The sequence below is a fragment of the Enterococcus sp. LJL128 genome (genome assembly GCF_056924295.1).
This window is the reverse complement of record NZ_JBXPBP010000019.1, coordinates 1-57,671: the sequence shown is the minus strand read 5'-3', so window position 1 is coordinate 57,671 and position 57,671 is coordinate 1. Positions and strand designations below refer to the sequence as shown.

The window sequence follows — 57,671 nt, the reverse complement described above, 5'->3', positions numbered from 1 at the left end:
GCACTTAGAGGTTGATGCTATCGGAACGAAGTGTAGTGAGCTTGCTGTCTCTACGAGTCTAGCGATTCTCGAGACAAAGCATTAGGTTCCTACAAGCTTGTCTACGGTTCTCACTCTGCTGCGATCCTCGAAGCATACAAAGACTGGAACGCCGTTTATTCGGATTTTAGAGAAAGAAGAGTTCAGACATTTACTTATGTCTCAAACTCTTCTTTTCTGTTATTAAAAATAAAAGATGTACAAATCAGCAGGGTATGAAAAGCTAAGCTCTCTAATTTTGAAAGTGATTTCATTTCGGAAGCTGTTTAGAATGGCTGGGTTAAGGTCATCATCAGCTGTTGTTTTTCTTCGGTTATTATATAAGTAAAATCAGTGCTTTTCGATTATTGCTTAAAAATGAAATAATTCCTGTAAATGATAGTGAAAAAATGAAGTTTTATAGTATAATTTTCAAGACGGCAGAAAGGTGGGAAACTATGGGTAAAAATCCAATGTATGCAGTTGTTGATATTGAAACAACTGGTACCGATCCGACAGTTGACCGAATTATTCAGTTTGGCTGTGTGCTGATAGATGACGGAAAGATTGTTTCTCGTTTTTCTACGGATGTCAATCCAGGACACCGTATTTCGCAGCAAATCCAGCATTTGACTGGTATAACCAATAAACAGGTGCGGTCAGCACCTTATTTTGAAGATATAGCCTTAACCATCCACCATTTACTTGCGGATACAGTTTTTGTGGCACATAATATTTATTTTGACTATTCATTTTTAAATAGAGAGCTGCAGCGCTGCGGGGCGCCAGAGCTGAAAATTCCAGGAGTAGATACAGTGGAATTGTCCCAAATCTTTTTTCCTACTGAAAAAAGCTTCCGCTTAAGTGATTTGTCTGAACAGTTTGGACTAGTTCATGAAAATCCACATCAAGCAGATAGTGATGCACAAGTTACAGCAGAGCTTTTTCTACTGATAGAGAAAAAAATAAAAGAACTGCCTTTATTGACCCTGCAAAGTATACTGGATTTAAGTCAGCAGCTTGGCATGGAGACCGGAAGCTATATCCAACGCCTTTACGATGAACAGAAAGAAGCCCCTAAACAGTTGAGAGAAGAATGGCAAGCTGTAGCCGGACTAGTGTTAAAAAGAAAAAAAGCAGTTTACTTTGAATCACCGGTTTACGAAACAGATAGCTATCCAGCAGCTAAGAAGCAAAAGGAAAAGCTGTTTGGAAATCAATTAGTCTATCGTAAAGAGCAAAGCAGAATGATGAATGATGTGTACAAGCATTTTACAGCTGGAGCGGAAAAAAATCTGTTTATAGAAGCTGCTACAGGTGTAGGGAAAACCTTTGGCTACTTATTTCCAGTCAGCTACTTTGCAACGCCGGAAAATCCTGTAATTATCAGTACAGTATCCATTATGCTGCAAAATCAGCTGCTGGAAAAAGACATCGATTTTACAAATCGTTTTTGTGAGAGAAAGCTTCAAGCGACTGTACTGAAAAGTCATCGGCATTATATTGATTTGCAGAGATTTCGGGAAACACTGAAAAATCCGATTGAGCAAAAGCAATACGCTATTTATCAAATGCGTGTATTGGTCTGGCTGCTGGAAACGGAAACCGGTGATTTAGACGAACTGCAGCTAATCAACTTTAATCATATTTTTTGGCGGGATGTAATCCACCGAGGAATAGAATTACTAAAGAAGGATGATCAGCTGTACAAAGAAGACTTTGTTAGGTTTCTTTATGAGAAGGCGAAGCACAGCAATGTACTAATCGTAAATCATGCCTTTCTGATGCAGGAGTCTTTTCGAGCAAAACCATTATTGCCCAAAAACGCTTGTCTGATTATCGATGAAGCCCATCACCTGCCTGATATTATTAAGCGGGTAGCTCTTCAAAAAATTTCGTTTTATCCATTTAAAAAACATATTATTCAGGCTGGAGAAGAAGGGCAGCTGTTTGAACAAACCGCTTTAACCTTAGAAAAGCTGCCGGATGAGAAAAGGTACCTGCACATTTATCAACAGACGCTAAAGAATTTAGTAGAGGATTTTCAAGATTTCTTTTTTGAAATGGCACAGCTTCTTCAGATAGAAAAGAAAAATAGCTATCAGGAAATCGCTGTTCAAAAAAAGCTGTTTGACCAGCTTTCTCTAAAAGGGGAAAAACTAATCCGTAAAATTGAAATTTGTTTAAAGGATTTAACAGCTATTCAGAAAAAGATTCAAACAGCAATTGAAGGACAATTGGAGCGCTTCGCCGTTTCTGAACGAATGATTTTATCCAGTTTGTTTCAGCTATTTTCAGAAGTAACAGAAATAACAGATTGCTTTGGTATCTTTGTAAATGACTGGTCACCCCATTGGTTGAAGGAGTATCGATTGGATAAGAACGGCTCAATTACGATGGCAGTGAATGATTTAAGCGCAGGAATTTCGAAAAAAGCCGGCTGGTATCCAAATTATGAGCATATTTTATATACTGGCGGTACGCTGGTTTTTGGTCGAAACCGCAGTTATATTCCAGAAAAGCTTGGTTTAGAAGACTATACAGTCAAGGTTCTGCCAAATCCTTATGATTATGAGCATTCTGCCCGCTTGTTCGTCCCGAAAGCGCCTCTTGATATTCAACAGACATCCAGTGAGGATTTGGCTGAATACATTAGCAACACAGTAAAAAAACTAGCAGCCCAGGAAGATAGACCAATGTTAGTCCTGTTTACTTCTCATGAGGTTTTAAGGCATACATACTCCCGTCTGCATATGCCGCTGCTAAACGAAGGTCGTGAAGTGCTGGCGCAGGGCATCAGCGGAACCAGAGAAAAGCTGCTGAAGCGTTTCTATCATAGTAAAAACAGTATTTTATTGGGAGCTGACAGCTTTTGGGAAGGAGTCGACCTTCCAGGGGATTCTCTGCAGCTTCTGATTGTGACCAGACTGCCATTTGATAATCCCAAACGTGCATTTGTTAAAGCAGAGTATAATTATCTTGAGTCGCAGGGCGTCAATCCATTTACAGAAGAAGCACTTCCCAAAGCGTCCATGCGCCTTAGACAGGCGCTGGGCCGGCTTATCCGTTCAGAAAAAGATACCGGTATTTTACTGGTTCTTGATCGGCGCTTGGTCAATACAAAGTATGGCAAACGGATTTTAAAAGCGTTGCCCAAACAGCTTCCGGTAGAAAATGTTTCTATGGAAGAGACGTTGGCAGGGATTCATTTATTTTTTAAAGAAAAGGAATAAATTTATTGTCATCCCTCAAAATGATTTCAATTTCTGCTATAATGAAAAACAGTAAGTTTTGAAAGGACGAGCGTGATCGTGGCATCTGAAGATAAAGAACAGAAAAAAGTTGTCATACTGTTGGGAATTGTAGGTATTTTGCTGACAGTAATCGTTATGCTGAGTATATTTTATGTCCGCTCGACGCATTCGATGTCTCAGGCAAAGCGGGAGGCTGTGGATATTGCGAAAACACATGCTCAGCTGGAAGACGTAGAGAATTTCTACTGGTTTAACCGCAAAGAAACATACTTTACAGTTATAGGAAAAGACAGCTCCGGAAAAGAAATGATTGTGATTATTCCAGAAAAAGGCGGAAGTATAACAACCTTTGCTCAAGAGGAGGGCTTGAATGAAGCCCAAGCTAAGCAGGCAGTGAAGGAGCATTATCAGCAAAATGATATTCAAAAGGCCAATTTAGGCATATATGAAGGGAAAGCAGCATGGGAAGTTGTGACTAAGACAGAGAACGGATCATTTAATTACTATCTCCTGGCTTTTGAAACCGGCGAGGAAATCAATACGATCTTAGGAATCTGAGGAATAATTTGAATCTGCGGCTATGAGCTGCTGAGATAAATGAAAAAATGAGGAGTGAAGGGTATGAAGCTATCACAACGTGTGCAGCAGTTATCACCTTCAGTAACACTGGCTGCTTCAGCAAAGGCCAAGAAACTGAAGGCAGAGGGAAACGATGTTTTAAATCTGACGGTAGGCGAGCCCGATTTTACAACGCCAAAAAATATACAGGAAGCAGCAATCGCCGCGATTTCCAATGGTAAAGCCAGTTATTATACACCTTCAGCTGGTATTCCAGAGCTGAGACAGGCAGTTGTTGATGCTGTTCAGCGTAATTACGGTTTAGCTTATGAAACTAAAAACGTCATTATCACAGATGGAGCCAAGTTTTCTCTTTACCTTTTATTTCAGGCAATGCTTGATTTAGGAGATGAAGTATTGATTCCAGTTCCTTACTGGGTAAGTTATGGAGAACAAGTGAAGCTTGCTGAAGGTCAGCCCGTATTTATTACCTGTAAGCAGGAGAATGATTTTAAAGTAACAGTAAATCAGCTTGAAGAAGTGAAGACTGAGAAAACAAGAGCAATGATTCTCAATTCCCCATCAAATCCAACGGGGATGATTTACACGAAAGAGGAGCTTTTAGCCATCGGCAACTGGGCAGTGGCAAATGATATTCTCATCATAGCGGATGATATATATGGTCAGCTGGTGTATAACAGGAATAGCTTTACGCCTCTAGCAACGATATCAGAAGAAATTAGAAAACAAACAATTATTGTTAATGGTGTTTCTAAATCCTATGCAATGACAGGTTGGCGTATCGGCTATACCTTGGCGGAGGAAGAGTTGATTGCAGGAATGAATAAGATTGCGTCACATTCTACTAGTAATCCGACTGCAGTGAGCCAGTATGCAGCGCTTGAAGCTCTTCAGGGAGAACAGGATACTGTAGAAGAAATGAGACAGGCATTCGAAGAAAGACTAAACACGATTTTTCCTAAGGTTGCTGCGTTACCAGGCTTCAAGCTGACAAAGCCTCAAGGAGCATTTTACTTGTTTCCTAATATTAAAGAAACCTTGACTCTTTGCGGATATGAGGATGCAACGACATGGGTGGATGACCTTCTTGAAGAGGCTTATGTCGCACTGGTTACTGGTGAAGGCTTTGGCGCGCCGGATTATATTCGGATTAGCTACGCAGCTGACCTTGCTACATTAGAGCAGGCAGTTGAAAGAATTGCTGCATTTATAGAGAAAAAGATTCAATTGAACAACAACTAAGAGGATTACTTAATTCGGGATAGGTAAAAATTGAAGGAACGGAGAGACAAATGTGGAACAAATTCAAATCATCGACTCAAAGAATCATATAGGTGAAGTCGTAAAAATCGGAGCATGGGTGGCAAATAAGCGGTCAAGCGGAAAAATTGCCTTTCTACAGCTTCGAGATGGAACTGCCTACTTCCAAGGCGTTGTTGTCAAAAGTGAAGTAGAAGAAGAAGTTTTCCAGTTGGCGAAAAGCTTAAATCAGGAGACAGCTGTGATGATTACTGGAGAAATTAGAGAGGATACCCGCTCTAAATTTGGCTACGAAATCGGTATTTCAGGAATTGAAGTTGTGGGTGAGAGTCACGAGTATCCAATCACTCCTAAAGAACATGGGACAGATTTCCTGATGGATCATCGTCATTTATGGCTGCGTTCTTCCAGACAGCATGCAGTAATGCAGGTTCGTAATGAGATTATTCGTGCAACCTATGAATTTTTCAATACAAATGGCTTTGTTAAAATTGATCCGCCAATTCTTACCGGTAGTGCACCAGAAGGAACAACTGAACTGTTCCACACTAATTACTTTGACGAAGAGGCTTACTTGTCTCAAAGCGGACAATTGTATATGGAAGCTGCGGCAATGGCTTTTGGCAAAGTATTTTCATTTGGTCCCACTTTCCGTGCTGAAAAATCTAAAACGCGCCGTCATTTAATCGAATTCTGGATGATTGAACCAGAAATGGCGTTTATGCATCAGGAAGAAAGTCTGGAAGTGCAGGAACAGTATGTAGCGTTTCTAGTTCAGAGTGTTCTTGACAACTGTGACTATGCATTAGATGTGCTAGGCAGAGATAAAGAGCTTCTAAAAAAATACACAACATTGCCGTTTCCTCGTATCTCCTATGACGATGCAGTTGAGCTGTTGAAGAAAAATGGTTTCGATGATATTGAGTGGGGGGATGATTTTGGTTCTCCTCATGAAACATTTATTGCAAATTCATTTGAACAACCAGTGTTTATTCTAAACTATCCAAAAGCAATTAAGCCGTTTTATATGAAACCACATCCTACTAGAGAAGATGTCGTAATCTGCGCAGATATGATTGCTCCGGAAGGATATGGAGAAATCATCGGCGGTTCAGAACGGGCGACCGATTATGAATTTCTACTTGAGCAGATTCGTAATCATGGGTTGGATGAAAAAGAATATTCCTGGTATCTTGACCTAAGACGTTATGGATCAGTTCCACATGCTGGCTTTGGTTTAGGACTAGAAAGAACAGTTACCTGGCTTTCAGGGATTGAGCATGTTCGTGAATCAATTCCCTTCCCGCGTCTGCTAAACAGATTATATCCTTAAAAGAATAAACGAATTACAAAACAGATATGTATCTTTGGAAAAGGTAAAGGCCATGATTTCATCCAAAGACATATCTGTTTTTTTATTTTTCAGGAGTACTTTTTTTGATTTTAGAACAGTGGTTATCGGTTGAGGAAAAAACTAGAGAATGCTAGACTGAAGATGTAGCTATACGATATCAATAGCAGGGAGGAATCTGTATGGAAAGAAAAACCAGTTTTAAGGCGGTTGCCACTACAGGGAATTTTCAGCAGCTGCCTGAAGGAGGGATGAATTAATCGTTGTTCCGATAATCTTGTGAAGTAAAATGAAGCAATCAAAAATACTCAGTGAAATAGTTTGACAAGAGGCTGAAGAACAGGAAAACGGAGTAGAAAATAAAGTAAATTGAAATAACTGCACTTGATTTAAAGACAGTGTATATTCAAAGTCACATGTTAGACAGAAAATCAGAAAAAATAGCAGACAACTATGTCAGAAATTTTTTATTCAATAAATATTTATAAATTCTATTTTATTAATGACGCCAAGAATGGAAGTGAGCCTTCAGACAGCTTCTTCCATTCTTTTTTTAAAAAAAGAAATGATAGTACGTCTTTTAAAGGTACAAAATGGAAAAAATGAAGGAAGTAGTTTAGAAAAAATAAATTTTATGGTAGAATTAGCGGAAAGCCAAAATAAAGGAATGACGTAAATGGGAAATCCGGTACAAGTAAAAAGAAAACATTTTCGATTTCCGGCGTATGACGATGAGGTCGGTGTAAAGCTGTCATCTGGAAGCAAGCGACGTTTGTTTGCTGATGAACCGCTATTGACACAGCGAACAGATATGAGTGTTGATTCAGTACCTGAAATGGTTCCACAAAATGCTTATCAGCCTCAGCAAGCAGCACCTAAGCCTGCTGTTGAAAAAAAATCTGCCGCTGAAGCAGTATTAAAACAGACGCATACGAAGGAACAAATCGACGAACTAAAGCGCCACAAACTAAATCTGCCTGATTATACAACGAATAGAAGCCGAACAATTGAAAAGCCTAAAAAACCAAATTTATTCGGCAACATGCATAAAAAGAGTAAAGAAACTTTTGAGGAAGCAACCTTTGGAAGAAGAAGTACAGGAAGGCAAATTACTTCTTTCAGCAGCTCAAAACAGCCGGAACGTTCTTATTTCGTGCCAACCTATGTGCCTGCTTCTGTAATTCCAGATGAAACTCCAGCAGCTGAAGAAGTTACTGAGCAGGAGCTTTTAGCAGCGATGAAGAAGGATAAGTCATCTTATATTCTCATTGATCATGAGGATACGCAGTTCAGAGAAAAGAAGGTCGATGATCCTTCTGTTCAGAAATTTAATGTACCAAAAGAAAACCCGGATATTCCGCTGACTCGGAGACAGTATCAGCAGATTCGTCCTAATATGTCCCGCTTTGATCAGGATAGTGAAACCAATGATTTGCCCCGCTATCGTTCAGAACTGAAAACAGCCAAAGAGCAGGCTAAGAATCAAACAGCTTATGCTCAGAAGGTTTCAGAAGAGGAACAGCAGAAAAAAGGAATTTTAGACAAATCATTAAGCGGAATCATTGAGGATTCTCATGCTGAAATGGAAAATACTAAATATTTTACTTGATGATTAAAAGAGAGTTTTCAACTGTTTCTACAGGGGGAAATTCTTCTTTTTTTCTTTTTTTTTAATTTTTATAAGAAAAATTGTGGACTTTTTTTTAGTTGATTATTTTTCTGTTTTGTACGATAATGAGGAACGTACGACTTAAGACCGTTACTAATGATGTATACATATGATGGAAAACAGATAGATGAAGAGAAGAGGATCATTATGGAGAATCGAGAAAATAAATTGTATCATTTTGTGGGAATCAAAGGCTCTGGCATGAGTTCTCTGGCCCTTGTTCTTTTTGAAAAAGGCTACAACGTACAGGGATCAGATGTGGAAGAATATTTCTTTACTCAACGTGATTTAGAAAAAGCAGGAATTACGCTGTTGCCTTTTGATGCAGAGAATATTACGAAAGATATGGTAGTTATTGCTGGAAATGCTTTTCCGGATGCTCATGAAGAGTTGGTTCGGGCAAAAGAGCTGGGGGCAGAGGTTATCCGCTACCATGATTTCATTGGTCAGTTTATTCAGCCTTATACCAGTATTGCAGTGACTGGCTCACACGGTAAGACTGGAACAACAGGTCTGCTTTCTCATATCCTAAGCGGCATCAAACCGACGAGCTATTTGATTGGGGACGGCACAGGGCATGGTGTGCCGGATGCGGAGTTTTTCTCATTTGAAGCCTGTGAGTACCGCAGACATTTTTTAGCCTATTCTCCTGACTATGTTATTATGACGAATATTGATTTCGATCATCCTGATTACTATAAGAGTATCGAAGATGTTTTCGATGCCTTCCAGTCAATGGCAAGTCAAGTTAAAAAAGGTATCTTTGCTTATGGGGACGATCCTTATCTTCGCAAGCTGAAGGCAGATGTTCCTATCTATTATTATGGTATGAATGAGAACGACGATATTCAAGCGAGAAATATTGAACGAACAACGACTGGTTCGGTTTTTGATGTGTATCATCATGAGGATTTTGTTGGCCGCTTTGATTTACCTGCTTTTGGAGAACATAATATCATGAACGCACTAGGTGTGATTGCTGTATGTTATTTTGAAGAGCTGGATATGAATAAAGTAGCAGAAGAAATGCTGAGTTTCCAAGGAGTAAAACGGCGCTTTACAGAGAAACAGGTTGGCGATGTTGTCATTGTTGATGACTACGCGCATCATCCAACGGAAATCAAAGCTACTATTGATGGTGCCCGTCAGAAATATCCTGATAGAGAAATTATCGCTGTTTTTCAGCCGCATACCTTCACTCGAACAATCGCTCTGATGGATGAGTTTGCAGAAGCGTTGGATTTAGCTGATCACGTATTCTTGTGTGATATTTTTGGTTCAGCCCGTGAATCACAAGGGGATGTAAAAATTGAAGATTTAGGCAACCGTATCAAAAAGGGCGGTCAGGTGATTAAAGAAGACAATGTATCGCCGCTTTTAGACTATGAAGACGCCGTATTCGTTTTTATGGGAGCAGGAGATGTTCAAAAATTTGAACAAGCTTATGAAACGCTGTTGAGTAATACCACAAGGAATGTTTTATAAGTATTTATTATTTATAGAGTTTAGGGAACGAAGCAGGTTGGTTGCTTCGTTCCCTTTTTACGTTAATGAGGTATAATTGACTCAATAATCTAAAAAGGAGAAAAATGATATGGCTTATGACAAAGCAAAGTGGCATTTTGAAGCAGAAGGGTTTCCAGAGAATGTTGGAATTGAGCAGGGAGGAGTTCATATTGCCTTTTTCTACCGCTGGATGATAGAGAACGGCTTCTCTGGATATGACATGCTTGAAGAGACAGCTGAAGAGGTTGAATTAGTAAAAGCTGGCAAATACAGTGCTCTCAAATTATTATTTGAGTTTTGTGACGGTGTTTTATTAGAGGAGGATTTTAATGATTCGGGGGCTTCATTCGCAACTCAGTACTATAATACAAAAACAGCTTTTTCAGATGCCTATAGCTCGTATTTAGAGGATTACGCCTGTTTGACTCTGAGCCATATGAATGGCTTAGAAAATACAGACTATGGAATTTTATTCATAGACGACAACTATCAAAAGGTAAAAGCGATTATCAATCAGAGATATCAAGAATATCTTAGCTTTATTCAATAATGTTGAGTTAAGTAAGCGTATTCATAAATGAGTGAGTTTAGGCTCTTCGTTTTTAATGAAAACAGGCATAGGGAAGTTTTAAATTTCTCCTATACCTGTTTTGATTGATTATGCTTTTCTGTTTTTCTTTCGAAGGACTAGCAATGAAAAAGCTCCAATTGTTGATAAAATACCACTTTTTAACAAAGTATTGCTAGCTGATTCTCCTGTTTCAGGAAGCTTCTCTTTAACAGAAGGAACTTCCGGATCTGGCTTGATGGCAGATGTGGTAGAACTGATAGTACTAGGCTGTGTTGTGTTTTCAAGTATGGGAATTTTAAATGTAATAGTTTCGCTGTACTCAACACCGGCTATGGTATATGCAGTCGCAGTCACAGTGCTTCCAGCATCAAACTGTTTTGCATTAATAGAAAAATGACCATTATTATCAGCTGCTACAATGATTGGATCACTAGGTAAACCGAGTATATAAAAATAAACGGAAGCGCCTGGGCTAGTGGTTCCATTGAATGAATGAGAAGAAGAATCGTAAACGATTTCCAAGACTAATGTTGCAACATTACTTTCTACAATATAAGTACAATTAATTAAATAGGATTTACCTTCACTGTCAGTAGCGGTAATATTGGCTGGATTTATACCTAGTATAGCTGTAGTATATTGATTTCCAGATTCAAAGGCTAAATTTTCTAAAGATAAGCCAGATGTTTGATCAAGACTTTGTTTAAAGTCAGCAGGATTTATTGTGGCACCCTGTTGATACCTTGCTGCGGGACCACCAGTAAGCGTCAATATAGTTACGCTATTCTCTTCTTCAGATATTGGCAATAAAGGTTCGTTTTCCAGTAATTCTGTTTGTTTAAACTCATCAGGTTCAATACTACTATCAGTAGAAGATGCTTCTGTTTCTAAGGGAACACCTAAATCAGTAGTAGGGGTTGTTTCACTAGTGTCTGCACTTTCTACTTGCTCATAGGAACCTGTTTCTGCATAGGTATTTACCCCAAATGAAAAACCTAACAATAATGCACAAATTAAACCCATTTTTTTCATTATACTTCCTCCAAACTTTGTATTGTAATGATATTGTAACTTAATCAAAATGTTTTTGCAACATTTGTTTTTTGTTTGTTATGTAAAAAATAGTAATTCATCTGGTACGGCAAAATACTTATTTTGAGCTTTTAAAATAAAGGGGGATACTCAGATTACTTATCTGAATAATAGTACAAAAAACAAAATATGTTTTTGATAAACAAGGTAATTCTCTATGAAGTCATGCTTCTGTTTGGATTTTATTAGTAACTAGGACGATATATATTCATTTTTTCTATTACTTTTTAAGAAAAGCTTGCTTTAGTAATGTCTTTTTATACTTGCCTTTTGCACTGGTTTTGGTACAATTATCATATCATTAATGGAGGTGTACTAATTTGAACATCGGAAAACCGAGAAAATTAGGCAAAACCATCGAAGATATCGAGGAAGGCGATTCGTTATCCTTAACAGAATCGATTGAAGATAAAGATCTTCTGCTTTATTTAGGCCTGACGAATGATGCCAATCCCCTTTATATCCAACATGACTATGCCCAGCAAACGGAGTATCAAAAGCCGATCGTACCGTCGATCATGTTGATGGGAATCATCACAAGCGCTATTTCAAAGCACTTGCCTGGTCCAGGCTCCCATGTAGTGAATTTTTCTGTTAATTTTTTGGAACCAGTCTTTCATTACGACACACTGACCTTTCATTTTGAAGTTATCAAGATTGATAAAATGAAGGATGTGGTAACGATTTCTATTGAGGCCGTAAATGAGGAAGAGAATCGTGTGCTGGATGCTGTAGTGATTGTACAGCCGCCGAAGCACGTTGACTTAGAAGAAAAGAGTAGGAAAGAAGGGGTATTAAATGAATCAAATGGAAACAGCTAATGTTCAGGAAGGTCTGAACAAGTTTTATGCAAAAATTTATGGATTCTTAGGATTAGGGATTGCAGTTAGTGCATTTATCTCTTATCTAGTACTGGATGTGTATTTTTGGGAAGTTATTGTTTTCTTGAGTCAATACAATTATGCGCTAATGGGACTTTGGATTGCTGAAATTGCATTGGTTATCTTTTTAGGCGTAAGAGCTGCAAAAAATCCGTCCTTAGCAATCGGCGGCTTCATTCTATACTCAGTGTTGAATGGTATAACGCTGGCGATAACATTGGCGGCGTATACAGAAGCAACTGTCGTTTCCGCTTTTATTAGTGCTGCTTCAACATTTGGATGTATGGCACTGGTTGGTGTATTAACGAAGAAAGATTTATCAGGAATGGGCCGGGCAATGTATACAGCGTTATTCGGGATTATCATTGCGTTGCTTTTAAATACATTCCTATTCCATAGCGGAACGATGGAATACATCATCTCAATTATTATGGTGCTGGTTTTTTCAGGTCTGACAGCCTATGACAATCAACGTATCCGCAACGTCTACTTCCAAAGTAATGGAACAGCAGGAAATGGGATTGCAGTGTATCTAGCATTGCAGTTATACTTAGACTTTATTAATCTGTTTCTTGCGTTTTTACGTATTTTTAGCAAAAAATAATTCGTTGAATTTTGGACAGAAAAGTGTCGTAGGATGCTTTTCTGTCTTGTTGTTTATTTTTATAGCTGCGGGAATATGAAAAAAAACAAAGGAGGAGTCAAATGGAGGCATTGAAAGAAAAAATCAAAACAGAAGCAGAGAAACTACCTGGTGCTTCAGTCTATTATCGCGAAAGCTGGGAATGTGACTACTTTGAGATTGCCGGCAAATTCTTTGCTATGTTGGGCAAAAACAAAGAAGGAGAAGAAATATTTACGTTTAAGGGAGTTCCTGAGCAAAACGAATTGCTGAGAGAGCAGTATGAATTTATCGTTCCAGGCTATTACACTAATAAAACCCACTGGAATTCGATTATTCTAAAGGATAGTACATTAACAGAAGGGGAATATCTGGCAATGATGAAAAAATCGTACGAGCTGATTGTTGCTAAACTACCGAAAAAAATAAGAGAAACATTGAGTTAATAGTAGAAATAAGAGCGACTGAGGTATTTTCCCAGACGCTCTTATTTTTATGAGTTAAACCTTTCTATTTGCGAACGTATGTTTTATAATAAGAGAGATTATGAGGTGACGAGAGAATGTTCGATTCAGAAAAGATTCCAATCCGGAAGCTTGTTGAATTTATTTTGCGTAAAGGCAGTATTGATGCTCGAAAGACCAGCAGCCATACGGCTCAGGAAGGAGCAAGAATTCACCGCAAGCTGCAAAAGGAAGCCGGTAAAGCATATAAAAAAGAAGTGAAGCTTTCAAAAGAAGTAACGCTGAACAATAAAATATATTTCGTTGAAGGCCGGATGGATGGTCTATTTACTGATGAAGAAGAACAAACCGTAATTGATGAGATCAAAACATCAGAAGCTGCTTTTGAGGACCTGTATGAGGAACAGTTGGCGATGTATTGGCATCAAGTAAAATGTTATGGTGCAATCTATAGTCAGCAGGAAAATCTGGAGAGCATCACCTTACAGCTGACCTATTTTCAAACCACAACAGAAGAAGTAACGAAGAAACAAAGGACGTTCACTCAAGAAGAGCTGACTGTTTTTTTTGAAGAGTTATTACAAGAATATGAACGCTGGCTGATTTTTAGTGAAAACTGGCGGGAAGTTCGAAATCAATCTTTGAGGAATTTGCCTTTTCCTTATGAAGAGTATCGAAAAGGGCAAAGGGAGCTTGCTGTCGCTGTGTATAAAACAATTCTCAGTGAACAACGCTTATTTGTCGAAGCGCCTACAGGAACAGGAAAAACAATCTCAACACTTTTCCCAGCCCTTAAAGCAGTTGGTGAAAACAAGGCTGAGAAGCTTTTTTATCTAACTGCTAAAACAATTACGCGGCAGGTTGCAGAAGATGCAGTCGAAGCAATGAACAGAAGAAATCTGAAAATCAAAAGTCTGACGATTACCGCTAAAGATAAAATCTGTTTTCTCACAGAACGAAATTGTACACCAGAGCATTGTCCGTTTGCCGCAGGCTACTATGACCGACTGAATGAAGGCTTGTGGGACATTCTCCATCATGAGGACCGTTTTACAAGAGCAACGATTGAAACATATGCGCAGAAGCATCAGCTATGTCCGTATGAGTTTTCTCTGGACATCAGTTTATGGTGTGACTTGATTATTTGCGATTACAATTATGTCTTCGACCCAGTCGTTTACTTGCGGCGCTTCTTTGAAGAGGGAATCAAAAAAGAATATACTTTTTTGATTGATGAAGCACATAATTTGGTGAACCGTTCAAGGGAGATGTATTCTGCTGAACTTTCTAAAGGTCAGCTGCTTAGGATGAAGAAACTGATAGTAAAGCAAAATCGTACGCTAACCAGAGCGGTAAACAAAGTGATAGATGAGTTTGATAAGCTGGATGACTTCTGCAATGAAGAGAAAAAAGAGTTCATTTCACAGTCGGCAGCTATCGACAGTCTAGTGAAGCAGATTTTTCGGTTGACAGAAAAAATTGGGGAGTGGTTGCCCCAGAATCAAGAGCTCCCAGAACTAAATCAATTTCTAGAAATCTATTTCAGCTTGCTTAATTATCTGAAAATCAGTGAATTCTATGATGATCACTACTGCACGTATATTCAGCAGAAAAATCATACGTTGATGGTCAAGCAGTTTTGCTTAGACCCATCGTACTTGTTAGGACAAAAGCTGGGAATGGCCAATGCCAGTATTCTTTTTTCAGCTAGCTTTACTCCGCTGAACTACTACAAGGAAGTACTCGGCGGCGGGGAGGAAGGCTTAACATACCGTATTCCAAATCCCTTCCCGGAAGAAAATCAGCTGCTGCTAATCAGCAATTATGTTCAAACAACTTATCGGGAACGGCAAAACAGTTTAAATCGTGTTGTTGAAAGCTTGACAGTGATGATTAAACAGAAAAAAGGCAACTACTTCTTTTTCTTTCCATCCTATGCTTATCTGGATATGGTCTATGATGCGTTTGTACTAAAGAATCCGGATGTCCGGACTTTAATTCAACAGACGGAAATGGATGAAATGGAAAAAGAACGGTTTTTGGAGCAGTTCCAGTCTGACCCTGATGAAACGCTGATTGGCTTTTGTGTACTTGGCGGTGTATTTTCAGAAGGAATCGATTTAAAGGGCAGCCGTTTGATTGGTACGGCTATTATTAGTGTAGGCTTGCCCCAAATCAACGAAGAACAAGAGTTAATTAAAGAGTATTATGATGAACAAGGGCTGGGTTTTCAGTATGCATATCAGATTCCTGGAATGAACAAGGTGCTTCAAGCAGCAGGAAGAGTGATTCGCGATGCTTCGGATTTAGGTGTTGTTTTATTATTGGATCAGCGTTTTGCAGGCCCCTCTTATCGAAGTTTAACACCGCCTCACTGGTACCGTGCCCAGATTCAGCCGAGCGTTCATCATTTAGAAAAAAATATTGAGACCTTTTGGCAGAAAACTGATAAAAATGATACGGGAGGAAGAGAATAAAATGAAGCAAATCCTTGTTTTGCATACAGGTGGTACAATTTCAATGGCTAAAGATGCCGGCGGTGGAGTCATCCTCAGTGATGAGAATCCCTTGATGAACCAAAATGAACTGTTTCAAGGAGAGGTTGAACTGATTGTAGAAGAAATATTTAATCTCCCTTCTCCTCATATGACGCTGGAACGGATGCTTGAGCTAAAGGAACGAATAATGCTGGGGATTGAAGAAGGAATTGACGGTGTAGTTATTACCCATGGAACAGACACACTGGAAGAGACGGCTTACTTTTTAGAGCTGACAGTGCCAAAGAAAATTGCTGTTGTTATAACAGGAGCGATGCGTTCCAGCAATGAAATCGGTAGTGATGGACTTTATAACTTTATAAGTGCCGTTTGGACAGCCGCTTCCGATGAATCAAAAAATAAAGGCGTTCTTGTTGTAATGAACGATGAGATTCATATGGCAAAATATGTGACAAAAACCCATACAACAAATGTAGCAACTTTCCGAACGCCAACCTTTGGTCCCATAGGTATGCTGACCAAGGGCAAAACCTTCTTCACTAAAGAAGTAATGCCGGAAGAGGTCTGTGATATCAAATCTGTTGCAGGAGAAGTTCATTTAATTAAGGCTTATGCAGGAATGGATGGGCAGATTTTTCAGCTGGTCAATACTGAATCACTTAGTGGTATTGTAATTGAGGCGTTGGGTGCGGGGAACTTACCTCCAGCTGTTTTGAAGGAGCTGCAGGTTATCCTTGATAGAGGAATTCCTATTGTACTAGTTTCCCGCTGTTCTAACGGTATCGCTGAGGATATTTATGCGTATGAAGGCGGCGGAGTAGAACTGAAGAAGCGTGGTGTGATTTTTGCCAGAGGTTTAAATGGACAGAAGGCACGTATTCGTTTAATGGTTGGATTAAACAGTGGGAAAAATGATGGTTGTTTAAAGCTGTTTTTAGCGGGAGAGTAATAGTTTTATAGGACGTAAAAATTTATCGATTATAGTGAAAGCTGCAGCTCTTGTCGAAATGACAGATGTGCGGCTTTTTTTGTATGACATGTAGGTCTGTTCTACTTTGTAAAATTATTTAAGCTCGTTTTAAGTTCCTGCGGGTAAGCTTTTCCTAAGATTAAAAGAAAAGCAGGTGACGAAATGGCAGCAGTAATCGTGATTCCCAGTTATGAGCCTCAAGAGAAGGTTGTTTTATTTATCCAGCAGCTGAGGGAAGAGCTCAGTGAAACAATAATTGTAGTTGATGATGGGAGCGGGAATAAGTATCGACCGATTTTTCAAAAGCTGGAGCAGCTTCCAGGAGTAAAGGTCTGCTCGTATAAAACAAATGAAGGAAAAGGTCACGCTTTAAAAGCTGGTTTTCAGGAAATTATAGATAACTTCCCTGAAGTTGAAGCAGTTGTTACTGCAGATTCTGATGGGCAGCATAGTATTGAAGATATCCAGCAGTTAATTGCACAGATACAAGCAGCGGATACACAAACCATCATTTTTCTATGTTGTAACTTGTCTATTTTTACTGCCGGCAACTGTATTGACGCTGTTTTCATATATAAAATGAGGTGATCTGATGTGGTTTTTTCTAGTGATTCTGTTTACAGCAGTGTTAGGACTGATTTGGTTGATTATACCTAAAGAATGATAACTTGGAAAAATGAAGCTAAAGAAACAATCAATGTCTGAAAGTGTAAAGCAAGTGTAGAAAAATTGGAGACTGTTCTTTTTTTGATTCTAAATCCGAAGGAGAGTACAAAAACAGCCTATAAAAAGCCGAAATACGCTGAAATCGATGCTAAGATACGATTTCAGTGTATTCCGGCTTTTTTCTTAAGATAGATTGCTTTTATTACAGTCTGCTGCTAATTTTTTATCTATAGTTAATAAACTGCAGTTCAATTGGAAGGTCAAGCTCTCTGAGCAATGCGATGACTTTTTGTAAATCATCACGGTTTTTCCCTGTTACTCGAATCTTGTCTTCTTGAATTTGGGACTTAACCTTCAACCCAGAATTTTTAATAGCTACGTTGATTTTTTTAGCATTCTCTTTATCAATGCCGCTAATTAGCTCTCCATACTGTCTGGCTGTACCGCCAAGTGCTTTTTCGCTCTCTGAAAACTGAATGTTTTTAGTAGGTACATTGCGTTTAATCAGTTTGCTGAAGAGTACATCTTTGACCTGTTCTACCTTGTAATCGTCATCTGAAACAACCACCAAGCGATCGTTTTCCAATTTGATATCAACAAGGGAACCTTTAAAATCAAACCGGTTTTTAATTTCTTTTAGCGCAATCTGCATGGCGTTCTTTACTTCTTCCATGTTCATTTCAGAGACCACATCAAAACTTGCTTCTTTTGCTGCCATTTGATAACCTCCTGTTTTTGATTGTTCTTTCATAGTAACAATGAAAGAAAGATACGACAAGAGATTTTGAAAAAAAGAAACAAAAAAACAACATTTTTGCAGATAGAAAAACAGTGGGCGCTTGGCTAAACAAAGGACAACCTGAGAGGAAAAAAAGATTGTTTGATTCAGCATAAAAACATTGCGAAAATCTTGGGAAAACATATAATTGGAATGGGGATAGTATCAGTTTTTTTATAAAATGATTATTGAAGGAGCGAAAAAGATGGGGAAAGAGCTTGTGTCTCATAAACAGGGAGAATTTATCAAAAAGATTTTCGTTATACTTATTACCGGAATCACTGGGGCAATGGGCTTAAATTTGTTTTTAATTCCAGCTAAAGTTTTTTCAGCAGGAATGAATGGGATTGCGCAAATACTGGCCACCCTTCTATACAGTCATTTTTCCATCACAATAGACACAGGTTTGTTCATTCTACTATTGAATTTGCCGATTTTTATTTTAGGTTTTTTAAAGCTTGGGAAAGAAGCCACGATTTTTAGTTTTATGAATGTTGCCTGTGTTTCGGTTATAACCATGATTTTTCCAGTGTATACTGTTACCGATAACCCGCTGATGAACGCGATTGTCGGGGGCGTACTGATTGGAATAGGGGCGGGTCTCTCTTTAAAAATGGGATTTACCACTGGGGGAATGGATGTTATTTCCTTAGTTCTATCTAAAACAACAGGAAAAACAGTTGGAAAATATATTTTTATGTTGAATAGCATTATTGTGGCAATTGCGGGTTTTCTGTTTAACTGGGAAAGTGCATTATATACGATTATCTCAATTTATTGTATGACCCAAGTGATTGATGCGCTGCATACTAGTCATCAGAAGGTGACTGCGATGATTGTCACCACAAATCCAGAGATTGTGGTGCGGGGAATAGCAGAACAGATGGTGAGAGGGATGACGCTGCTGCCGTCAGTTGGCGGGTATTCTAAGGCTGAGGGACAGATGATTATGATGGTTATAACCCGTTATGAATTATATGATTTAGAGCAGATTGTTCACTCAATAGATGAAAATGCATTTATGAATATTGTACCAACTCAAACGGTCTTAGGCCGGTTTGCTAACGAAGATGAGCAGAGAGTATTTAAAAGTACTGGAAATTTTCCTGAATTAAAAAAACATAGAATCAAGTAAAATGAGAATAGATGAATTTTTATAGCCTTTGAGGAGTTTTTTTATGAGTAAAGAACAAATGTTTTTCAAAAAAGCATTGACAGCATGTCTGCCGCAGCTGCTGGAAGAAATACTGTCGTATAACGAAAGCCAAAAGGTATACGGGGTTTCTTTTATAACGACAGACGATTTTTATGGGATGTACGCAGCCTTTGTTACAAAAGAATTTATGGATGAACAGGTCAAGTCGGAGTCAGAAAAAGAATACAAACGGTGGCTGCCGACAGAATGGCCCTTTTCTGATAGCGTTCAATACTTAATTATATAGAAACTTGTCTGCGATTATTGATAATGATGAGGTAACTGATTTTACACGACCCTCAGATGAAAAATGGGCATTCGCTCTTACGCTGATTGATACAATAAATGAAGCACTTGAAGCTGTGCCGAAAACATTGTTTACAAAGCAAGGCTATGAGAAAGAAAACGTGATTTTTTCCGTAACGATGTCTGACGCGACTACATGGATGAGATGTTTGTTGGCTCTATTAAAAAAATGAACAAGGGGACAAAAGCGTTAGAATTACTGAAAACCCTGGAAAAATAGGAAGTATTACTAAAATATTCTTTTTTCAAATAATAACTTTGTGAAAAGGTGTATAAAATTTTCTGAAAAAGGTATTTTTAGTAGAAAAGTACCAAAATATCTGCTAAAATGAATCTGTTGGTTAAGGAGTGTCCTTAACAAATATGGTTTTTTAAAACTTAGGAGGAATTTTTTATGCCATTAGTATCAGGAACAGAATTTCTTAAAGCAGCTCGCAAAAGCGGCTACGGTGTTGGAGGATTCAACACAAACAACTTAGAATGGACAAAAGCTATTCTTGAAGCAGCTGAAGCGAAAAAAGCTCCAGTACTGATTCAAACATCAATGGGTGCTGCTAAATACATGGGCGGCTATCAAGTATGTTACGACTTGGTAAAAGATTTAGTTGATTCTATGGGTATTACTGTACCAGTAGCACTTCACTTAGATCACGGTGAATACGAAGATGCATTAGAATGTATCGAAGTTGGCTATACTTCAGTTATGTTTGACGGATCTCATCTGCCATTCGAAGAAAACATCGAAAAAGCAAAAGACGTAGTAGCTAAAGCTCATGCAAAAGGTGTTTCTGTAGAGTGTGAAGTTGGTTCTATCGGCGGAGAAGAAGATGGAATTATTGGTTCTGGCGAATTAGCTGATATCGAAGAATGTAAACAAATGGTTGCAACTGGTATTGACTACCTTGCCTGCGGAATTGGTAACATCCACGGTGCTTACCCAGATAACTGGGCTGGCTTGGCATTTGATCACCTACAAGCAATTGCTGACGCTGTTGGCGATATTCCATTGGTACTGCACGGAGGATCTGGTATTCCTTTGGATCAAATCCAAAAAGCAATCTCAATGGGTGTATCTAAAATCAACGTAAATACTGAAGCTCAAGAAGTATTTGCTGCTGCAACACGTAAATACATTGAAGAAGGTAAAGATCTTGAAGGTAAAGGTTTTGACCCTCGTAAATTATTGGCTCCTGGTACTAAAGCAATTACTGAACTGGTTGAACAACGTATCGAATGGTTCGGTTCAGAAAACAAAGCATAAGTTTAATTGATAGATAGAAAACTGCTTCAGCTTTTATTAGCTGGAGCAGTTTTTTCATCTTATTAGAAGTGTATCAGCTGGTAAACTTCAGGAAGATTCCCGCTATCCATGCTATTTTTTTATTGATAAGCAGCCGGCTTTTGTTATTCTTGAAAATCATTGCTTTTTTATTGATGTGTCTTATGTTAGAATAGTCTGGGTATATTAAAAAAAGAATTCAACTTCTGACATAGTTAGGTGAGAAAAATATAATGAAAAAAATAGTAATCAACGGTAATCGTCCTCTAAAAGGCGAAGTAAGTATCAGTGGTGCAAAGAACAGTGCAGTAGCATTAATCCCAGCGGCGATTTTAGCTGACTCTCCAGTTACCTTAGATGGTGTACCGGATATCCAAGATGTTCATTCTTTGATTGAAATTCTGGAAATCATGGGTGCCAAAACAACCTTTGAAAATAACATGCTGGTTATTGATCCGACTGAAATTGTTTCAGTACCAATGCCTACTGGAAAAATAAACAGTTTACGTGCTTCTTATTATTTCATGGGCTCTTTGCTGGGGAAATTCGGAGAAGGTGTTGTAGGACTTCCCGGCGGTTGTTATCTTGGACCAAGACCAATTGATTTGCACATTAAAGGATTTGAAGCTTTGGGGGCTTCTGTATCTAATGAACATGGTGCCATGTATTTAAGAGCAGACCATGGGTTGGCAGGTACGAGAATCTTTATGGATATGGTTTCCATTGGTGCCACGATTAATGTAATGCTGGCAGCTGTTAAAGCTGAAGGCAAAACGATTATCGAGAATGCAGCTCGCGAACCTGAAATTATTGATGTGGCAACGCTGCTTAATAACATGGGTGCTAATATTCGGGGGGCAGGTACGGATATAATCCGCATTGAAGGCGTGAAAGAGCTTCATGGCTGCCGTCATTCGATTATTCCAGATCGTATCGAGGCGGGAACTTATCTAGCCATTGCTGCTGCGATGGGACAGGGTGTTAAAGTCCGTAATGTAATTTATGAGCATCTGGAAAGCTTTATTGCAAAGCTTCAGGAACTAGGCGTGAAGATGACTATTGAAGAGGATATGATTGAGGTACATCCTTCCAATGATTTAAAGATGATTAATGTGAAGACCTATCCTTATCCGGGCTTTGCGACAGATCTTCAACAGCCGTTGACCCCGTTGCTTCTAAAAGCCGTAGGAACTGGTCAAGTGATGGATACAATTTACGCTCAGCGTACAAAACATATTCCTGAGCTGGTACGCATGGGTGCCTCTGCTTCGGTTGAAGGGAATATGATTGTGTTGAACGGACCAGCTAAACTTCATGGTGCAGAGGTTGTAGCATCTGATTTGCGGGCAGGAGCTTGTTTAGTAATTGCCGGGTTGATGGCTGAAGGAACAACTACTGTGTACAATGTTGAATACATTCTACGGGGATATGATCATATTATTGAAAAACTGACAGCATTAGGTGCTGATATTCAGATGATAGAGACTGAACAGGTTGAGGTGAATCAATGAGCGATTACTTGACGATGGCGGAGCTGGAAAACAGCACGCTGAAAGATATCTATGCGTATGCAAAGGAATTCAAAATTCCCTACTACAGTCAAATGAATAAAAAAGAGCTTTCTTTAGCTGTGATTCGGGCTCAAGCAGAAAAACAAGGTTTTTTCTTCATGGAGGGAATTCTGGATATTGTTTCTCAGGACGGCTATGGTTTTTTAAGACCAATCAATTATGGTCCGAGTGCGGAAGATATCTATATATCTTCTTCACAAATTCGACGGTTTAGTTTGAGAAATGGGGACAAGGTTGCCGGTAAGGCGCGTCCGCCGAAAGAATCAGAGCGTTATTACGGGTTAATGCACGTGGAGAGCGTTAATGGGAAAGATCCAGAAGAAGCGAAGCAACGTCCTCATTTTCCAGCGCTGACTCCTCTGTATCCTGAAAAACAAATTCATTTGGAAACAACTCCAGGTAGATTATCTACTCGTATGATTGATATCTTTTCACCCGTGGGTTTCGGTCAGCGTGGGCTGATTGTTGCTCCACCAAAAGCAGGTAAAACAAGCGTTTTAAAAGAAATAGCTAACGGAATTACAGAGAACTATCCTGATGTCGAGCTAATTTTACTTCTGATTGATGAACGTCCTGAAGAAGTGACGGATTTGGAGCGAAGTGTCAAGGGAGATGTAGTTTCATCTACCTTTGATCAGCAGCCGCAAAACCATACTCGAGTTTCTGAGCTGGTACTAGAACGTGCGATGCGTCTCGTAGAAGATAAACGGGATGTAGTTATTTTGATGGATAGTATCACTCGTCTAGCTAGAGCATACAATTTAGTTGTTCCGCCAAGCGGCCGAACATTAAGCGGGGGGATTGATCCTGCAGCGTTTCATAAGCCTAAGCGTTTCTTCGGAGCTGCCCGGAATATAGAAGAAGGCGGAAGCCTAACGATTCTGGCGACAGCTTTGGTGGATACTGGAAGTAGAATGGATGATGTCATCTATGAAGAATTTAAAGGCACCGGAAATATGGAGCTTCACTTATCCAGAGACTTAGCAGAACGTCGTATTTTCCCTGCTATCGATATTAAGAAATCAGGTACTAGAAAAGAAGAGCTGTTGATGGAAGAGCAGCAGTTGGAAGAAATCTGGAAGCTAAGGAATAATATGACAGGGGACTCACTTGAGTATACAGAACAGTTCATCAAATTCCTGCGTAAAACGAAAAACAATCAAGATTTTTTCAGTGCATTTCATGATGTGTCCTTTAGTAAGTCAGGGCCAAAAAGAAATTTAAAAAGATGATTGCAAGTGAAAATAAAACATGCTATCATTGTACTGTTGTATATCGACAAAATAACTCTGACTCAGCAAATGACTCAGGGCAAAGGAGAGAAATAAGTATGAAACAAGAGATTCATCCGGATTACCATCCAGTAGTCTTCATGGATTCAACTACAGGTTTCAAATTCTTGTCAGGTTCTACTAAGACAACACAAGAAACTGTTGAATGGGAAGACGGCAACACGTATCCAGTGATTCGTGTGGAGGTTACTTCTGATTCACATCCATTCTATACTGGACGTCAAAAATTCACTCAAGCAGACGGACGTGTGGACCGTTTCAACAAAAAATACGGTCTCAAAGATACAAACGCTGCAGAGTAATAAGAACATTGAATTATCGAGATTTAGCAGACTACCCTTTATGGATGGTCTGTCTTTTTTTGTTTTAAGTATATGTACTGAAGCTTTTTCAAATATTTAGTCCTTCTGTAAGAGGTTCCTTGCTGCTTTCTGTGGTGAGCTAAAAGGGTCCTTGCTCCTATTAAAGAATGTCTTGTTTAACTACTGTATCTCTTTAATCTTTGAAAAAGCCAAGCGAATGATACCTGAAACAAATCAATACAGAAAAAACGAGTCTACTAAATATAGACATATTTGTAAAGGGAGACAAAATGAGGTTTAGAGAAGCGACAGTTGATGACAAAGAACAAATTACTGAAATAATGACAAAGGCGTTTAATTTTGATACTTCTCTTCATCGGAAGGATACAAATGAGGATGGCCGTCCAGGATACAATGACGGAAGTCTTGCAGAACGTTTTTTATCAGATTCCCAAGTGACAACTTATATGATTGTTGTTGATGAAACAGAGATTGGGTTTATGAGTTTTAGTGTGAAGGGAATAACAGGAGTCTTGGAAAAATTTTGTGTCCTGCCAGTATATATTGGTCGGGGATTTGGTTTCCAGGCGTGGAAGCTGTTGGAGCAGCAGGAACACTATAACTTGTGGCATTTGGAAACACCTGATTATTCAATAAGAAATCAGCGCTTTTATGAACGGTGTGGTTTTCAAAGAATAGGACAAAAGAAGTATGGTGAAGACAGTTATTCTTTTGTCTTTGAAAAAAGCATCAGTAAGGAATGAAAAGAAAGTGACTATAACCATCAATAGATTAGCTGCTTAAAACTAATTGAGCGATATGGTAAAACCCAATCATGTTCCATAGGTTGGAACAAAGTGACATGTCTTAAATGCAAAAATTATTTTTTTGACAATAGCTGGAATTAATTTAAAAGTTGTGGAGCACTAAGTAAGAATTAATCAGTATGGAAAATCAGATAAAACATATCAAAGTACTAAGAATCCTATGTCTCTTTTTAAAGAAGTGGCTTAATAAATAGAACTTCTGAAAGAATAACATTTTTTTGAAGAAGCTTTACTTTTTGGTTTTATCGATAGAAAATCTGTGCTGTTGTCAGCATTGTTTAAAGTGAAACAATATGTTATATTATGTTTGGAAATTATTTTGAGTTAAGTAAGTAGAATAAATAGCTGAGGTGTGCTTTTTGAGCAGTGTGACGAGATCTATCTAGATTAATTTAATAGCCTTAAAACATAGGTTTATTTGGCGTATCTATAGATTTCCTTGCATTCTCAAAATAATTTAAACACACTTACTGATATGTAGGCTAGTTAAATAAGAGGAGAAGGCTGTGAAATTTTGCAGTCTTTTTTTATTTTTTAACGACGTAATTCCTGTAAAAGCTCCTGTGCTTGAAATATAAGCAAGGATAATGACAACGAAGTTCGTTTTTTTTACAGGATTTATGTATTCAGCGAATAAATAGATAAAACCATTAAATTAGTGTAGATAGTCATTTCATCGAAAGTAATGAATGAAGGGATGGAATGGTTCTTGACACATGAAAATAGAACCGACACAAGTGAATATAGCAAAGATAATTAAAGAACAAACAAAATTGGAAGAATCAGAAGAGGTTGTTCATTTACTTTTAATCGAATGGTACCTGAGGAAGCAGCTCTCAACAAAGAAATTGGCGGGAAAAGTAAAATTACCTCTCCCTCTTGTCTCAGCTATAAAAAAGGAATTGGTTAAGTTAGGTCTAGCGTCCAACAAGGTAGGAACAAGCTTAACTAGAAAAGGTAAACTCTATGTAGAACAGCAGCTTGGCTGGGCAGCAATTAATAAAGAATACTATCTGAAAGTAACTGATTCAAAAGAAGAACAGGCAAGCCTGAAGGAAGTAATGACGGAGGAACTAACAGTCGGAATAGTTGATAGACCGAGTGTTGCCGTAGCTTACGACCAAGCATTTGCTACAATAGAAACGATTGTTGAGCGGGCCTTTTTATTACTAGAAAAGCCTGATTTTATAAATAAACATATTCTATTTTTAGGGGATGATGATTTGTCTTCTCTAGCAGTAGGTTTGTTAATAAAAAAACTAAAAGCTTCCGGAAGAACAAAATCAACTGAAAAACTAACGGTGTATGAGTTGTCGCCTGATGTTATTCATTGCATAAATACCTCTGCAAAGAAAATGGACTTAGACATAGTCTGTCAACATTTAGATTTTCGTGAAGGTTCCCTGAGCAAGTATAAAAACCAGTTTGACTATATATATGTTGATCCGCCGTACACACTTTCAGGACTCAAGCTCTTTTTATCAAGGGCAGTTTCATGCAGCCGCTTGGAACATGCTCATATTTTCTTATCATTTGGGGAGAAAGCGCCTAAAAAACAGCTGGCACTTCAAAAGTTGATTGGTCTTCAAAATCTCGTCATAGAGAAAATTAAACCTAAATTTAATCAGTATTCAGGTGCTTCTATCCTTGGAGGAGTAAGCACACTATATGAACTAACCACTCAAATTGACAGTTACCCAGCTGTCTTAGCGGAAAGTTCTTACTCGGATTACATCTATACTGGTGAGCTTCGACCACGAAATGTTGTGTATCAATGCTGCCGCTGTGGAAAAGAATATACAGTCGGTCTCTATACGGAGATGACAATCGAAGAATTGAAGAGGAAAAAATGTTCAATCTGTGCTAATGATACTTTTTTGCGTATAGATACTAAGAAACTGCCTGATTTGCAGGAACAGCATTCTCTTGGCAAACATTATCTTATTGAACTGAAAAACTGTCCCAAAGAAAAGCTGACATCAGTTCCTTTAGTAGAACAGCTAATGCTCCAGATTGCTGATGAATGTAAACTCACCAGAGTACAGCACTATTTTCATCAATTTGAGCCTTGGGGGGTCAGCGGAGTGATTATTCTTGCCGAATCGCATCTTACTATCCATACCTGGCCGGAAGAAAACTATGCTGCAGTGGATTTATTTGTATGCAGCGATCTACCTTCAGAATCACACTTTACTTCATTGCTGCTGACATTGTTTGAAGGGAAAGAAATTGAATGTCGGCGTTTCAGCAGAGGGAATGTGAGCTGAAAAGTCATTAGCAAGGGAAATCGTTGATAAAATATGTAAACAATAGAATACCTTCTTCAAAATCCGTGAAGATTTTCTAAATACGGATAGTTGATAAATCAAGCTGTATGCTATAATAACTTTTACAACACAGGAGACCTATCGATGAGAGTGAAGGAGGAAAGCAAGTGAAATTTGCAGATACAGATTTTAGCTACTATAGAAGAACAATGGAAAAGATGTACCATAGTTACTATCTAAAGCGTATTGTTGGGATGGCAGCAGCCCTGCTAATTACTAGTTTGTATACCGTGTTTTTTCCGGAGGGCTTATGGGTAAACCTTGTGCTGATCCTTCTATTTGCCGGAATGCTATTGCTTTTCATATTGCAGCGGCTGAAATTTAATGAGATTTATGACAAGTTTTTACTAGAATATCGTGAAAATGGAACCATAAAAAAGCTTGAAGAGGATGAATTTACCTATAATGTATTATTGGAGAATGGTGATAAGCTGCGTATCAACAAGCAAGGTTCAAGGAATCTGCCTTCAAATAATAAAGAATTAACTCTTTTGGTGGGATTTGTTAAAGCGTTCTTTAGTAGACAGCCATTTCAGATTGTCTATTTTGATATGCTTGAACTAACGTATGATGAGAAATACCGATTAAGAATGAATAGGATTTCCCGGCTTCCACGTTTTTTACGGGCATTTACATGGAGAAATTTGAAATCAAGCTCAACTGGACTATTCCGCTTGATTGTTGGCAACTTATTTACATTGTATATTCTATATCGGTTAATCAGTTATGTTTTCTATCTGATTCGCATGTTTATCTCTTAAATGAAAAGTCAGAATATAAGAATTGAAGAGTTTGAAATAGAAGAGTAGCTGGTTTTTAGAACAATGCTGAACTATAAGCATTTTAAAGGAGAGGTCAAATATGAAAGAAGCAAGAAACCATGCGGGTATCCACCCGCCACTAGGAGCCTATACTCATCAAATAGAGATGAGTGGAAATATTCGCTGGTTAACACTTTCTGGTCAAGTTGGTATGACACTGAATGGCTTATTGTCAGAAGACATAGGAAAACAATTTGAAGAAGCTCTAATAAACATCAAAAAAACCTAGAGGCAGCTGATATGAAGGTATCAGATATTACTAAGCTGGTTATTTATCTAGTTGATCCGATGGATATGAAAGAACGTACAGAGCTGCTGAATGATTTTCTTCAAGGAACCGAAGTCTGCATGACCTTGCTCTATGTAAAAGCATTGGCCTCTCCTAAAATAAAGGTAGAGATTGATGCTTGGGCTGCGTGTGAACAACCAGACTAACTGAACTAAAAGACAATTCGCAGAACAAGCGAATTGTCTTTTTTTACAGTAAGTGTACAAAAAAAATCAAAAAAGGCTTCGCTGCTTTTGTTATAGTAATTATAGGAAAAGGAGCGTGGTAATTATGAATAGTTTCAATCAGCTGAATCAGGTTGTGGTATATATTGAAAATCATCTTGAGGAAGAGATTGATTATTTGGAATTAGAAAAAATTGCACAATGCACACCAAAGCAGTTGCCTAGAATTTTTGTCTTTGTTACAGGAATTACCCTTTCAGAATATATTCGTAAACGAAGACTGACACTGGCAGCAGAGGACATTCGCAAAACAACATTATCCCTGCTGGCGATTGCAGTTAAATACGGGTATGATTCTCAAGCAGCTTTCAGCCGGGCATTTAAAGAACAGCATTGTGTGTCGCCGTCTATGCTGCGAAAAAACAGAGATACACAAGTTAAGCCGTATCCCCGTATTGTTTTTCATGAAGAAGCGATGATTGAACAGCTGGAAAATTATCGGGTTGTTGAAGGGGAGGTAAAAAAGGCTAAGGTGGTTTACAGTGATTTTGGACCACTTGAAGCTTGTAAATTTGTGGGAAAAGAGATTCGTGCTGCGTTTATGTCCCAGAGCATTTCCCAGCATTGGGGCCGCTGCTTCGCTGAAAAAGTTTTTGAGCAATTGCTTGAGCATGAAGCATTTATTCTAGAGGAATCGTTTGGAAATTACATTGGCTATGTTCGGGATGTTGACCACGATACAGGTATGTTTACTTATGTGATTGGGCTGTTTATGCAGCTGGATGCGCCAATTCCAGAAGGATTTTCTGTTTACAGTGTTCCAAGTTGTACCTTAGCGAAAATTTGGGTTCAAGGGGAAGACTATGATGTTTTTTCCAGTGGTCCGGAGCTTTCAAGAGCAGAGATAAGTAAACAGGGATATGAAATAGATGAAGAGAACTATTTTTTGTGTGAAGTTTACACAGACGAACGCTATGAAACGCCTAAGCAAAAAGGAGAAACCAGTGCCATTTTAGATTACTATTTACCAGTGAAGAAAACAGAAAAAAAGTAAAGAAATACTTATAAATATAGAATTGGCTATCCATAGGAGCAACCAGAATAGCTTTATTTAGATAAAAAGACAACTATCCGATAAATGCAGGAAGTGCGTCTTCAAAGTTAGATTTTCCTATCTAACTTTGGAGGCGCACTTCCCTGATATTCTATTGACTTTTTATTAGTTTAAGCTTAAATAGTTTTCAAGGTAATCTGCAAGTCCGTTTTCATCATTGGTTTTATCAGTGATATCGTTGGCTACTTTTTTTATTTGATCAGTGGCATTGCTCATAGCAACGCCCCAGCCAGCGAATTCCAGCATTTCTTCATCATTATGTTCATCACCAAAAGCAATGATATCTTTTTGGCTGATATTTAGATAGTCAGCAACTTCAGCAACACCTTTTGCTTTCTGAATTCCTTTAGCGACAACCTCCAGAATCGGCTTGGCACCACCCCAAGTACGAATATCCAGTAAATCACCATATTGCTTCAGTAGAGTTTCTGACGCTGCTGCAACCTGATCTTTGGCCGGACACAACATAAGAGAAGTCGGATCTGTAATCAAATTTGTCGTATTCAGTAGATTTTTTTCTGATGCTTCTGCAGCAAAAAATGCAGAATCAAAATGGTCAAAGCTGTCAATAAAAAAAGTTTCTTTATTCTCGGCAGCAACAAAATCCAGATTTAGAGCTTTTTTCTGTGATAGAATATCAAAAACAATATCTCTTCCTACACTGGACGAACGTTCTCCTGCCCACTCTTTTTCGGGAATGTGCACGAGCCCGCCGTTGAAATTAACCATAGGTGTATTTAAATTTAGCTGTTTATAGAACTGATTGCTTAGGCGATAAGGACGACCTGTAGCAATACTGACATAGTGCCCTTGAGCGATAGCCTTTTTTAATGTCTGCTCCGTTTTTTCGCTGATTAAAGAATTCATGTTTAATGTAGTACCGTCTAAATCGATGGCAATTAATTTTTTCAAAGTATTTCCTCCTGCCAATTTTTCTTTTTCTAAGTCTAGCACACTAAATAGAAATGGCAAGCTTAATTCAGTAAAAATCTTCAAGAATAGCCTCTATAAAGTAAAAAGAATCCATATTGCTGTTGACAGCCTTTTCAATAATTGATAGTCTGAAGTGTGAGACTATTAAGGAGGAACGAATGCATGAAAAAGAGAAATAGGGGGTTCCGTTTACTGCTTATATCTGCAGCAGCAGGCGGCTTCTTGTTTAGCAATGGTCAAGGTGTTTATGCAGTTGATCAGGATACAACTAAAATTCCTGTTCAGTTTTTGGGAATCAATGATTTTCATGGTGCATTGAGTACAACAGGATCATTCTACGATGATGCCGGTAATAAAGTCAGCAATACGGGAACAGCAGCTTTATTGGCAGGTTATTTAAATCAGGCGGAAACATCTTTTGCAGCAGAAAATACAGGTGCTCAGACACTGCGTATACAATCTGGGGATATGGTAGGTGCAAGTCCGGCAAATTCTGGACTGCTTCAAGATGAACCAACAATTAAAGTATTAAATGAAATGAATTTTTCAGTGGGAACTCTGGGCAATCACGAGTTTGATGAAGGATTGGCGGAATTTAACCGTATCATGACTGGAGGTACACCTTCAAGTGATCCTTATGGTATTTTGGCTGATTATCCAAGAGTTGCGTCCAAGACAGAGCTTGTAGTCGGGAATGTCGTTAAGAAGGGAACCGATGATCAAATTCCTTTTGGCTGGAAGCCGTATACGGTAAAAGAAGTTGGTACGGAAGAAGGACAAAAAGTTAAAGTCGGATTTATTGGCGTTGTAACCACAGAAATTCCCAACCTTGTTCTAAAAGAGCATTATCAGGAATACGATTTTCTGGATGAAGCTGAAACAATTGCTTATTATGCCAGTGAACTAAAAGAAGAAGGGGTAAACGCAATTGTCGTTCTTGCCCATGTTCCTTCTACTAGTAAGGAAGGAACCATTTCCGGTGATGCAGCAGAAATTATGGCTAAAGTAAATAAACTTTATCCGGAAAATAGTGTGGATGTATTCTTAGCGGGGCACAACCATCAATATACAAATGGACTTGTAGGAGAAACCCGAGTTGTACAATCTACTTCTCAAGGTAAAGGTTTTGCAGATGTTCGCGGCTATCTAGATGTCGCAACACAAGATTTTGAAACAGCTCCTGCTGCTACCGTTACTCCTGTGGCACCGGAAGGCGAAAATGTTCCTGCTGCGGATGCAGCTGTTGCAGCTGTTGTTGCCGATGCAGACAGCCGTGTATCTGCTGTAACAAGCAAAAAAATCGGAACAGCTAAGAAGTCAGAAGCAATTTTGCGTGAGGTTAATGAGCATAAAGAATCCCCATTAGGGAATTTAATTACAGACGGTCAGGTCGCAATGGCTAAAGCACAGGGGATTGATGTTGACTTTGCGATGACAAATAACGGCGGTATTCGAGCGGATTTAATCGTTGGTGAAAATGGTGAAATTACTTGGGGATCTGCGCAGGCTGTACAGCCGTTTGGAAATATCATGCAAATTGTAGAAATGACTGGTGCTCAAATCGAACAAGTGCTGAATGAACAATATGATCAAGAAGAAAAATATTTCCTGCAAATTTCAGGACTATTTTACACATATGAGAAAACTGCTGATGCTGCACAGCCATTTAAAGTTAAGACAATGGTCGACGCAAAAGGCAATGAACTAAAAAGTGAACAAACATATCGAGTTGTAATCAATGACTTTTTACTTGGCGGAGGCGACGGCTTTGCTGGATTCACACAAGCCAAATTAGTTGACGCAATGCAGCCGGATACTGAAACCTTTATTGGATATATTGAGATGAAAGAAGCAGCTGGCGAGCCAATCGAAGCGGTTATTCAAAATCGAAAAGCTCCTTATGTAGAGCCGCCTGTTCTGCCGGAAGATAAAGAAGCAATAATTCGTAAGGCTACTTTATTTGATCCTTTGTACGAAGATGATCAGTATCTTCAGGGAGTGACCTTGCCAAATGCAACGATTGTGTTGTTTGCAGGAGATATTCCTAAAAGCAAGTCAGCAACAGGCGAAAATGTTCTTCCTAAAGGCGATATAACTGGTAAGGCTGACAGTGAAGGAAAGATTAAAATCGATGTAGCTGCGTTGAAGCTTAAAGGAAAAGAAAAAATTACTGCAGTGGTTCTTGACGAGGAGTTAAACAGTGCGGTTTTCCCGTTGGATGTATTGAAAAGATCTGTTGGAACAACAGATTCGTCGTCAACTACCACTAAGTCTGATACGAAAACCAGTTCTAGTGAGGCAACGACAGGAAGTAAAGAAAGCGGTGCTTTCCCGAATACGGGGGAAGCAACAGCGAATAGTAGCCTGTTCATAGGAACTATTCTTTTAGCTGGAAGCTTTATCTATCTTTTGAAAAAGAGAAGAGCCTAATTTATAAAAGCAGAGTAATAAACGCAGCATTCGACTTTTTCGAATGCTGTGTTTTTTCATTTATCTAAACCAGTTGTTTTTGATCAAACTATGTGAGAAAACGTTTTAAATACGAATATTAAAAATAATTAATGTGTATATTGTTAGTATTTTGTTGAAAAATATAAAAAAATCTCCTATACTTTAAAGGTATTTGTTGGAAATGATTATTTTGCTCTTATTTATTTTTTTCCGATAGGTATGCGAATTATTTTTAAGGAGAGATAGACACTCATGGAAAAGTTTTTCAAATTAAAAGAAAATCGTACAACTGTTTCAACAGAAATGATAGCAGGGATTACCACCTTCTTTGCTATGAGTTATATTTTATTCGTTAATCCTTCGATTCTATCAGAAACAGGCATGCCTTTTCAGGCGGTATTTCTAGCAACGATTATTGCTTCCATTATCGGAACATTAGTAATGGGCTTATTCGCTAACGTTCCTTATGCTCAAGCTCCGGGGATGGGGCTGAATGCCTTCTTTACCTTTACAGTGGTTTTCGGGTTAGGGTATAGCTGGCAGCAAGCTTTAGCAATGGTCTTTATCTGTGGACTGGTGAACATCCTAATCACAGTTACAAAAGTCCGTAAAATGGTCATTCGGGCAATTCCTGAAAGCTTACAGCATGCTATTGGCGGAGGGATTGGAATTTTTGTTGCGTATGTTGGAATCAAGAATGCAGGACTACTTGATTTTACTGTACAGGCTGAACCAGTTAATGGAGCTGTAAATGGCGATAGTATTGTGCCGGCATTAGGGAATTTCAATAATCCGGGAATTATTCTAGCGATTCTGGGCTTAGTAATTATGACTGTTCTAGTTGTTATGAATGTTCGAGGCGCGATTTTAATTGGTATTGTTTTGACAACTCTTTTGGCAATTCCGTTAGGAGTAGTTGATTTATCTGCTATTGACTGGCAGGGAAATTCGTTGGGAAGCTCTATTTCAGCGTTAGGCACAACCTTTGGTGCTGCTTTTGGGAAAGACGGGATGCAGTCGCTATTTAGTGACACTTCAAAAATTCCACAAGTTTTAATGACAGTAATTGCTTTTAGCTTATCTGATACATTTGATACAATTGGAACATTTATCGGAACGGGTAGACGGACAGGAATCTTTTCAAAAGAGGATGAAATTGCACTGGAAGAAAGCAAGGGCCTTTCGACAAAAATGGATAAAGCATTATTTGCGGATGCAGTCGCAACTTCTGTAGGTGCTGTTTTTGGAACGTCCAATGTAACAACCTATGTAGAAAGTGCAGCTGGAATTGGTGCTGGCGGACGTACAGGTCTAACCTCTGTTGTAGTTGCAGCGTTGTTTGCCTTAAGTAGTCTATTTTCTCCACTGATTTCCATCGTACCAGCCCAGGCTACTGCACCAGCATTAATTCTGGTGGGGGTAATGATGATGGCTTCATTCAAGGATATTGAATGGACAGATTTAGAAGAAGCCGTACCAGCATTCTTTGCCTCTATTTTTATGGGACTATGCTACAGTATTTCATACGGAATAGCAGCTGGATTCTTATTCTTTGCTGTAGTGAAAGTGGCGAAAGGCAAGGTAAAAGAAGTATCGCCAATTATCTGGGTCGTTAATGCATTATTTATTATTAACTTTATTATTTTAGCAACATTATAATATAAAATGAAGAACGATTCGGGATTGATATAGTTAATAAAATGAGAGCGGAAGCAGTAAATGCCGCTCTTTTTTTTGATACTATATTAAGCTGTATTATCAGGATTAAAAGAATGAATAAATTGACATGTTTTGAAACAAAGAAAGTGCTTGTTCTATTTCTGGTTCTTTCATTTAGACTAAGAGTAACTTTATCGAATAAACGTATGAAAGAAAATCACAGGAAACACGAATGTTAGACATTCTATGTCGAGTGATTCTTACCTGGTGATTCACAAATTTTTGCTAAATTCAGGCTTATTGTCAAAGAAGCTGCTTCTATCTCTCTGTTTATTCGGGTTCGGGCATACAAAGAGTCTAGGAACTTATTTTTGTCCTGCTCATAACCGTACAACATTATTATTCTAAGATACAGAAAAATAAAAATTTTGTGAGATTTTTAAATATGGAGTATAGTTAAAGAGAAAAAAGCATATGAGGAGGGTGATGAAGGCAATGAAGATAGATTGGAAGAAGAATCTGATGGTTGCCTGGCTGGGAAGTTTCTTTACGGGAGCCAGCATCAGTTTAGTGATGCCCTTCATTCCAGTATACATAGAACAATTAGGAACACCGAAGAGCCAAATTGAACTGTTCTCTGGGCTGGCCATCTCGGTGACGGCTTTTGCAGCAGCTATAGTTGCGCCTATCTGGGGGAATCTAGCTGATCAAAAGGGTCGAAAAATTATGATGATTCGGGCAGCAGCTGGCATGACTTTTACGATGGGGTCTCTGGCATTTGTGCCGAATGTTTACTGGCTGCTAATCATGCGTTTTTTAAATGGTATTTTATCGGGATACATACCAAATGCGACAGCAATGATTGCTTCTCAGGCACCTCGAGAAAAGAGCGGCTGGGCGCTGGGAACATTATCTACTGGTGCAGTTGCAGGCAATCTAATTGGTCCTTCAATTGGTGGAGCACTTGCTCAGTGGTTTGGCATGGAAAATGTATTTATCATTACAGGTTTCGTGCTGCTTATTACAACATTGCTGACAATTTTTATGGTGAAGGAAGATTTTGAACCTGTGGAGAAGAAGGACCTACTGTCTACTAAAGAAGTTTTTTCACGAGTGAACCATCTCTCCATATTAATTGGTTTGTTTGTTACAACATTGATTCTGCAAGTAGGTGTAACGAGTATCAGCCCTATTTTGACACTTTATGTCCGTTCACTAAGCGGCAATCAGGATAATATTCTTTTTGTTAGTGGTCTGATTGTTTCTGTTGCAGGGGTCTCAGCGATTATTTCCTCGCCTTCATTAGGGAAATTAGGCGATAAAATCGGCAATCACAAAGTATTGCTGGGAGGGCTCCTGCTGTCTTTTCTCTGCTATGTTCCTATGGCCTTTGTGCAAACGCCTTTCCAATTGGGTGCACTACGTTTCATGCTGGGCTTTTCAACGGGTGCTCTAATGCCGTCAATCAATACCTTGATTGGAAAACTGACGCCGCCGGAAGGAGTCAGCCGAATATACAGCTATAATCAGATGTTCAGCAATTTCGGACAGGTTTTGGGACCCATGATTGGATCAACTGTAGCCCATGGACTTGGCTACAGTGCAGTATTTATTACTACAGCCTGCTTTGTTTTGGGGAATATGTGCCTATCTGTTTTCAATTTCAGAAAAATTTTAAAGAAACGAATTTAAACGGTTGAAAACAATCAAAAACCAGTTACAATTAGTGTAACTGGTTTTTTTCTGTCCGCTCACTGCTAGGCAGTGAAGCTGACAGATTAAAGGTATTTTTAGTAAGTAAAAAGCAGTGGGCAGGATATCCCAATGAATATCCTGCCCACTAATCTTGGTTTTATACCTGAGATGTTTTCTTTTTGGGGACAGCAAAATGACCAATTAATAGAATAAGAACGCCGGCAATAAGAGATATAATAGTTGTAAGCATAAAATCATAGCTGCCGTTGTTTAAGGCACCGCCAATATATCCTACCACCTGTCCTAATACAAAGGACCAGAATAATGCAATAATGTAGCGCATAAATAGCACCTCTTTTCTAGCTACTAGTTTAGCACAATTTTTTTTATTGTAAAGAAAGAGGAAATTTGTTTCATAAGGAGGGTTTCAAATGTTTCCGCAGCTATATACAATTACCTCGTATTCTCTGCTTTCCAGTACCATCAGAATTGCAGAATTTGTTAAGAAAGCGAAGCAGTACGGGTATCACTATTTAGGTATATCTGATATCAACGTTCTTCATGGAGCTGTTGAATTTTACGAAGCCTGTCTGGCAGAAAATATTAAACCCGTCATCGGCATGACACTGGAATATACACCTGAGATTAGTGATCAAAAAGTTCAGTTAATATTATATGCAAAGAATCAGCAGGGCTATCAAAATCTCATGCGTATTTCCAGCATGAGAATGACAAATGAAGCAGCGTTGAAATTTAGCAGTTTTTCCAGTTTGCTGACTGATTTGTATGTTGTTATGCCTAGTGATAAAGGCGTTGTAAATTATTTTCAGGAAAAAAATGCGGAAGAGATAGACAGGGAGCTGAATGAACTGTTGGCAGTAATCGATGCCGAGTCGTTTTTCATTGGAGCCTCTTTCATGTGCAATCCCGTAACTGATCCTCTTTTGTTTGAATTCATCCGCAGCCGAAGCTACCCAATTATAGCACTGCAGGAAACAAGATATCTGGTTCGAGAGGATGGTTTCGCTTTACGGGTACTTGAACATATTGAATCTGGCACACCAATGGAGGTAAACCTAAAAGAAGCTGAAATTGATGGTCCCTATTATCTGAGAACAGCAGAGGAAGCTGAGAATCAGCTGACAGAGCTGATTGGCAGAGAAGGTACAGAGAATGCCCGTAAACTGGCAGAAAACTGCCGTTTTGAATTACCTCTGCACCAGAAATTATTACCTCATTATCCAGTTCCTGATAATTTGCCAGCGGGAGAATATCTGCGACAGCTTTGTAATGAATGTTTATCGCAACGGGTGCTGCAGGTGACTCCAGAGTATCAGGAGCGTTTGGAAAAAGAGTTATCAATCATTCATAGTATGGGGTTTGACGACTATTTTTTGATTGTATGGGATGTAATGGCATTCGCTCACAAAAATAAAATCGTCACTGGTGCTGGACGAGGATCAGCAGCTGGTTCACTTGTCTCCTATGTACTGTCGATTACAGATGTGGATCCAATCCAGTATGATTTACTTTTTGAACGTTTTTTAAATCCGGAACGCTACTCGATGCCTGATATAGATTTGGATATTCCTGATAATAAACGGGAACAGGTTCTAGCTTATGTTCAGGAGAAATATGGACATCATCATATGGCACAAATTGCAACGTTTGGGACGATGGCAGCCAAGATGGTTTTACGAGATGCTGCTAGAGTGTTTGGCTTGTCTCAAAGTGAATCCAACCGCTGGTCTCAGGCCGTACCTAGTACATTGAAAATAACGTTGAAGCAAGCTTATCAGGAATCAAAAAAACTTGTAGAGCTTGTGGAAAGTTCAGAAGTTAATCAGCTGTTGTTTGATACTGCTGTTCGTTTGGAAGGTCTCCCCCGTCATGTTTCTACCCATGCAGCAGGTGTGGTTATCAGTGATAAAAATTTGCTGGAGCTGGTTCCGCTGCAGACTGGGACTAATAATATTTTGCTGACTCAGTTCACCATGAATGATGTAGAAAAAATCGGTTTGCTGAAAATGGATTTTCTAGGCTTAAGAAACCTGTCAATCATTGACGATACACTCAAAGCAATCAGAAAAATCTATAAAAAAGAATTAAAATTAAGCGATATTCCTTTTGATGATGGAGAGACCCTGGCCTTGTTTCAACGGGGAGAGACAAGTGGTGTGTTTCAGTTTGAATCCGCCGGAATTCGCAACGTTTTAAGAAAGTTAGGACCAACCAGTATTGAAGATATTGCAGCGGTTAACGCTCTGTACCGTCCGGGACCAATGCAGAACATTGATTTATTTATTCGAAGAAAAAAAGGTATCGAGCCAATTGATTATCCAGATGCTTCTTTACAGCCTATTTTAGAAAATACTTATGGCGTAATTGTCTATCAGGAACAGATTATGCAGGTGGCTGCAAAAATGGCGGGCTTTAGTCTAGGTCAAGCAGATATTTTACGAAGAGCAATTAGTAAGAAAAAGAAGGACATTCTTGATCAGGAGCGGCGTCATTTTGTTCAAGGGGGCGTAAATCAGGGGTATTCTGAGGAAACCGCCAATATGATTTATGATTACATTGAACGCTTTGCAAATTATGGATTTAACCGTTCTCATGCATTTGCTTATTCCTTTATTGGATTCCAAATGGCTTACTTAAAAGTACATTATCCTGCGGCATTCTATGCGGCATTGCTTCACTCGGTTCGTCATAACCCAAATAAAATTAAAGAATATATTAATGAGGCAAAGAAGAACAATGTGCGGATACTAGCCCCGTCAATTAACTATAGTCAGTATAGCTTTTATTTGAAGGGGCAAGATGAGATTATGTTCGGCTTTAGTTCTCTAAAAGGAATTAGAAGAGATTTCATTCAGGATATTCTGCAGGAACGAAGAGAAAATGGTCATTATCAAAGTTTCGATCAGTTTCTGTTTCGCATTCCAGCAAAATGGCGTAAGAAAGAAAATATTGCGCCTTTGATTGCGATTGGTGCCTTTGATGAATTAACGGCTAATCGACGACAGCTGGATAATCAGTTGGAAAGTAAAATTCAAAATATTATATACAGCGGCGGCAGCTCAGATCTTTTCGAAACATTAGAGCTGAAAGAAGAAGAGATTCAGGACTATCCTCTTGAAGAAAAGCTGGCTCAGGAAGAACAGTATTTGGGTGTTTATTTATCCGGGCACCCTGCTGAAGAGTTTACCAAGCTAATCAAACTAAAGCAGATTCTATCAATTAATGATGTTGTGGAAAACCAACAGGTTCGTTTGTTGATTTATGTAAAAAATGTGCGGACTATCCGAACTAAAAAAGGCGAACAAATGGCTTTTGTTGAAGGGGATGACAGTACAGGTTCTATATCTTTGACTTTGTTTCCAACAGTCTTCCGGTCGCTGCGGCAGACAGTTCATCCAAATCAGGTGTATTATGTTGAGGGCAAGGTTGAGAAAAGCAAGTATAATCAGGAGCTGCAGGTGCTAGTGAATGAAATTGCAGAAGCCACATCATTAGAAGCAGGAATTAGTGCAACAACTTGCTATTTGAAAATAGAACAGTCACAAGGGGCGCCAGCGGTTCTGCAGGAAGTAAAAAAGATTATCCAACAATTTCCAGGGATTGTCCCCGTAGTATTGTTTTATGCAGATCAAAAAAAGAAAGTCATTTTAGATAAAAGCTTCTGGATTACTGATTCTTTAGAGGCAAAAGAAGCGTTTAATACCCTTTTGGGAAAAGAAAATGTCGTTTTCGAATAAGTTTCAGTAAAAACTACTAGTCGCTTTCAACTTTTTTCAAAAATTTTGACTCTAAGTCAAGACATTTTGCACTATTAATGGTAAAATGGGTGACGTGGTATTTTTGTATAGTTAATGGTAAAGCAGCAACGTTTTATCAGCAGTATAATATTTAGTATGAGGTGAAAGAGCGAATGAAACGTATCGGTATTTTAACCAGTGGAGGAGACGCTCCGGGAATGAACGCTGCGATTCGTGCAGTTGTTCGTAAAGCAATCTTTGATGGTATTGAAGTATATGGAATCAACTACGGTTTTGCCGGACTAGTAGCTGGAGATATTCGTCGTTTGGATATTGCAGATGTTGGTGACAAGATTCAGCGGGGAGGAACGTTCCTTTATTCAGCACGTTACCCGGAATTTGCAACTGAAGAAGGTCAGCTAAAAGGAATTGAACAGTTGAAAAAATTCGGAATTGAAGGTTTAGTTGTAATTGGCGGAGACGGCTCTTATCATGGGGCGATGGCTTTGACAAAACGCGGCTATCCAGCTGTGGGGATTCCAGGAACTATCGATAATGACATTCCAGGAACAGACTTCACAATTGGCTTTGATACAGCGATTAATACAGTTCTTGAATCTATTGACCGTATTCGTGATACAGCAACATCTCATGTACGTACATTCGTTATCGAAGTGATGGGACGTGACGCAGGGGATATCGCTCTTTGGTCTGGCGTTGCCGGCGGAGCAGATGAGATCATTATTCCTGAGCATGACTTTGACATGGCTACTGTTGCTAAACGAATTCAAGATGGTCGTGACCGTGGGAAAAAACATTGCCTAATTGTTCTTGCTGAAGGTGTAATGGGGGGCAATGAATTTGCAGATAAATTGTCTACCTATGGCGATTTCCATACACGGGTTTCCATTCTGGGACACGTTGTCCGTGGTGGATCACCAAGCGCAAGAGACCGCGTTTTAGCAAGCAAGTTTGGCTCTTATGCTGTAGAATTGCTTAAAGATGGCAAGGGAGGCTTGTGCATCGGTATGCTGGACAATAAAGTAGTTGCAGCTGATATCGTTGATACACTGGAAAACAACAAACATAAACCTGACTTATCTCTTTATGATTTGAATAAAGAAATTTCATTTTAAGAAAGTGAAAACTGTATATTAGGCTTTTAAGCTTTTGTATAAAAAAATCGAATGGAGCGTTTGGTAATGAAAAAAACTAAAATCGTATGTACGATTGGACCAGCAAGTGAAACAGTTGAAATGCTTGTCGACTTAATGAATGCGGGAATGAATGTCTGCCGTCTGAATTTCTCACATGGAGATTTTGAAGAACATGGCAACCGTATCAAAAATATTCGCGAAGCAATGAAAATCACTGGAAAAAGAGTAGCAATTTTACTAGATACAAAAGGTCCTGAAATCCGTACGAACGATATGGAAAATGGCGCAATCACACTAAAAACTGGTGATGTTATCCGTATTTCCATGACTGAAGTACAAGGAACAAATGAAAAATTCTCTATCACTTATCCAGAATTGATTAACGATGTGAATATTGGTTCACATATCCTTTTAGATGATGGATTAATTGATTTAGAAGTTTCTGATATTGACCGTGATGCAAACGAAATCGTAACATTAGTTAAAAATGAAGGTGTTCTGAAAAACAAAAAAGGTGTAAACGTTCCTGGAGTTTCAGTAAATCTTCCTGGTATTACTGAAAAAGATGCAGCGGATATCCGTTTTGGTATTGAACAAGGTGTTGATTTCATCGCAGCAAGCTTCGTTCGTCGTGCAACAGACGTAATGGAAATTACTAAAATTTTGGAAGATCATGATGCAACACATATTCAAATCATTCCTAAAATCGAAAACCAAGAAGGAATCGACAACATTGACGAAATCCTAAAAATTTCTGATGGTTTAATGGTTGCTCGTGGAGACCTTGGTGTAGAAATTCCAACTGAGGATGTTCCAGTTGCTCAAAAAGAACTAATCAAAAAATGTAATGCCCTTGGTAAGCCGGTAATTACAGCGACACAAATGTTGGATTCTATGCAGCGTAATCCTCGTCCAACTCGTGCTGAAGCGAATGACGTGGCAAATGCGATTTATGATGGAACAGATGCGGTTATGCTTTCTGGTGAAACAGCTGCAGGAGATTATCCATTAGAAGCTGTTCAAACAATGGCACGTATTGCTGTTCGTACCGAAGAAGCATTAGTGAATCAAGATGCATTTGCATTGAAACTTTATAGTAAAACAGATATGACAGAAGCGATTGGTCAATCAGTAGGGCACACAGCACGTAATTTAGGAATTCAAACAATCGTGGCAGCAACTGAATCTGGTCATACAGCCCGCATGATTTCTAAATACCGTCCAAAAGCTCATATTGTTGCGATTACTTTCTCAGAACAGAAAGCCCGCAGCCTGTCTCTTTCTTGGGGCGTCTCAGCTGTTGTTGCTGAAAAACCATCAAGTACAGATGAAGTATTCACATTAGCTACAAAAATTTCTCAAGACAACGGTTTTGCTAGTGAAGGCGACTTAATCATTATTACTGCCGGTGTTCCAGTTGGTGAAAAAGGAACAACTAACCTTATGAAGATTCAAATGATTGGATCTAAGCTTACACAAGGTCAAGGTATTGGTGAAGAGGCTGTAATTGCAAAAGCAGTTGTAGCTAAGTCCGCAGCAGAAGCAAATCAAAATATGGTTGATGGTTCAATCTTAGTTGTGAAAACAACAGATAAAGATTATATGCCTGCTATTGATAACGCTGTTGCTTTGATCGTTGAAGAAGGTGGTTTGACTTCTCATGCAGCAGTTGTAGCAATTGCTAAAGATATTCCAGTAATTGTTGGTGCTGTTGAAGCAACTGACTTGATTTCAAATGATGAATTAATTACTGTTGATCCTAGACGTGGTATTGTATACCGTGGTGCTACAACAGCAATCTAATAATTAGATAAGAGATGGGACGGAAGTGTTTAGTCCTGAGAAATAGGCCGAAATTCACAAAAATTGCTTTTCAAAATTTTTGTGAATTTCGGCTTATTTTTAAAGGGCTTGTTTCTGTTCCCATCGTTTATCAAAATTCCATGTGAGCGGGATATGACTCGATGAGTTTATGTCCTGCTCATTTTTTTTCTGCTCTTTTTTTGTTTGAATTGAACATAATCGGCTGTCTCTGAACATTTAATATGCTTTACTATTTTTTTCATGAGATAGGGAGAAACTGGTAAATAAAGTTCATTTTTAAAGCGCAAATAGGAAGACCCTGTATGAATTTCAGCCACTTGTTTCAAATTGATAATTAATGATTGTGAATCAGTAAAAAAAACAGGAGAATGGAACTGATGTTTTATTTTACCTAAATAAACATTTACAAAAAAGGATTGTGTGGTTGTGACTACTTTAATTTTTCTTTCCCTAGAAAAATTCTCAACATAAAGTAATTCGGAGTAACTAATTTTTTTTCTTATGCGACTGTCTTGAAATAAGAGAACATCTTCCTCTTGTTTTTCCGTGTTCAAAGCTATAATGGCTTTTCTTAGTGTTACGAAAAGATATTCTTCAAATACGGGAGAAGTGACAGAACGATTTTTCAAAAGATAAGAGAAAGGTTCAATATTTTGTTCTAAAAGATTTAAAATTACTTTTTCAGAGGGAACAATATAGATTTGTTTTCCTCTGGGAGCTCTTTTTCTAAGAGTCTGTCCGATGTGGATACCTTCATCTGGCTCATTAAAACGAATATTAATTAAAAAGATTGCAGGTTCATTCTTAGATGCCTTAAAGAGTTTCTCTTTTGTATCACATAAAACAATTTTTTTGATATTCAAAAAATTAGTAGAAATAAGTTTGTCGATGATTGATTCAGTTATTGTTAAAAATAAATTGTTTGTATTATAGATATAAAGTATAGGCATGGCTAATCCTCCTTCGACAGCAGTAACCAAACAGATAGGGTGACGAAATTGCAAAGAAAAGAGATGGATTTGCAACAAGGTATATTAATTTTAAAAAAAAGTATTTATTATTTAAATGTAAGGATATATATAATGTTTACAATTTAAATATATCTAATGGAATGAAGTTTGGTCAACTAACATCTAATCAATCAAGTTTGATCGGTGCTGGAGGGTTCACTTCAAGAATACAAAGAAAATTATTAAAAAAAATCTATAAAAATATGAAAGTTATTTATTTTTGATAAGGGGAAAAAGAGGAAGTGATTTTTTTAATTGGGTACTGCTAAATAATCACATATATGACTGAGCTGTAGGAAAAGCAAGGGAGGTGGAAATGTGTTAATAGGAAAATGAGCGATAATAAGGAAGTGTTAGAGGTGAAGAAGCAGAAAGTATTCTTAGTTTGTATCATGTTTATTTTGAGTCTCCTTGTATTAAAGCCGTTGGAAGCAGTTTCGCAATCTGTAGGAGAAACCTCCGGACATATTGAGTTGACTGAAAATAATACGCCTACACCTCCAGTAAATCCGGAAGATCCTAGTCAAAAACTTCAACCAGTAGACCCCTATAACCCAGGAACAAATAACCCAGGCCCATTGTCTATAGATGTAGCTCCTATCAATTTTGAGTTTGGTGTTCAAAAAATGTATGTGTCTGAACATATCTATGAAGGCATTTCACAAGGAAGGGATCATGTAAGACAGTATATTCAAATTACAGATGCCAGAAATGCAGGAATTAATGGTTGGAAGGTTACAGTAAAACAGGATCGCTATTTATCTAGTGACTCTTACACATTGATGGGAGCAACCCTTATTTTGCCAGCTGGAGATGCTCGAAACAGCTTAAATATTCCCCCAACAGCCATTGATTCCAATTTGAAAACTGAATCTGTGGAAGTCAATATGTCGGAAGCAACATTGTTTAAAACTTTGACGGATGATAGGACAACTGGAAAAGGTCAGTCGGTAACAGTTTGGGAACCAAATCAAGTAAGATTAAAAGTTCCTGAAAATACAGCAAAAGCTGGTAATTATTCAAATACCTTAACTTGGACACTAACCGCAGTAGCAAATCCATAATACACATAAGGAGTGTTTTGATTATGAAAAAGAAAATAATAATTAGTGCAGCAGCAACGGTTTTAATGACAAGTCTCTTTCCATTATCAGTATTAGCAGACACAACACCTGGTGAGATTCATTTTTCTAATGATCAGACTGAAACTGGTGCGAAAGATCCTGATGATCCATCGCAGCCAGCAACACCAGGTGATGGACACAATAAAGAAACAGGAAATCCAGGACCGCTATCTCTTGATGTAATTCCTGTTAAATTTGATTTTGGAACAGTAAAAGCTTCTGTTACTGAAACAACATATCAAGCGAAATCAACAGATAGAGTTCAATATATTCAAGTAACAGATAAAAGAACAGATAAAAATGGTTGGACAGTTAAAGCGCAGCGTACAGAATTTCTAGATGAAAATGATGTAGACGGTTTGGCTGGATCAATCCTAACTATCCCAGCAGGATCTGCTAAAAATGAACTAACTGGATCTGCTACGCCAACGGGCCTACAAACAACTGAAGCCGCAATGGTAGCAGCCACAGAATATACAGTTTTTGAATCAGAAAATCAGAATAATGCTGGTAAGATGTCTTCTGTCAGCAGCTGGGCTGGAGATCAAGTTTCTCTAAAAATTCCGGGAATGACTGCAAAAGCTAAAGGATATTCTGCTACTATAACTTGGACTTTGGCAGCAGTAGCAACACCATAAAATAAATGAGGGGAAGAAGCGGTGATGAATAGGATGAGAAAAGCTAAAAGATGGACAGTTGTCCTCAGCCTGTTTTATTGTTATCTGGTGTTTTTCAATCAATCATGTCCTGTCTATGCGAGTGCAGAAACTAACACTGAAGACAGTTCTATCGGCTACAGCGTTCAAAAAATCGATTCTGAAGACTCTGAAAGCTCTTTTTACGATTTAATTGTACGGCCTGGAGAAAGAAAAGAAATTAAAGCCCGGATTATCAACACTGCTTCTGAACCGATTATTGTTGAGTCTGCTGTTTATGCAGCGCATACGAATGAAAATGGTGAAATTGCATACACCTCTCAAGCGGATAGCTATGATGAATCTCTTAGGTTTAAGCTGGATGATTTTACAGAAATCCAAGCATCTGATATTAAAGCAGAAATTCCAGCCAATGGAGAAAAAATTGTTACTGCTGTCATCATGGTGCCGGAAGAGGCAAAAGATGGTGTTATTCTAGGTTCTTGGTATTTTGAAAAAGCAAATCAAACAACAGAAAAAAAGAAACAATCTGGTATTCAAATTAATAATAAGTATAGTTATGCGCTAGCTATTAAATTAACCGTAAACAAAGAGATAGAGCAGCCCAACCTTAATTTGACAGGAATTACCAAAGGGTTAGGAAACTATCACAAAGCATTCTTTGCAAATGTACAAAATGATCAGGCTGCTATTATGTCTAAAATGAGCTTTCAAGCTGAAGTAATGAAAAAGGATGAGTATGAAGTTCTTTATAAAAATACAAGTGAAGATGTGATTATGGCACCTAATTCTAAGTTTTCATTCCCAATATTTTTGGGAAAAGATCAGATGAAGGCTGGAGAATATTCTATGCGTTTAATAGTAAAAACGCAGGATCCAAAATGGAGTAGTAAAACTTGGGAATGGTTGGAGCACTTTACTGTTACCCAAGATGAAGCGAAGAAAAATAATGAAAATGCAATCAATGATCCGCAACCAGAATCAATGGATATGACTTGGCTGATTGCAGGCTCTGTTCTTTTGTTCCTGTTACTTTTAGCAATTACGTATGTGTTGACAAAAAAGAAGCAGAGAAAGAAATCCACGAACAAGAAGCCGGATAGCAAAAAATCAAACAATAAGAAGCGTAAAAAATCAAGCTAACTTCTTAACTGGTGTAAAGCGAACCACAGAGAATAAGAGGTGTTTAACCTTGAAAAAAATAATAGTACTTCTCCTGCTTCTTTTTCTAGGATTGGTATATGCCCTACCAGTCAGCAGTTATGCTGATTCTGCTGGAAAAAGCGAAGTGTCTATTCTATTTGACGGTTGGGCAGAGGAACCGCTACAAAGCACAGAAGAATCAGGAGAGAAAAAAACTGAAAATGAAAGTAGTGTCATCTCGAAGAATGCAGGCGGCAGTTTTTTGAAATCTGGAGACACTGTTCAACTAGGAATAAAGCTGATAGGCTTTTTAATCATTATACTAACAAGTATCCTTTATCTGCTTTTAAAAATGGAGAAGCAATCATCTGCAGGAGGTGAGGCTTAAATGAAGAAAAATGGAACTGTAATTTGTCTGCTAGTGTTGCTAACTGGCATTTTTGCCGCAGTGTTTCGCTTCACTCCTATTAAGGCTTCACCAGAAACATTTGCACTAACAGCAATTGACGGTGCGGATGAAGTATGGCTTTCTGAAGAGGAACTGATTTCTATTAGGCTCGTTGACAAACAAGCACTTGAGGGAAATCGTTACATTGTTCCATTGCCAGTTGGAGCTGTTTATCAAGAGATAATCGATAAAAATCAGGATAGTCAAATTCTATATGATAAAGAAAGACATCAATTAGAGATAAAAATGAATGGATTTGAGACTATTTTTCAGCTGGTTATTCCTGCTGATATGTTGAAACCAGTCAGTTTAACTGTGGAGAAGTTATCGATATCTGGTGAAAAAGATACGTCAGCTTCTCTTCAGTTATTAACAGAACCAAAAATAGAAGAAACTATTGATTCATTCCCTATTGTAGATGTCTTGGAAAAAAATCAAGTAGCAGCTAATGAAAGTCCACAAGTAACAACGCCTGAAACAACTATCGATTATACGGCTAGTCAAGTGGATGGGATAATGGATGTCAACAGCTGGGAGGGGCTGGTTACTGGAATGAATGATACAAGCGTCTCAGTAATCAATGTAACTGATTCCTTTGAAGTTCCTGATAATCCTCGCCCATCTTCTATCTCCAATTTTACACTGGGCACAACAAATAATGTGACTAACTCTGCGACTTTTGTAACTTTAAATGGGACTGGAATTGCCCGTAAAGTTGTTATTGAAGGGAATGGGCATACCATTGACTTTCGAGCTGTTTGTTTACGTGCGAATGATAATACTTGTACGAATACAGATGGCTGGGACATTGTATGGAAAGATTTAAAAACCTATCATGGCAATTGGTATGGTTTTATGACACTGAGTATTTTATCAAACGGAGTGAATGGAAATGAAGCAAAATCAAAATTGACTTTTCATAATATAGAAGCTACTGGAAATGAACTGCTTCATTCTCCATGGGGACAAGTATTTATGTCTGGCACTGTTAAAAATATTCAGGAAAAAAATTATACAAGTCCATTTCAAAGCAATTGGCAGATTTATAATGACAGTCAAGCGAACTTGGAAATTTGTAATTTGACACTATTGCCAAATACTACTTTTGAGGGAACGACTTTAAATTCTGGAAATATTCGGTTATATAATGGTGGTTCACTTGTGCTTGAGGAAGGCGCAGAGGTGACTTTGACCTCTGGTCCGAATGCAGTAGTAGGTGAAGCATACGGAGCAAATGTATTAATAGATAGTGGAAACTTACTTTTAAGGAGAGACTCTAAACTTAATCTGAATGTTCCGCCAGGTCGTTTAGATGATCGAAGTCTGCATTTAAATTCAGAAAGCTCAAAAGTAGAAATTGGGTCTAGAGCGGAGTTAAATATTCGAGCATATGGGCATACTGGTGCAGTAAGCCTGGTTCAGCTTGAGTCAAAAGCAATTTTGGAAGTTGGCAGGGAAGGAAAATTAGATATCCAATCCACAGGGATGAACGCTTCTAACGCACCAATTATTAACGCAGTTGGAGAAGCTAAGTTTATAGTTGAAAAGTTGGGAATTTTCAATATTGTAAGCGATAGCACTTCAGCTTCCCATTATTTGTTGAATTTTACCTCACCTCAAGCAGTATTTGAATTTTCAGATGCACAATATGTGAATTTACAAAAATTGGGGGAAATATCAGGTACAAATGATCAAAATGGGCTGATTAATATGGCACCTTACTATTCTCAAAGAGGGATTTTGGATGTCGATATTCAAAAGGTGAACATGTGGAATAGAGACAATTTGCTGGATAATCCTTCAGACAGTTGGAGTCCAATGTTTGGAGTGAAGCTTAAATATAATAATTACACTACAGAATTTGAAAGTGCCAGCTCATTAACAGAAGAAATGATTAACCGCTTTGAGACCGACTTCTCAACACGTAATGTACAAAGAGTGCAGTTTGAGTATATTCCTGATGTAGATTTGATTATTGATTCACGAGCTACAGATAATGAAGTTGATCCAGGATCTCAAACTGTGTATGGAATAACTAGTCCTAATGCATATGTCCGAATTCAAGATATTCCAGCGAATTCCTCTTTTGAGCCAGTGATTGATCCAGCGGATAACCAGCTTATTAGTCCAGTAACTAATCCAGGTGAAGCCAACCCGAAATTCACTGATAATTTTACTTTACAGGCAAATGATCAAGGGCACTACAGTTATACACTACCAGAAGGAAAATACTTTAAATCAGGAAGTGAACTTGCGGTTTATGCCTTTAAAGAAGGAAAATATTTAGAATTAACTCAAACTGTAGTGGATGAAACACCTCCTACAGCTTCAGCTGAAACCGTTTATGCTGTAAAAGATACACCAGCTCCAAATCCTGAGCTGTTTATAAAAAATCCTGAGGACAGTAATCCTTCGAACCAGCAGTTTTACTATGAGTATGTCAACCGTGAGCAAGTAGAAGGTTACATGCTGGCTGCGGGCGAGTATGAACTCGATGTCCTAGTAAAGGATGAAGCTGGAAATGCAACAACTGTTAAGGCACAGCTGATTGTCAGAGAGCAGATAGCTAGTTTAACTGCAGATGATGTAACAATTTATAAGGATACACTGAGTCATTTTTCAGAGGATGAGATAAAAAGATATATCCTTTCTATGGGAAATGCAGCAGCTGAAACGATTAGTAACGGACGCCGCTTGGAATTGACTGATCAAATCAAGGTGACTGACCTAGCTGGATTGGAGGCGACATCTGGAAGTGGGATTTATCAGATAAAGCTTGGAGTAAGCGCAACTGTAGAAAATGGTTTATCTCAAGATTTGGAGAAAGAAATCTCAGTTTTTGTTGTAAATGAAGGACCTTCAGGACCTGTAAATCCAGAAAATCCTGTAGAAGGCAGTCTGCCTCCAAATGGATCGGAAAACGGCGGTACGGGGAATCGGGGAACATTACGTTTAGACTACATTCCAAGTGTTTTTGACTTTGGGAATGTCACTGCCGCTATTCAAGACAGTACCTATTACGCTCAAAAGCCTAAAAACACGAGCAGTGAAGAGCTGTCTAAACAATGGGTGCAGATATCGGACGACCGCTTAACAGTTCATGGCTGGTCTTTAACTGCTGAAATGACTAGAGCATTTTCATCAGGAGATGAGCAGCTGACAGGTGCATTTATTACATTGCCGGCGGGAGAATTTTACAACACAAGAACAGGAGCTGCACAGGTAACAGATGGGAGCATTACAGGGAGCGAACTTGAAATCACTACATCCGCTAAAACTGTTTTTTCAGCCAAGGCTGATGGGCAAGCCGGGAAAAAGATTTCAACAAAAGTTTGGAATCCGGAGGAGGTAACGATTAAGGTAAACGGGGGTACTGCTAAGCCAAATAAAGAATATACTACAACGGTTAACTGGACGTTAACAACAACGCCAGGGAGTTGATATCTTTAATGTGTTGAAGAAGGATTAAATCACCACAAAAAAGCTGGACAGAAAACCAGCTTTTTTGTGGTGATTTAATATATTACAGTAAAATTTATATATTTACAGCAGGAAAAACAGCGATCCTATTGTTTTCTAGAGACACCAGCTGAATAGGTTCCTCATAAAAATCAGTTAAGACAGACTGATTAAACAACGTTTGTCTCAACCCTTTAGCAAAAATCTGTCCTTTTTTTAAAAGCAGCAGCTGTTGAAAACATGGGAGTATTTCTTCTGTATGATGGGTTACATAAAGTATTGTGGGACATGTAGGTTGTTGTGCAATCAATTGAATTTGTTTTAGTAGTCTCTCGCGAGCAAATAAGTCTAAACCATTGCAGGGTTCGTCAAGAATCAGTAACTCTGGATTTGTCATTAGCGCTCGACAAATCAAAACAAGCTGCCGTTCTCCTTGAGACAGTACGCGGTATTCTTTTCCAATTAAAGAACCTCCATCTGCGTTGATTAAAATTTCTTTTGCTGCTGCGGCCTCCTGCGGAGTGTATGCTTCATAGAGACCGATACTGGCAAATTTTCCGGATAATACAATTCGTTCTGCCGTTTCATTTTCATGCATTCTCTGCTGTAATGCTGTACTAACCCAGCCTATTTTTCTCTGAAGTTGTGGGATAGAGCTTTTACCAAATTTTTGCCCCAAAACAGTAATAGAACCTGAAGTGGGCCAGAGATACCCAGTAATAATTTGCAGGAGTAAGGTTTTTCCGGCACCATTTAAACCGAGTATCGCCCAATGCTCTTGATTGTTAACGTTCCAATTGATAGAATTCAAAAGAACCTTCTTCTCTCTTATTAGTGAAAGATTGCTGCAGTTAATGATTGTCATAAGCGAGCCTCCTCTATTATTATCTATTAGTTTACCATTAAAATAAAATGAGATAACAGTTTTTTTTGAAAACAAGAGAAAGAAAGCCGTAAAGAAAATTTCATTGACAAAGGGTCTATCCCCCTGTATAATAACTCTTGTTGCTTAGGAGTGATAAAGATGAAATGGTCATTATTAGAATTGAATAAATATCAGGAAAGACCTCTGGAATTTGAAGAAGTTCTTGATGTAAAACAGTCCTTAATGAACAGAGACAAACAAATTCTTGATATTACTTCGGTAAAGGTAAATGGAATGCTGACAGTAGAAAAAAGCGGCTATTTATTATTCTATAAATTGACGACTATCCTAACAGTACCATCTTCTAGGTCTTTGGATCCGGTAGAACTGCCTTTGGAGTTAACTGTTGACGAAGTATTTATGACGAAAGAACAGTTCCAAGGGAAAGATGAACGATTATCCGCTGAAGAAATCATTCTGCTAGATACTGAAACGATTGATTTGACAGAATCTGTAGAAGATAACATTTTGCTGGGAATTCCATTGCAGGTATTGTCTAAAGCAGAAAAAGAAAGCAAAGACATGCCTAAAGGAAATGATTGGGAAGTTATCTCAGAAGAAGAATATGTCCAGCAGCGTGAGATAGAAGCAACAGAAACGATTGATCCTCGTCTTGCTAAATTATCTGAATTATTGAATGATGACTTAGATGATTAATTAGTTCAAGATTGGAATATATTGTGTATATTGTATACACAGATTTTTACAAGGAGGTGGAACAACAGTGGCAGTACCAGCTAGAAGAACTTCTAAAGCTAAAAAGGCAAAACGCCGTACACATTACAAATTGACAATCAAAGGTTTGAACGCATGCTCAAACTGCGGAGAAATGAGAAAGAGCCATCACGTATGTCCAGCATGTGGTCATTACGATGGTAAAAATGTAATGTCAACAGAAGCATAAAACATTTTTTGGAAAATGTTAAAATCCCTTAGGCTAACCATGGAGCCTAAGGGATTTTTTATTATAAGACTTGGAGTTTCAGCAGTGACTGTCTATAGAACTAAGTGATTTCTTGTATATCCAAAGAGTGTTTTCCGAAATGATGGAATAAAGAGCTGACATCGATTGATATCTTAAATTACTTCCAGTTTTTTCAGATGCTGCATGTCAAAGAATAGAAAAGAGTCACCCCTCCATATGATAAGAAGCGGTTTAAAAAAATAACTTTTTCAATTTTTAACCGAATTAAGTTTATAGTTAGAATGTTTTTTTCACCAACAGCTCATTTGTATTTAAGGGCGGAACCATTGGAAATTCAAACGATTTTGTTTCCAATACTTAGAAATTAAGCTATAATAAAATAGATTGTAATGAATTTTAGAGTTTTTAGTAAGTGGGAGGATGTATGATGACAAAACAGCAATTTGGCGTAGTGGGAATGGCCGTAATGGGAAAAAATTTGGCTTTGAATATTGAAAGCAGAGGGTACTCTGTTGCATTGTTCAACCGGACAGGTTCTAAAACAACCGAAGTGGTCGAAGAACATCCGGATAAAAATTTTAAAGCAACCTATACAATTGAAGAATTTGTCGATTCAATTGAAAAACCGCGTCGCATTATGTTGATGGTTAAAGCAGGCTTTGCTACAGATGCAACGATTCAAGAACTGCTTCCTCATTTAGATAAAGGGGATATTCTAATTGATGGCGGTAATACGTTTTTCAAAGATACCATGCGTAGAAATGAAGAACTAGCGAACTCTGGTATTAACTTTATCGGAACAGGTGTATCTGGCGGAGAAGAAGGGGCATTGAAGGGACCGTCAATTATGCCTGGCGGACAAAAAGAAGCCTATGAATTAGTAGCACCAGTCCTTGAAAAAATTTCTGCAAAAGCAGAAGACGGCGAACCTTGTGTGACTTATATTGGTCCTAATGGAGCCGGTCACTATGTAAAAATGGTTCATAATGGTATTGAATACGGAGATATGCAGTTAATTGCTGAATCTTACGATTTGATGAAGAATATTCTTGGTCTGTCTGTTGATGAAATGGCAGATATTTTTAAAGAATGGAATGAAGGCGAACTGGATAGTTATCTAGTTGAGATTACAGCAGATATTCTGACGCGTAAAGATGATGAAGGAACAGATGCACCAATCGTCGATGTTATTCTTGATGCCGCTGGAAATAAAGGAACTGGTAAATGGACAAGCCAAAGCGCATTAGATTTGGGTGTGCCGCTTCCGCTGATTACTGAATCAGTATTTGCCCGCTTCATTTCTGCTTATAAGGAAGAACGTGTGAAAGCATCTAAAATTCTTTCTAAGCCAGCTGCTTATAATTATCAAGGAGATAAAAAAGAACTGGTTGAAAAAATCCGGGAAGCTTTGTATTTCAGTAAAATCATGAGTTACGCTCAAGGATTTGCACAGTTGCGTGTAGCTTCACAGGAAAATGAGTGGGATCTTCCATTTGGTGATATTGCGAAAATCTGGCGAGCTGGTTGTATCATCAGAGCACAATTTCTTCAAAAGATTACAGATGCCTACGAAAAAAATCCGGAAATTGAGAACCTGCTGTTGGATGACTATTTTGTAGAGGTTACTAAAAAATATCAACAGTCTGTTCGTGATGTTGTGGGAATGGCGGTTCAAGCCGGGGTGCCGGTTCCGACTTTTGCTTCCGCTATTGCTTACTATGACTCTTATCGTTCTGATCGTTTGCCAGCAAACCTGATTCAGGCACAGCGTGATTACTTTGGTGCACATACGTACGAAAGAACTGATAAAGAAGGAATTTATCATTACAGCTGGTACAATGAAGAATAAGAAATCGTTGTTTTCGCTAATCCAAAGCTGTGCGGCAAATATTTTCGAGAGATTTCACGGCTTTTCAGCGGGTACTATGATTGTATATACCCCATGCTAAAAATCTGGATTTATATAAGAAAATCATGTAAATGAGAGGAAAACTAGTTTTACTGGCTTTTTATATAAAAAGTAGGTATAATTGAAAAGCTGAAAATGGCTGCTATGAGAGAAAGGATAACGAATCAATGAGCAATATTCTAATTATTGAAGATGAAAAAAACCTAGCCCGTTTCGTTGAGTTGGAGTTGAAGCATGAAGGATATGTGACTGAAGTTCACTATAACGGACGGACAGGTTTGGAGGCCGCTTTAAGTGGCGATTGGGATGCAATATTACTGGATTTGATGTTGCCCGAATTAAATGGACTTGAAGTGTGCCGTCGTGTGCGTCAAGTGAAAAATACTCCTATTATTATGATGACTGCACGAGATTCTGTGATTGATCGCGTTTCTGGTCTGGACCACGGAGCAGATGATTACATTGTAAAACCTTTTGCCATTGAAGAATTGTTAGCCCGCTTGCGCGCGCTTCTTCGCCGAATTGACATTGAAGGGGACAAAAATATTGCAAAGCAGACAACAATTACGTATCGTGATTTGACGATTGAAAAAGAAAATCGTGTTGTTCGCCGCAACTCTGAAATGATTGAGTTGACAAAAAGAGAATATGAACTATTGCTGACATTAATGGAGAATGTTAATGTGGTACTTGCAAGAGATGTTCTCTTAAATAAAGTGTGGGGCTATGAAACGGAAGTAGAAACGAACGTTGTAGATGTTTATATCCGTTACCTGCGCAACAAAATTGATGTTCCCGGAGAAGAAAGCTATATTCAAACGGTTCGGGGAACAGGTTATGTGATGCGCTCGTGAGAAAGAGCCGATTTAAAGAAATAGTAAAACGAGAACTGAAAGGGCCCTCTTTGACTGTCAAGTGGGCTCTGGCAAGTTCTTTCTTTATATTCGTTGTATTTACAATCTTTGCAGTAATAACCTATAAAACATCTGTCAACCTCATTGTTGAAAAAGAACAGGAAAATCTGGAAAGAATTGTTATTGAAGTAGCTAATCGACTATCTAATGCTGAAAACGAACTGACTGTTACTGAAGTATATGAAGCAATAAAGACGCCAACGCCTTCGGAAATTGGTGAATACAATCAGCGAACTGCTGTAGGTACATTACTGGAGATGGATAATGTGATAGCTGAGCTAGGGGCTCCAGCACTTTTTCTATCTATTTATGATACTAATGGATTGCTTCTATTTGAAACACAAAAAAAACCAACTGTGTTATTAGGAAAAGAAAAACAGGAAGCAAAAATTGAAACAATAGGAGAAGATACCGGCTTTTTGATGATTCAACCAGTTAACTCTAAAAGTGCCCGTCAAAAAGTAGGCTACGTACAGGCCTTTTATGAGCTATCATCTTTTTATGAAATACGAAGCCGATTGCTTTTTACATTAATCCTATTAGAATGTATCTCTCTCATTTTAAGTAGTGTGTTGGGATTCCTGCTATCTTCTTATTTCCTAAAACCATTAAAACTTTTGAGAGATACAATGGAGATTGTCAGAAAGAATCCCCAGTCCGATGCTCATGTGCCTGCGATTCAATCAAGAGATGAACTTGCCGATTTAGCTGGAATCTTTAATGAAATGCTGGATCGAATGAGAAGATACATCGAACAGCAAGAACAGTTTGTTGAAGATGTCTCTCACGAATTGAGAACCCCAGTAGCTATTATAGAAGGGCATTTAAATCTGCTAAACCGTTGGGGAAAAGAAGACCCGGAAATTCTAGATGAATCGTTGAAAGCCAGTCTTCAGGAAATTGTTCGAATGAAAAGTCTGGTTCAGGAGATGCTGGATCTTTCAAGAGCAGAACAAGTGGATGTTCAATATGCAAACCATGTATCCAATGCTAAAGAGGTTGTTTATCAGGTCTTTAACAACTTTAAAATTCTTTACCCTGATTTTAGGATGACCTTAGATGATGATTTACAGAATGAAGTAGTTTTAGGAATTTACCGTAACCATTTTGAACAATTGCTAATTATTATTTTGGATAATGCAGTAAAATATTCCACAGATAGAAAAGAAGTACACATTTCTATTTCGCGTTCGTTTAACGAATTTGAGATAGCAATACAAGACTTTGGTGAAGGAATCACAGAAGAAGAACTCAAAAAAATATTTAATCGCTTTTATAGAGTAGATAAAGCTAGAGCAAGAAATAAAGGCGGAAACGGTCTGGGACTATCAATCGCCAAACAATTAGTTGAAAGCTACAAAGGTAGAATTGATGCTGAAAGTGTAATAAATCAAGGAACGATTTTCCGAATTTATATCCCAATTGTTAAAGACATAGCTACAGACGATTTAGGGAGTGGGACATAATCCACTCTCAAAAAGAAAACAAGCTCGATTTTGATGATGAATGTCAAAATCGGGCTTGTTTTTTCTTCTTCCCTTCTCTTTCTCTCCATATATTTCCCTAATTTTCTTAAATTTAGTGCCATGAGAGCCAAACCAACATCAATCTTCGCTCCTTGTTTCCCACGTAAATGGAAACGATGGAACGCCAAATGAGCCTTTAGATGCCCAAACACTGGTTCTACATCGATTTTCCGTTGTCGATAAATCGAACCTGTTTTTTCATCTGAAAGCTTCTTCTTGCATTCTGCTTTGAAGTAACGCCATGAATTGTTCACTTGAATCTGTCGATTCCGATTGCTTTTGGCTTTCGTACATTGACTCCACACAGGACATGCCCGACAATCCTCACATTCATAGATTTTGAAGTCTCGGACAAACCCGCCACGGTCTTTTCTACGACTGTATTGTTTGAAAGGAACTGCCCGATGGGCAGGACAAATATAGGTATCTTCTTCTTCAAGATAGCGCCAGTTTTCAACGATAAAAGGATTGTCTTTGTTTTTCTTTTTG

48 protein-coding genes are annotated in these 57,671 nt (G+C 38.4%); 41 read left to right on the top strand and 7 right to left on the bottom strand.

Annotation, left to right across the window (positions count from 1 at the left end; all coding sequences use genetic code 11):
* Positions 1-476 precede the first annotated feature (476 nt).
* The 7 genes from AC1Z3K_RS16615 to AC1Z3K_RS16585 all read left to right on the top strand — a co-directional run bounded on the left by AC1Z3K_RS16615 (position 477) and on the right by AC1Z3K_RS16585 (position 10,187).
* Entirely contained in the window at positions 477-3,251 is a 2,775-nt protein-coding gene (locus AC1Z3K_RS16615; protein ID WP_461733346.1) for a helicase C-terminal domain-containing protein, read from the top strand.
* 78 nt (positions 3,252-3,329) lie between these two features.
* A complete protein-coding gene (locus tag AC1Z3K_RS16610) occupies positions 3,330-3,830 on the top strand; it encodes a cell wall elongation regulator TseB-like domain-containing protein (RefSeq protein WP_426080748.1) in 501 nt (166 codons plus the stop codon).
* 63 nt (positions 3,831-3,893) lie between these two features.
* Positions 3,894-5,093, top strand: coding sequence for a pyridoxal phosphate-dependent aminotransferase (locus AC1Z3K_RS16605; RefSeq protein WP_461733345.1), 1,200 nt, complete (start codon positions 3,894-3,896; stop codon positions 5,091-5,093).
* Positions 5,094-5,145: 52 nt separating this feature from the next.
* Complete coding sequence (gene asnS, locus AC1Z3K_RS16600) at positions 5,146-6,444, top strand: asparagine--tRNA ligase (RefSeq protein WP_426080746.1); 1,299 nt, start codon at positions 5,146-5,148, stop codon at positions 6,442-6,444.
* Between the two features lie 694 nt (positions 6,445-7,138).
* Positions 7,139-8,071, top strand: a complete 933-nt coding sequence (locus AC1Z3K_RS16595; RefSeq protein WP_461733344.1) for a hypothetical protein — start codon at positions 7,139-7,141, stop codon at positions 8,069-8,071.
* Between the two features lie 207 nt (positions 8,072-8,278).
* On the top strand, positions 8,279-9,616 hold the full coding sequence (murC, locus tag AC1Z3K_RS16590) for a UDP-N-acetylmuramate--L-alanine ligase (RefSeq protein ID WP_426080744.1): 1,338 nt from the start codon (positions 8,279-8,281) through the stop codon (positions 9,614-9,616).
* A 109-nt stretch (positions 9,617-9,725) separates the two neighbouring features.
* Positions 9,726-10,187: a DUF7832 domain-containing protein gene (locus tag AC1Z3K_RS16585; protein WP_461733343.1), complete on the top strand. Its 462-nt coding sequence runs from the start codon at positions 9,726-9,728 to the stop codon at positions 10,185-10,187.
* Between the two features lie 108 nt (positions 10,188-10,295).
* Here the strand turns inward: AC1Z3K_RS16585 and AC1Z3K_RS16580 are convergent, their stop codons facing one another.
* Positions 10,296-11,240, bottom strand: coding sequence for an LPXTG cell wall anchor domain-containing protein (locus AC1Z3K_RS16580; RefSeq protein ID WP_461733342.1), 945 nt, complete (start codon positions 11,238-11,240; stop codon positions 10,296-10,298).
* A gap of 380 nt (positions 11,241-11,620) precedes the next feature.
* Here AC1Z3K_RS16580 and AC1Z3K_RS16575 point away from each other — a divergent pair, with 380 nt between their 5' ends.
* The 6 genes from AC1Z3K_RS16575 to AC1Z3K_RS16550 all read left to right on the top strand — a co-directional run bounded on the left by AC1Z3K_RS16575 (position 11,621) and on the right by AC1Z3K_RS16550 (position 17,323).
* Positions 11,621-12,121 carry a MaoC family dehydratase gene (locus AC1Z3K_RS16575; protein WP_426080741.1) on the top strand — a complete coding sequence of 167 codons (501 nt, stop codon included), beginning with the start codon at positions 11,621-11,623 and terminating at the stop codon, positions 12,119-12,121.
* Positions 12,099-12,785 carry a Bax inhibitor-1/YccA family protein gene (locus tag AC1Z3K_RS16570; protein WP_426080740.1) on the top strand — a complete coding sequence of 229 codons (687 nt, stop codon included), beginning with the start codon at positions 12,099-12,101 and terminating at the stop codon, positions 12,783-12,785. The genes AC1Z3K_RS16575 and AC1Z3K_RS16570 overlap by 23 nt, the downstream gene beginning before the upstream one ends.
* A 101-nt stretch (positions 12,786-12,886) precedes the next feature.
* A complete protein-coding gene (locus AC1Z3K_RS16565) occupies positions 12,887-13,249 on the top strand; it encodes an MmcQ/YjbR family DNA-binding protein (RefSeq protein WP_426080739.1) in 363 nt (120 codons plus the stop codon).
* 116 nt (positions 13,250-13,365) lie between these two features.
* Positions 13,366-15,744 (top strand): ATP-dependent DNA helicase, encoded by a 2,379-nt coding sequence (locus AC1Z3K_RS16560; protein ID WP_461733341.1) that lies wholly within the window; start codon positions 13,366-13,368, stop codon positions 15,742-15,744.
* 1 nt (position 15,745) lies between these two features.
* Positions 15,746-16,714: an asparaginase gene (locus AC1Z3K_RS16555; protein ID WP_461733340.1), complete on the top strand. Its 969-nt coding sequence runs from the start codon at positions 15,746-15,748 to the stop codon at positions 16,712-16,714.
* Positions 16,715-16,897: 183 nt separating this feature from the next.
* Entirely contained in the window at positions 16,898-17,323 is a 426-nt protein-coding gene (locus tag AC1Z3K_RS16550; protein WP_461733339.1) for a glycosyltransferase, read from the top strand.
* 301 nt (positions 17,324-17,624) lie between these two features.
* Here AC1Z3K_RS16550 and AC1Z3K_RS16545 read toward each other — a convergent pair whose 3' ends face one another.
* Positions 17,625-18,119, bottom strand: a complete 495-nt coding sequence (locus tag AC1Z3K_RS16545) for a YajQ family cyclic di-GMP-binding protein (protein WP_461733338.1) — start codon at positions 18,117-18,119, stop codon at positions 17,625-17,627.
* Between the two features lie 265 nt (positions 18,120-18,384).
* Here AC1Z3K_RS16545 and AC1Z3K_RS16540 point away from each other — a divergent pair, with 265 nt between their 5' ends.
* The 12 genes from AC1Z3K_RS16540 to AC1Z3K_RS16485 all read left to right on the top strand — a co-directional run bounded on the left by AC1Z3K_RS16540 (position 18,385) and on the right by AC1Z3K_RS16485 (position 29,606).
* Entirely contained in the window at positions 18,385-19,314 is a 930-nt protein-coding gene (locus AC1Z3K_RS16540) for a YitT family protein (protein ID WP_426080733.1), read from the top strand.
* A 43-nt stretch (positions 19,315-19,357) separates the two neighbouring features.
* The gene (locus AC1Z3K_RS16535) at positions 19,358-19,621 is read left to right on the top strand and encodes a DUF4303 domain-containing protein (RefSeq protein ID WP_461733337.1); all 264 of its coding nucleotides are present in this window, start codon (positions 19,358-19,360) and stop codon (positions 19,619-19,621) included.
* 453 nt (positions 19,622-20,074) lie between these two features.
* Positions 20,075-20,941 (top strand): class II fructose-bisphosphate aldolase, encoded by an 867-nt coding sequence (locus tag AC1Z3K_RS16530; RefSeq protein WP_426080730.1) that lies wholly within the window; start codon positions 20,075-20,077, stop codon positions 20,939-20,941.
* Positions 20,942-21,192: 251 nt separating this feature from the next.
* On the top strand, positions 21,193-22,470 hold the full coding sequence (locus AC1Z3K_RS16525) for a UDP-N-acetylglucosamine 1-carboxyvinyltransferase (RefSeq protein ID WP_461733336.1): 1,278 nt from the start codon (positions 21,193-21,195) through the stop codon (positions 22,468-22,470).
* Complete coding sequence (gene rho, locus AC1Z3K_RS16520) at positions 22,467-23,762, top strand: transcription termination factor Rho (protein WP_426080728.1); 1,296 nt, start codon at positions 22,467-22,469, stop codon at positions 23,760-23,762. The genes AC1Z3K_RS16525 and rho overlap by 4 nt, the downstream gene beginning before the upstream one ends.
* A 98-nt stretch (positions 23,763-23,860) precedes the next feature.
* A complete protein-coding gene (locus AC1Z3K_RS16515) occupies positions 23,861-24,124 on the top strand; it encodes a type B 50S ribosomal protein L31 (RefSeq protein WP_426080727.1) in 264 nt (87 codons plus the stop codon).
* A 290-nt stretch (positions 24,125-24,414) separates the two neighbouring features.
* Positions 24,415-24,888, top strand: a complete 474-nt coding sequence (locus AC1Z3K_RS16510) for a GNAT family N-acetyltransferase (RefSeq protein WP_461733335.1) — start codon at positions 24,415-24,417, stop codon at positions 24,886-24,888.
* Positions 24,889-25,667: 779 nt separating this feature from the next.
* Positions 25,668-27,218: an adenosylmethionine decarboxylase gene (gene speD, locus AC1Z3K_RS16505; protein ID WP_461733334.1), complete on the top strand. Its 1,551-nt coding sequence runs from the start codon at positions 25,668-25,670 to the stop codon at positions 27,216-27,218.
* Positions 27,219-27,385: 167 nt separating this feature from the next.
* Complete coding sequence (locus AC1Z3K_RS16500; RefSeq protein ID WP_426080723.1) at positions 27,386-28,039, top strand: hypothetical protein; 654 nt, start codon at positions 27,386-27,388, stop codon at positions 28,037-28,039.
* Positions 28,040-28,139: 100 nt separating this feature from the next.
* On the top strand, positions 28,140-28,328 hold the full coding sequence (locus tag AC1Z3K_RS16495) for a hypothetical protein (protein ID WP_426080722.1): 189 nt from the start codon (positions 28,140-28,142) through the stop codon (positions 28,326-28,328).
* 11 nt (positions 28,329-28,339) lie between these two features.
* Positions 28,340-28,534 (top strand): hypothetical protein, encoded by a 195-nt coding sequence (locus AC1Z3K_RS16490; protein ID WP_426080721.1) that lies wholly within the window; start codon positions 28,340-28,342, stop codon positions 28,532-28,534.
* Positions 28,535-28,658: 124 nt separating this feature from the next.
* Positions 28,659-29,606 carry an AraC family transcriptional regulator gene (locus tag AC1Z3K_RS16485; RefSeq protein ID WP_461733333.1) on the top strand — a complete coding sequence of 316 codons (948 nt, stop codon included), beginning with the start codon at positions 28,659-28,661 and terminating at the stop codon, positions 29,604-29,606.
* A 165-nt stretch (positions 29,607-29,771) separates the two neighbouring features.
* On the opposite strand, the gene AC1Z3K_RS16480 is transcribed toward AC1Z3K_RS16485, so the two are convergent.
* Positions 29,772-30,578 (bottom strand): Cof-type HAD-IIB family hydrolase, encoded by an 807-nt coding sequence (locus AC1Z3K_RS16480; protein WP_426080719.1) that lies wholly within the window; start codon positions 30,576-30,578, stop codon positions 29,772-29,774.
* Between the two features lie 183 nt (positions 30,579-30,761).
* On the opposite strand from AC1Z3K_RS16480, the gene AC1Z3K_RS16475 reads away from it, so the two are divergent.
* The 3 genes from AC1Z3K_RS16475 (at position 30,762) to AC1Z3K_RS16465 (ending at position 36,401) form a co-directional block, all read left to right on the top strand.
* Positions 30,762-33,029 carry a bifunctional metallophosphatase/5'-nucleotidase gene (locus AC1Z3K_RS16475; protein ID WP_461733332.1) on the top strand — a complete coding sequence of 756 codons (2,268 nt, stop codon included), beginning with the start codon at positions 30,762-30,764 and terminating at the stop codon, positions 33,027-33,029.
* A gap of 273 nt (positions 33,030-33,302) precedes the next feature.
* Entirely contained in the window at positions 33,303-34,709 is a 1,407-nt protein-coding gene (locus AC1Z3K_RS16470) for an NCS2 family permease (protein ID WP_461733331.1), read from the top strand.
* A 495-nt stretch (positions 34,710-35,204) separates the two neighbouring features.
* Entirely contained in the window at positions 35,205-36,401 is a 1,197-nt protein-coding gene (locus AC1Z3K_RS16465) for a multidrug efflux MFS transporter (protein WP_461733330.1), read from the top strand.
* A 160-nt stretch (positions 36,402-36,561) separates the two neighbouring features.
* Here the strand turns inward: AC1Z3K_RS16465 and AC1Z3K_RS16460 are convergent, their stop codons facing one another.
* Positions 36,562-36,747, bottom strand: coding sequence for a YjzD family protein (locus AC1Z3K_RS16460; protein WP_426080714.1), 186 nt, complete (start codon positions 36,745-36,747; stop codon positions 36,562-36,564).
* A gap of 88 nt (positions 36,748-36,835) precedes the next feature.
* Between AC1Z3K_RS16460 and dnaE the strand changes: the two genes are divergently transcribed.
* The 3 genes from dnaE to pyk all read left to right on the top strand — a co-directional run bounded on the left by dnaE (position 36,836) and on the right by pyk (position 43,122).
* Complete coding sequence (dnaE, locus tag AC1Z3K_RS16455; protein ID WP_461733329.1) at positions 36,836-40,162, top strand: DNA polymerase III subunit alpha; 3,327 nt, start codon at positions 36,836-36,838, stop codon at positions 40,160-40,162.
* A gap of 173 nt (positions 40,163-40,335) precedes the next feature.
* Entirely contained in the window at positions 40,336-41,298 is a 963-nt protein-coding gene (gene pfkA, locus AC1Z3K_RS16450) for a 6-phosphofructokinase (protein ID WP_426080711.1), read from the top strand.
* A 66-nt stretch (positions 41,299-41,364) separates the two neighbouring features.
* Positions 41,365-43,122, top strand: a complete 1,758-nt coding sequence (pyk, locus tag AC1Z3K_RS16445; RefSeq protein WP_461733328.1) for a pyruvate kinase — start codon at positions 41,365-41,367, stop codon at positions 43,120-43,122.
* A gap of 167 nt (positions 43,123-43,289) precedes the next feature.
* Here pyk and AC1Z3K_RS16440 read toward each other — a convergent pair whose 3' ends face one another.
* Positions 43,290-44,093 (bottom strand): LytTR family transcriptional regulator DNA-binding domain-containing protein, encoded by an 804-nt coding sequence (locus AC1Z3K_RS16440; protein WP_461733327.1) that lies wholly within the window; start codon positions 44,091-44,093, stop codon positions 43,290-43,292.
* A gap of 419 nt (positions 44,094-44,512) precedes the next feature.
* Between AC1Z3K_RS16440 and AC1Z3K_RS16435 the strand changes: the two genes are divergently transcribed.
* From AC1Z3K_RS16435 to AC1Z3K_RS16415, 5 genes are read left to right on the top strand one after another with little or no spacing between them, the layout of a single operon-like run.
* A complete protein-coding gene (locus AC1Z3K_RS16435) occupies positions 44,513-45,217 on the top strand; it encodes a WxL domain-containing protein (RefSeq protein ID WP_426080708.1) in 705 nt (234 codons plus the stop codon).
* A 23-nt stretch (positions 45,218-45,240) separates the two neighbouring features.
* The gene (locus tag AC1Z3K_RS16430; protein ID WP_426080707.1) at positions 45,241-45,915 is read left to right on the top strand and encodes a WxL domain-containing protein; all 675 of its coding nucleotides are present in this window, start codon (positions 45,241-45,243) and stop codon (positions 45,913-45,915) included.
* A 24-nt stretch (positions 45,916-45,939) separates the two neighbouring features.
* Complete coding sequence (locus AC1Z3K_RS16425) at positions 45,940-47,076, top strand: WxLIP family cell surface protein (protein WP_461733326.1); 1,137 nt, start codon at positions 45,940-45,942, stop codon at positions 47,074-47,076.
* Between the two features lie 49 nt (positions 47,077-47,125).
* A complete protein-coding gene (locus AC1Z3K_RS16420; protein WP_461733325.1) occupies positions 47,126-47,464 on the top strand; it encodes a hypothetical protein in 339 nt (112 codons plus the stop codon).
* Positions 47,465-50,965 carry a WxL domain-containing protein gene (locus tag AC1Z3K_RS16415; RefSeq protein WP_461733324.1) on the top strand — a complete coding sequence of 1,167 codons (3,501 nt, stop codon included), beginning with the start codon at positions 47,465-47,467 and terminating at the stop codon, positions 50,963-50,965.
* A gap of 94 nt (positions 50,966-51,059) precedes the next feature.
* On the opposite strand, the gene AC1Z3K_RS16410 is transcribed toward AC1Z3K_RS16415, so the two are convergent.
* Positions 51,060-51,848: an ABC transporter ATP-binding protein gene (locus AC1Z3K_RS16410; RefSeq protein ID WP_426080702.1), complete on the bottom strand. Its 789-nt coding sequence runs from the start codon at positions 51,846-51,848 to the stop codon at positions 51,060-51,062.
* A 159-nt stretch (positions 51,849-52,007) separates the two neighbouring features.
* On the opposite strand from AC1Z3K_RS16410, the gene AC1Z3K_RS16405 reads away from it, so the two are divergent.
* From AC1Z3K_RS16405 to AC1Z3K_RS16385, 5 genes are all read left to right on the top strand, one after another.
* Positions 52,008-52,565: a YceD family protein gene (locus AC1Z3K_RS16405; protein WP_426080701.1), complete on the top strand. Its 558-nt coding sequence runs from the start codon at positions 52,008-52,010 to the stop codon at positions 52,563-52,565.
* Positions 52,566-52,632: 67 nt separating this feature from the next.
* Positions 52,633-52,812: a 50S ribosomal protein L32 gene (gene rpmF / locus AC1Z3K_RS16400; RefSeq protein WP_426080700.1), complete on the top strand. Its 180-nt coding sequence runs from the start codon at positions 52,633-52,635 to the stop codon at positions 52,810-52,812.
* A 448-nt stretch (positions 52,813-53,260) separates the two neighbouring features.
* A complete protein-coding gene (gndA, locus tag AC1Z3K_RS16395; protein WP_426080699.1) occupies positions 53,261-54,682 on the top strand; it encodes an NADP-dependent phosphogluconate dehydrogenase in 1,422 nt (473 codons plus the stop codon).
* 227 nt (positions 54,683-54,909) lie between these two features.
* On the top strand, positions 54,910-55,596 hold the full coding sequence (locus tag AC1Z3K_RS16390) for a response regulator transcription factor (RefSeq protein WP_426080698.1): 687 nt from the start codon (positions 54,910-54,912) through the stop codon (positions 55,594-55,596).
* Entirely contained in the window at positions 55,593-57,122 is a 1,530-nt protein-coding gene (locus AC1Z3K_RS16385; RefSeq protein ID WP_461733323.1) for a HAMP domain-containing sensor histidine kinase, read from the top strand. Before AC1Z3K_RS16390 ends, AC1Z3K_RS16385 begins: the two co-directional genes overlap by 4 nt.
* Here the strand turns inward: AC1Z3K_RS16385 and AC1Z3K_RS16380 are convergent.
* The coding region (locus AC1Z3K_RS16380; protein WP_461733322.1) for a transposase at positions 57,068-57,671 on the bottom strand (604 nt) is incomplete at its 5' end. The two genes, AC1Z3K_RS16385 and AC1Z3K_RS16380, sit on opposite strands and share 55 nt — an antisense overlap.

What these genes read in the sequence shown, in the direction of transcription:
- AC1Z3K_RS16615 (WP_461733346.1), top strand. Translation starts at nt 477, where the DNA reads ATGGGTAAAAATCCAATGTATGCAGTTGTTGATATTGAAACAACTGGT.
- AC1Z3K_RS16605 (WP_461733345.1), top strand. Translation starts at nt 3,894, where the DNA reads ATGAAGCTATCACAACGTGTGCAGCAGTTATCACCTTCAGTAACACTG.
- AC1Z3K_RS16595 (WP_461733344.1), top strand. Translation starts at nt 7,139, where the DNA reads ATGGGAAATCCGGTACAAGTAAAAAGAAAACATTTTCGATTTCCGGCG.
- murC (WP_426080744.1), top strand. Translation starts at nt 8,279, where the DNA reads ATGGAGAATCGAGAAAATAAATTGTATCATTTTGTGGGAATCAAAGGC.
- AC1Z3K_RS16585 (WP_461733343.1), top strand. Translation starts at nt 9,726, where the DNA reads ATGGCTTATGACAAAGCAAAGTGGCATTTTGAAGCAGAAGGGTTTCCA.
- AC1Z3K_RS16580 (WP_461733342.1), bottom strand. Translation starts at nt 11,240, where the DNA reads ATGAAAAAAATGGGTTTAATTTGTGCATTATTGTTAGGTTTTTCATTT.
- AC1Z3K_RS16570 (WP_426080740.1), top strand. Translation starts at nt 12,099, where the DNA reads ATGAATCAAATGGAAACAGCTAATGTTCAGGAAGGTCTGAACAAGTTT.
- AC1Z3K_RS16565 (WP_426080739.1), top strand. Translation starts at nt 12,887, where the DNA reads ATGGAGGCATTGAAAGAAAAAATCAAAACAGAAGCAGAGAAACTACCT.
- AC1Z3K_RS16560 (WP_461733341.1), top strand. Translation starts at nt 13,366, where the DNA reads ATGTTCGATTCAGAAAAGATTCCAATCCGGAAGCTTGTTGAATTTATT.
- AC1Z3K_RS16555 (WP_461733340.1), top strand. Translation starts at nt 15,746, where the DNA reads ATGAAGCAAATCCTTGTTTTGCATACAGGTGGTACAATTTCAATGGCT.
- AC1Z3K_RS16550 (WP_461733339.1), top strand. Translation starts at nt 16,898, where the DNA reads ATGGCAGCAGTAATCGTGATTCCCAGTTATGAGCCTCAAGAGAAGGTT.
- AC1Z3K_RS16545 (WP_461733338.1), bottom strand. Translation starts at nt 18,119, where the DNA reads ATGGCAGCAAAAGAAGCAAGTTTTGATGTGGTCTCTGAAATGAACATG.
- AC1Z3K_RS16540 (WP_426080733.1), top strand. Translation starts at nt 18,385, where the DNA reads ATGGGGAAAGAGCTTGTGTCTCATAAACAGGGAGAATTTATCAAAAAG.
- AC1Z3K_RS16535 (WP_461733337.1), top strand. Translation starts at nt 19,358, where the DNA reads ATGAGTAAAGAACAAATGTTTTTCAAAAAAGCATTGACAGCATGTCTG.
- AC1Z3K_RS16530 (WP_426080730.1), top strand. Translation starts at nt 20,075, where the DNA reads ATGCCATTAGTATCAGGAACAGAATTTCTTAAAGCAGCTCGCAAAAGC.
- AC1Z3K_RS16525 (WP_461733336.1), top strand. Translation starts at nt 21,193, where the DNA reads ATGAAAAAAATAGTAATCAACGGTAATCGTCCTCTAAAAGGCGAAGTA.
- rho (WP_426080728.1), top strand. Translation starts at nt 22,467, where the DNA reads ATGAGCGATTACTTGACGATGGCGGAGCTGGAAAACAGCACGCTGAAA.
- AC1Z3K_RS16515 (WP_426080727.1), top strand. Translation starts at nt 23,861, where the DNA reads ATGAAACAAGAGATTCATCCGGATTACCATCCAGTAGTCTTCATGGAT.
- AC1Z3K_RS16510 (WP_461733335.1), top strand. Translation starts at nt 24,415, where the DNA reads ATGAGGTTTAGAGAAGCGACAGTTGATGACAAAGAACAAATTACTGAA.
- speD (WP_461733334.1), top strand. Translation starts at nt 25,668, where the DNA reads ATGAAAATAGAACCGACACAAGTGAATATAGCAAAGATAATTAAAGAA.
- AC1Z3K_RS16495 (WP_426080722.1), top strand. Translation starts at nt 28,140, where the DNA reads ATGAAAGAAGCAAGAAACCATGCGGGTATCCACCCGCCACTAGGAGCC.
- AC1Z3K_RS16490 (WP_426080721.1), top strand. Translation starts at nt 28,340, where the DNA reads ATGAAGGTATCAGATATTACTAAGCTGGTTATTTATCTAGTTGATCCG.
- AC1Z3K_RS16485 (WP_461733333.1), top strand. Translation starts at nt 28,659, where the DNA reads ATGAATAGTTTCAATCAGCTGAATCAGGTTGTGGTATATATTGAAAAT.
- AC1Z3K_RS16475 (WP_461733332.1), top strand. Translation starts at nt 30,762, where the DNA reads ATGAAAAAGAGAAATAGGGGGTTCCGTTTACTGCTTATATCTGCAGCA.
- AC1Z3K_RS16470 (WP_461733331.1), top strand. Translation starts at nt 33,303, where the DNA reads ATGGAAAAGTTTTTCAAATTAAAAGAAAATCGTACAACTGTTTCAACA.
- AC1Z3K_RS16465 (WP_461733330.1), top strand. Translation starts at nt 35,205, where the DNA reads ATGAAGATAGATTGGAAGAAGAATCTGATGGTTGCCTGGCTGGGAAGT.
- AC1Z3K_RS16460 (WP_426080714.1), bottom strand. Translation starts at nt 36,747, where the DNA reads ATGCGCTACATTATTGCATTATTCTGGTCCTTTGTATTAGGACAGGTG.
- dnaE (WP_461733329.1), top strand. Translation starts at nt 36,836, where the DNA reads ATGTTTCCGCAGCTATATACAATTACCTCGTATTCTCTGCTTTCCAGT.
- pfkA (WP_426080711.1), top strand. Translation starts at nt 40,336, where the DNA reads ATGAAACGTATCGGTATTTTAACCAGTGGAGGAGACGCTCCGGGAATG.
- pyk (WP_461733328.1), top strand. Translation starts at nt 41,365, where the DNA reads ATGAAAAAAACTAAAATCGTATGTACGATTGGACCAGCAAGTGAAACA.
- AC1Z3K_RS16440 (WP_461733327.1), bottom strand. Translation starts at nt 44,093, where the DNA reads ATGCCTATACTTTATATCTATAATACAAACAATTTATTTTTAACAATA.
- AC1Z3K_RS16430 (WP_426080707.1), top strand. Translation starts at nt 45,241, where the DNA reads ATGAAAAAGAAAATAATAATTAGTGCAGCAGCAACGGTTTTAATGACA.
- AC1Z3K_RS16425 (WP_461733326.1), top strand. Translation starts at nt 45,940, where the DNA reads ATGAATAGGATGAGAAAAGCTAAAAGATGGACAGTTGTCCTCAGCCTG.
- AC1Z3K_RS16415 (WP_461733324.1), top strand. Translation starts at nt 47,465, where the DNA reads ATGAAGAAAAATGGAACTGTAATTTGTCTGCTAGTGTTGCTAACTGGC.
- AC1Z3K_RS16410 (WP_426080702.1), bottom strand. Translation starts at nt 51,848, where the DNA reads ATGACAATCATTAACTGCAGCAATCTTTCACTAATAAGAGAGAAGAAG.
- AC1Z3K_RS16405 (WP_426080701.1), top strand. Translation starts at nt 52,008, where the DNA reads ATGAAATGGTCATTATTAGAATTGAATAAATATCAGGAAAGACCTCTG.
- gndA (WP_426080699.1), top strand. Translation starts at nt 53,261, where the DNA reads ATGACAAAACAGCAATTTGGCGTAGTGGGAATGGCCGTAATGGGAAAA.
- AC1Z3K_RS16390 (WP_426080698.1), top strand. Translation starts at nt 54,910, where the DNA reads ATGAGCAATATTCTAATTATTGAAGATGAAAAAAACCTAGCCCGTTTC.